Annotated in this window: 63 protein-coding genes and 3 tRNA genes (1 of these 66 cut by a window edge); 61 read left to right on the top strand and 5 right to left on the bottom strand. The window is 66.3% G+C overall.

From position 1 onward, the window contains the following. Positions 1–155 carry the beginning of an MFS transporter gene (locus AC1REK_RS27255; RefSeq protein WP_492270814.1) on the bottom strand. It extends 1,513 nt beyond the left edge of the window, so the window shows 155 of its 1,668 coding nt (coding positions 1–155); the start codon lies at positions 153–155; its stop codon lies off the left edge, out of view. A 476-nt stretch (positions 156–631) separates the two neighbouring features. Here AC1REK_RS27255 and AC1REK_RS27250 point away from each other — a divergent pair, with 476 nt between their 5' ends. Beyond that, positions 632–961 carry a hypothetical protein gene (locus tag AC1REK_RS27250; protein WP_492270815.1) on the top strand — a complete coding sequence of 110 codons (330 nt, stop codon included), beginning with the start codon at positions 632–634 and terminating at the stop codon, positions 959–961. Positions 962–967: 6 nt separating this feature from the next. Here AC1REK_RS27250 and rlmB read toward each other — a convergent pair whose 3' ends face one another. After that, positions 968–1,768 carry a 23S rRNA (guanosine(2251)-2'-O)-methyltransferase RlmB gene (gene rlmB, locus AC1REK_RS27245; RefSeq protein WP_327524210.1) on the bottom strand — a complete coding sequence of 267 codons (801 nt, stop codon included), beginning with the start codon at positions 1,766–1,768 and terminating at the stop codon, positions 968–970. 112 nt (positions 1,769–1,880) lie between these two features. Between rlmB and AC1REK_RS27240 the strand changes: the two genes are divergently transcribed. From AC1REK_RS27240 to AC1REK_RS27220, 5 genes are all read left to right on the top strand, one after another. Further along, on the top strand, positions 1,881–2,435 hold the full coding sequence (locus AC1REK_RS27240; RefSeq protein WP_327524211.1) for an AAA family ATPase: 555 nt from the start codon (positions 1,881–1,883) through the stop codon (positions 2,433–2,435). Between the two features lie 134 nt (positions 2,436–2,569). Further along, positions 2,570–3,148 carry a hypothetical protein gene (locus AC1REK_RS27235; RefSeq protein ID WP_492270816.1) on the top strand — a complete coding sequence of 193 codons (579 nt, stop codon included), beginning with the start codon at positions 2,570–2,572 and terminating at the stop codon, positions 3,146–3,148. Between the two features lie 139 nt (positions 3,149–3,287). Continuing rightward, a tRNA-Tyr gene (locus AC1REK_RS27230) sits at positions 3,288–3,372 on the top strand. Between the two features lie 160 nt (positions 3,373–3,532). Then, positions 3,533–3,606: transfer RNA gene (locus AC1REK_RS27225), tRNA-Gly, on the top strand. Between the two features lie 206 nt (positions 3,607–3,812). Continuing rightward, positions 3,813–4,598, top strand: a complete 786-nt coding sequence (locus tag AC1REK_RS27220; protein ID WP_492270817.1) for a papain-like cysteine protease family protein — start codon at positions 3,813–3,815, stop codon at positions 4,596–4,598. A 64-nt stretch (positions 4,599–4,662) separates the two neighbouring features. Here the strand turns inward: AC1REK_RS27220 and AC1REK_RS27215 are convergent, their stop codons facing one another. Continuing rightward, positions 4,663–4,986: an Rdx family protein gene (locus AC1REK_RS27215; protein ID WP_316021687.1), complete on the bottom strand. Its 324-nt coding sequence runs from the start codon at positions 4,984–4,986 to the stop codon at positions 4,663–4,665. 227 nt (positions 4,987–5,213) lie between these two features. Between AC1REK_RS27215 and tuf (AC1REK_RS27210) the strand changes: the two genes are divergently transcribed. The 46 genes from tuf (AC1REK_RS27210) to AC1REK_RS26985 all read left to right on the top strand — a co-directional run bounded on the left by tuf (AC1REK_RS27210) (position 5,214) and on the right by AC1REK_RS26985 (position 44,315). Further along, the gene (gene tuf, locus AC1REK_RS27210; protein WP_327522796.1) at positions 5,214–6,404 is read left to right on the top strand and encodes an elongation factor Tu; all 1,191 of its coding nucleotides are present in this window, start codon (positions 5,214–5,216) and stop codon (positions 6,402–6,404) included. A gap of 196 nt (positions 6,405–6,600) precedes the next feature. Continuing rightward, a complete protein-coding gene (locus AC1REK_RS27205) occupies positions 6,601–7,500 on the top strand; it encodes a dihydrodipicolinate synthase family protein (RefSeq protein ID WP_492270819.1) in 900 nt (299 codons plus the stop codon). A gap of 82 nt (positions 7,501–7,582) precedes the next feature. Further along, positions 7,583–7,658 (top strand) — tRNA-Trp (locus tag AC1REK_RS27200). A gap of 473 nt (positions 7,659–8,131) precedes the next feature. After that, complete coding sequence (gene secE / locus AC1REK_RS27195; RefSeq protein ID WP_066480198.1) at positions 8,132–8,326, top strand: preprotein translocase subunit SecE; 195 nt, start codon at positions 8,132–8,134, stop codon at positions 8,324–8,326. A gap of 15 nt (positions 8,327–8,341) precedes the next feature. Then, the gene (gene nusG / locus AC1REK_RS27190; RefSeq protein ID WP_316021376.1) at positions 8,342–8,875 is read left to right on the top strand and encodes a transcription termination/antitermination protein NusG; all 534 of its coding nucleotides are present in this window, start codon (positions 8,342–8,344) and stop codon (positions 8,873–8,875) included. A 325-nt stretch (positions 8,876–9,200) separates the two neighbouring features. Beyond that, complete coding sequence (gene rplK / locus AC1REK_RS27185; RefSeq protein WP_316021377.1) at positions 9,201–9,632, top strand: 50S ribosomal protein L11; 432 nt, start codon at positions 9,201–9,203, stop codon at positions 9,630–9,632. Between the two features lie 13 nt (positions 9,633–9,645). Further along, positions 9,646–10,344 carry a 50S ribosomal protein L1 gene (gene rplA / locus AC1REK_RS27180; protein ID WP_316021378.1) on the top strand — a complete coding sequence of 233 codons (699 nt, stop codon included), beginning with the start codon at positions 9,646–9,648 and terminating at the stop codon, positions 10,342–10,344. Positions 10,345–10,889: 545 nt separating this feature from the next. Then, positions 10,890–11,405 carry a 50S ribosomal protein L10 gene (gene rplJ, locus AC1REK_RS27175; RefSeq protein ID WP_316021379.1) on the top strand — a complete coding sequence of 172 codons (516 nt, stop codon included), beginning with the start codon at positions 10,890–10,892 and terminating at the stop codon, positions 11,403–11,405. Between the two features lie 51 nt (positions 11,406–11,456). Further along, entirely contained in the window at positions 11,457–11,837 is a 381-nt protein-coding gene (rplL, locus tag AC1REK_RS27170) for a 50S ribosomal protein L7/L12 (RefSeq protein ID WP_316021380.1), read from the top strand. A 246-nt stretch (positions 11,838–12,083) separates the two neighbouring features. Continuing rightward, on the top strand, positions 12,084–16,205 hold the full coding sequence (rpoB, locus tag AC1REK_RS27165) for a DNA-directed RNA polymerase subunit beta (protein WP_492270820.1): 4,122 nt from the start codon (positions 12,084–12,086) through the stop codon (positions 16,203–16,205). 126 nt (positions 16,206–16,331) lie between these two features. Then, positions 16,332–20,507 (top strand): DNA-directed RNA polymerase subunit beta', encoded by a 4,176-nt coding sequence (rpoC, locus tag AC1REK_RS27160; RefSeq protein WP_316021382.1) that lies wholly within the window; start codon positions 16,332–16,334, stop codon positions 20,505–20,507. Positions 20,508–20,764: 257 nt separating this feature from the next. Beyond that, positions 20,765–21,754 carry a helix-turn-helix transcriptional regulator gene (locus tag AC1REK_RS27155; RefSeq protein ID WP_492273832.1) on the top strand — a complete coding sequence of 330 codons (990 nt, stop codon included), beginning with the start codon at positions 20,765–20,767 and terminating at the stop codon, positions 21,752–21,754. A gap of 466 nt (positions 21,755–22,220) precedes the next feature. Further along, positions 22,221–22,592, top strand: coding sequence for a 30S ribosomal protein S12 (gene rpsL / locus AC1REK_RS27150; protein ID WP_066480217.1), 372 nt, complete (start codon positions 22,221–22,223; stop codon positions 22,590–22,592). A 71-nt stretch (positions 22,593–22,663) separates the two neighbouring features. Beyond that, entirely contained in the window at positions 22,664–23,134 is a 471-nt protein-coding gene (rpsG, locus tag AC1REK_RS27145) for a 30S ribosomal protein S7 (protein ID WP_066480219.1), read from the top strand. Positions 23,135–23,170: 36 nt separating this feature from the next. Continuing rightward, on the top strand, positions 23,171–25,246 hold the full coding sequence (fusA, locus tag AC1REK_RS27140) for an elongation factor G (RefSeq protein ID WP_316021384.1): 2,076 nt from the start codon (positions 23,171–23,173) through the stop codon (positions 25,244–25,246). Positions 25,247–25,301: 55 nt separating this feature from the next. Next, positions 25,302–26,492: an elongation factor Tu gene (gene tuf, locus AC1REK_RS27135; protein WP_327522796.1), complete on the top strand. Its 1,191-nt coding sequence runs from the start codon at positions 25,302–25,304 to the stop codon at positions 26,490–26,492. Between the two features lie 70 nt (positions 26,493–26,562). Further along, positions 26,563–26,871 carry a 30S ribosomal protein S10 gene (gene rpsJ, locus AC1REK_RS27130; RefSeq protein ID WP_043237115.1) on the top strand — a complete coding sequence of 103 codons (309 nt, stop codon included), beginning with the start codon at positions 26,563–26,565 and terminating at the stop codon, positions 26,869–26,871. A 67-nt stretch (positions 26,872–26,938) separates the two neighbouring features. Then, entirely contained in the window at positions 26,939–27,664 is a 726-nt protein-coding gene (gene rplC, locus AC1REK_RS27125) for a 50S ribosomal protein L3 (protein ID WP_316021086.1), read from the top strand. Beyond that, on the top strand, positions 27,664–28,284 hold the full coding sequence (gene rplD / locus AC1REK_RS27120; RefSeq protein ID WP_316021087.1) for a 50S ribosomal protein L4: 621 nt from the start codon (positions 27,664–27,666) through the stop codon (positions 28,282–28,284). Before rplC ends, rplD begins: the two co-directional genes overlap by 1 nt. After that, positions 28,281–28,589, top strand: a complete 309-nt coding sequence (locus AC1REK_RS27115; protein ID WP_291641576.1) for a 50S ribosomal protein L23 — start codon at positions 28,281–28,283, stop codon at positions 28,587–28,589. Before rplD ends, AC1REK_RS27115 begins: the two co-directional genes overlap by 4 nt. 15 nt (positions 28,590–28,604) lie before the next feature. Further along, entirely contained in the window at positions 28,605–29,447 is an 843-nt protein-coding gene (gene rplB, locus AC1REK_RS27110; RefSeq protein ID WP_316021088.1) for a 50S ribosomal protein L2, read from the top strand. 8 nt (positions 29,448–29,455) lie between these two features. Then, positions 29,456–29,734: a 30S ribosomal protein S19 gene (rpsS, locus tag AC1REK_RS27105; RefSeq protein ID WP_316021089.1), complete on the top strand. Its 279-nt coding sequence runs from the start codon at positions 29,456–29,458 to the stop codon at positions 29,732–29,734. 3 nt (positions 29,735–29,737) lie between these two features. Beyond that, positions 29,738–30,121, top strand: coding sequence for a 50S ribosomal protein L22 (rplV, locus tag AC1REK_RS27100; protein WP_066480071.1), 384 nt, complete (start codon positions 29,738–29,740; stop codon positions 30,119–30,121). 10 nt (positions 30,122–30,131) lie between these two features. Beyond that, the gene (gene rpsC / locus AC1REK_RS27095; RefSeq protein ID WP_316021090.1) at positions 30,132–30,848 is read left to right on the top strand and encodes a 30S ribosomal protein S3; all 717 of its coding nucleotides are present in this window, start codon (positions 30,132–30,134) and stop codon (positions 30,846–30,848) included. A gap of 18 nt (positions 30,849–30,866) precedes the next feature. Then, entirely contained in the window at positions 30,867–31,280 is a 414-nt protein-coding gene (gene rplP / locus AC1REK_RS27090; protein ID WP_316021091.1) for a 50S ribosomal protein L16, read from the top strand. A 10-nt stretch (positions 31,281–31,290) separates the two neighbouring features. Then, positions 31,291–31,503 carry a 50S ribosomal protein L29 gene (gene rpmC, locus AC1REK_RS27085; protein ID WP_316021092.1) on the top strand — a complete coding sequence of 71 codons (213 nt, stop codon included), beginning with the start codon at positions 31,291–31,293 and terminating at the stop codon, positions 31,501–31,503. Positions 31,504–31,514: 11 nt separating this feature from the next. Continuing rightward, positions 31,515–31,757, top strand: a complete 243-nt coding sequence (gene rpsQ / locus AC1REK_RS27080) for a 30S ribosomal protein S17 (protein ID WP_066480058.1) — start codon at positions 31,515–31,517, stop codon at positions 31,755–31,757. A 108-nt stretch (positions 31,758–31,865) separates the two neighbouring features. Beyond that, positions 31,866–32,234, top strand: a complete 369-nt coding sequence (rplN, locus tag AC1REK_RS27075; protein WP_066480057.1) for a 50S ribosomal protein L14 — start codon at positions 31,866–31,868, stop codon at positions 32,232–32,234. Beyond that, a complete protein-coding gene (gene rplX / locus AC1REK_RS27070) occupies positions 32,234–32,551 on the top strand; it encodes a 50S ribosomal protein L24 (RefSeq protein WP_066480055.1) in 318 nt (105 codons plus the stop codon). Before rplN ends, rplX begins: the two co-directional genes overlap by 1 nt. Next, on the top strand, positions 32,544–33,110 hold the full coding sequence (rplE, locus tag AC1REK_RS27065; RefSeq protein WP_066480052.1) for a 50S ribosomal protein L5: 567 nt from the start codon (positions 32,544–32,546) through the stop codon (positions 33,108–33,110). The genes rplX and rplE overlap by 8 nt, the downstream gene beginning before the upstream one ends. A 36-nt stretch (positions 33,111–33,146) precedes the next feature. Further along, positions 33,147–33,452: a 30S ribosomal protein S14 gene (gene rpsN, locus AC1REK_RS27060; protein WP_066480049.1), complete on the top strand. Its 306-nt coding sequence runs from the start codon at positions 33,147–33,149 to the stop codon at positions 33,450–33,452. A 12-nt stretch (positions 33,453–33,464) separates the two neighbouring features. Beyond that, positions 33,465–33,863, top strand: a complete 399-nt coding sequence (gene rpsH, locus AC1REK_RS27055; RefSeq protein ID WP_066480047.1) for a 30S ribosomal protein S8 — start codon at positions 33,465–33,467, stop codon at positions 33,861–33,863. Between the two features lie 35 nt (positions 33,864–33,898). Continuing rightward, positions 33,899–34,432 carry a 50S ribosomal protein L6 gene (gene rplF, locus AC1REK_RS27050; protein WP_327521958.1) on the top strand — a complete coding sequence of 178 codons (534 nt, stop codon included), beginning with the start codon at positions 33,899–33,901 and terminating at the stop codon, positions 34,430–34,432. Positions 34,433–34,443: 11 nt separating this feature from the next. Further along, on the top strand, positions 34,444–34,806 hold the full coding sequence (rplR, locus tag AC1REK_RS27045) for a 50S ribosomal protein L18 (RefSeq protein ID WP_066480043.1): 363 nt from the start codon (positions 34,444–34,446) through the stop codon (positions 34,804–34,806). A gap of 131 nt (positions 34,807–34,937) precedes the next feature. Continuing rightward, positions 34,938–35,501 (top strand): 30S ribosomal protein S5, encoded by a 564-nt coding sequence (rpsE, locus tag AC1REK_RS27040; protein WP_066480040.1) that lies wholly within the window; start codon positions 34,938–34,940, stop codon positions 35,499–35,501. 10 nt (positions 35,502–35,511) lie between these two features. Beyond that, positions 35,512–35,706 (top strand): 50S ribosomal protein L30, encoded by a 195-nt coding sequence (rpmD, locus tag AC1REK_RS27035; RefSeq protein WP_316021094.1) that lies wholly within the window; start codon positions 35,512–35,514, stop codon positions 35,704–35,706. A gap of 12 nt (positions 35,707–35,718) precedes the next feature. Next, positions 35,719–36,198: a 50S ribosomal protein L15 gene (rplO, locus tag AC1REK_RS27030; RefSeq protein ID WP_316021095.1), complete on the top strand. Its 480-nt coding sequence runs from the start codon at positions 35,719–35,721 to the stop codon at positions 36,196–36,198. Positions 36,199–36,291: 93 nt separating this feature from the next. Continuing rightward, on the top strand, positions 36,292–37,629 hold the full coding sequence (gene secY, locus AC1REK_RS27025; protein WP_316021096.1) for a preprotein translocase subunit SecY: 1,338 nt from the start codon (positions 36,292–36,294) through the stop codon (positions 37,627–37,629). Further along, the gene (locus AC1REK_RS27020; RefSeq protein WP_316021097.1) at positions 37,629–38,210 is read left to right on the top strand and encodes an adenylate kinase; all 582 of its coding nucleotides are present in this window, start codon (positions 37,629–37,631) and stop codon (positions 38,208–38,210) included. The genes secY and AC1REK_RS27020 overlap by 1 nt, the downstream gene beginning before the upstream one ends. Positions 38,211–38,283: 73 nt before the next feature. Continuing rightward, the gene (locus tag AC1REK_RS27015; RefSeq protein WP_327521959.1) at positions 38,284–38,580 is read left to right on the top strand and encodes an alkylphosphonate utilization protein; all 297 of its coding nucleotides are present in this window, start codon (positions 38,284–38,286) and stop codon (positions 38,578–38,580) included. Between the two features lie 206 nt (positions 38,581–38,786). Beyond that, positions 38,787–39,983 carry an ABC transporter substrate-binding protein gene (locus AC1REK_RS27010; RefSeq protein ID WP_492270822.1) on the top strand — a complete coding sequence of 399 codons (1,197 nt, stop codon included), beginning with the start codon at positions 38,787–38,789 and terminating at the stop codon, positions 39,981–39,983. A gap of 236 nt (positions 39,984–40,219) precedes the next feature. After that, positions 40,220–40,588 carry a 30S ribosomal protein S13 gene (gene rpsM, locus AC1REK_RS27005; RefSeq protein ID WP_066480026.1) on the top strand — a complete coding sequence of 123 codons (369 nt, stop codon included), beginning with the start codon at positions 40,220–40,222 and terminating at the stop codon, positions 40,586–40,588. A 168-nt stretch (positions 40,589–40,756) separates the two neighbouring features. Further along, positions 40,757–41,146 (top strand): 30S ribosomal protein S11, encoded by a 390-nt coding sequence (gene rpsK, locus AC1REK_RS27000; RefSeq protein ID WP_043237079.1) that lies wholly within the window; start codon positions 40,757–40,759, stop codon positions 41,144–41,146. A gap of 91 nt (positions 41,147–41,237) precedes the next feature. Beyond that, positions 41,238–42,254 carry a DNA-directed RNA polymerase subunit alpha gene (locus tag AC1REK_RS26995; protein WP_316021100.1) on the top strand — a complete coding sequence of 339 codons (1,017 nt, stop codon included), beginning with the start codon at positions 41,238–41,240 and terminating at the stop codon, positions 42,252–42,254. A 112-nt stretch (positions 42,255–42,366) separates the two neighbouring features. Continuing rightward, positions 42,367–42,786 (top strand): 50S ribosomal protein L17, encoded by a 420-nt coding sequence (gene rplQ / locus AC1REK_RS26990; protein ID WP_492270823.1) that lies wholly within the window; start codon positions 42,367–42,369, stop codon positions 42,784–42,786. 263 nt (positions 42,787–43,049) lie between these two features. Beyond that, positions 43,050–44,315 (top strand): Glu/Leu/Phe/Val family dehydrogenase, encoded by a 1,266-nt coding sequence (locus AC1REK_RS26985; protein WP_327521961.1) that lies wholly within the window; start codon positions 43,050–43,052, stop codon positions 44,313–44,315. Positions 44,316–44,384: 69 nt separating this feature from the next. Here AC1REK_RS26985 and AC1REK_RS26980 read toward each other — a convergent pair whose 3' ends face one another. Beyond that, positions 44,385–44,795, bottom strand: coding sequence for a BLUF domain-containing protein (locus AC1REK_RS26980; RefSeq protein ID WP_492270831.1), 411 nt, complete (start codon positions 44,793–44,795; stop codon positions 44,385–44,387). Between the two features lie 167 nt (positions 44,796–44,962). Here AC1REK_RS26980 and AC1REK_RS26975 point away from each other — a divergent pair, with 167 nt between their 5' ends. The 3 genes from AC1REK_RS26975 to AC1REK_RS26965 all read left to right on the top strand — a co-directional run bounded on the left by AC1REK_RS26975 (position 44,963) and on the right by AC1REK_RS26965 (position 48,691). Next, on the top strand, positions 44,963–46,393 hold the full coding sequence (locus AC1REK_RS26975; protein ID WP_492270824.1) for a DegQ family serine endoprotease: 1,431 nt from the start codon (positions 44,963–44,965) through the stop codon (positions 46,391–46,393). Between the two features lies 1 nt (position 46,394). After that, complete coding sequence (locus tag AC1REK_RS26970; RefSeq protein ID WP_492270825.1) at positions 46,395–47,702, top strand: replication-associated recombination protein A; 1,308 nt, start codon at positions 46,395–46,397, stop codon at positions 47,700–47,702. A gap of 110 nt (positions 47,703–47,812) precedes the next feature. Then, positions 47,813–48,691, top strand: a complete 879-nt coding sequence (locus tag AC1REK_RS26965) for a DMT family transporter (protein WP_492270826.1) — start codon at positions 47,813–47,815, stop codon at positions 48,689–48,691. Between the two features lie 9 nt (positions 48,692–48,700). Here AC1REK_RS26965 and AC1REK_RS26960 read toward each other — a convergent pair whose 3' ends face one another. Then, the gene (locus AC1REK_RS26960) at positions 48,701–50,047 is read right to left on the bottom strand and encodes a hypothetical protein (RefSeq protein WP_492273831.1); all 1,347 of its coding nucleotides are present in this window, start codon (positions 50,045–50,047) and stop codon (positions 48,701–48,703) included. A gap of 159 nt (positions 50,048–50,206) precedes the next feature. Between AC1REK_RS26960 and crcB the strand changes: the two genes are divergently transcribed. From crcB to AC1REK_RS26930, 6 genes are all read left to right on the top strand, one after another. Beyond that, entirely contained in the window at positions 50,207–50,590 is a 384-nt protein-coding gene (gene crcB, locus AC1REK_RS26955; protein WP_492270832.1) for a fluoride efflux transporter CrcB, read from the top strand. Then, the gene (locus AC1REK_RS26950) at positions 50,587–51,861 is read left to right on the top strand and encodes an RluA family pseudouridine synthase (RefSeq protein WP_492270828.1); all 1,275 of its coding nucleotides are present in this window, start codon (positions 50,587–50,589) and stop codon (positions 51,859–51,861) included. Before crcB ends, AC1REK_RS26950 begins: the two co-directional genes overlap by 4 nt. A gap of 103 nt (positions 51,862–51,964) precedes the next feature. After that, positions 51,965–52,471: a hypothetical protein gene (locus tag AC1REK_RS26945; protein ID WP_492270829.1), complete on the top strand. Its 507-nt coding sequence runs from the start codon at positions 51,965–51,967 to the stop codon at positions 52,469–52,471. Positions 52,472–52,579: 108 nt separating this feature from the next. Continuing rightward, a complete protein-coding gene (locus AC1REK_RS26940) occupies positions 52,580–53,242 on the top strand; it encodes an HAD-IA family hydrolase (protein ID WP_492270830.1) in 663 nt (220 codons plus the stop codon). A gap of 396 nt (positions 53,243–53,638) precedes the next feature. Further along, positions 53,639–54,082 carry a hypothetical protein gene (locus AC1REK_RS26935; RefSeq protein WP_316021110.1) on the top strand — a complete coding sequence of 148 codons (444 nt, stop codon included), beginning with the start codon at positions 53,639–53,641 and terminating at the stop codon, positions 54,080–54,082. Between the two features lie 138 nt (positions 54,083–54,220). Further along, on the top strand, positions 54,221–54,295 hold a 75-nt coding region (locus AC1REK_RS26930), incomplete at its 3' end, for a biotin carboxylase N-terminal domain-containing protein (protein WP_370955583.1).

The following is a 54,295-nucleotide window of genomic DNA, read 5'->3' as shown; positions in this document are numbered from 1 at the left end:
AAGAAATGCGCGCCGATCATCACGGCGAGCGAACCGTAGAGGTAGAAATCGTACCATTCGAAGACCGTGCCCAGGGAGGAGGCGAGGATGACCCGCTTCTCTTCCCTGGTCATCGGGCGTGGGCCGGCGGCCCCCGATGCCTGTGCAATGCTCATGATCCGCTCCCGTAGTTTCGTTCCCCCGGCGCAGCGGACCACCCGCTACGCCTCCACGCCGCCTTGCAGCGGTCTTTGCGTTGGAGCCGGACGTTGCCGACTCGCCAAAAGCCCTAGAAAAGACAAGTTTGATGGGGAACGAATGAGCCCACAGAACCCAAGCTTCAAGCAGGCACTTGGTCTTGCACCAAAGGGTGTAAGACTAACGACTCATTAACGGGCGATGCCCGCTTTCCGTTGCCATGCGGCGCTCGATTCGCCTTCCGCGCGCAAGGCGATTAGCGTCTCCGATCAGCGGCGATTCCGAGGGGCAGGAGGGAAGCGACATGGTCGGCATCCCGGTTTTCCGTCTGGCCTGCATTGCGGGCGGGCTGCTGGCATTTGGCACGAGCGTTTCCGCCAGGCCGGGAGGCGGCCCCGCCGCTCCGGCGGGGGTGCGAGCGCCGGCTCTGGCCTCAGCGGCGCAGGCTCGCCCCTTGGCGATGCCGGGGCGGCCGTTCCATGGAGGCCCGCGCGGCCGCGGCTTCCATCGCCCGGGCTATGGTTATGGGCTCGGTGGCTACTGGCCGGGGACCTACGACCCCTCGTTCCAGCTTTCCGTGCAGACCGGCCAGCCGGATTATCGCGCCGAGCCGCCGTCGATTCCCGTTGCGGTCGGCATCCCGCGCCCGCCGGTGGCCGATCCGGTGATCTACCGGATCGAGGGGGAGCGCGGCCGGCAGGTCGTGCGCGTCATCCGGATCGGCGCCAATGATGTCCTGCCGCTCGAAACCGGCGAGAGGCGGCTCCCGACCGGGAAGCGCTGAGCGGGCTCAGCGCTGCCGTGTCGCGGCGTAGAGCGCGATCGCGGTGGCGTTGGAGACGTTGAGGCTCTTGATCGCGCCGGGCATGTCGAGCCGGGCGAGATGGTCGCAGAGCTCGCGGCTGCGCTGGCGCAGGCCTTTGCCCTCGGCGCCCATGACCATGACGAGCGGCCGGCGCAGGGCGACCTCGTCGAGCGAGACATCCCCTTCCGAATCGAAGCCGACGCGCAGGAAGCCGCGCTTTCCGAGCTTGTCGAGCGCGTCGCCAAGGTTCTTCACGGCGATCAGCGGGACGTGCTCGAGCGCGCCGGAGGCCGATTTGGCGAGCACGCCGGTGGCCGCCGGCGAATGGCGGATGGTGACGATCACCGCCGCGACCGCGAAGGCCGCCGCCGAGCGCAGGATCGCGCCGACATTGTGCGGGTCGGTGATCTGGTCGAGCGCGAGGACGACGGCGTCGTCCGGCAGCGTGTCGAGATCGGGCGAGGGCAGGGGATCGCAGACGAGATAGAGCCCCTGATGCACCGAATCGGGCGTCAGCAGGCGGTCGATCTCGGAGGGGCGCACGAGCTCGGGCGCGATCGGCAATTCGCCGATCTCCTCGGCAAGACGCTTCAGGGCGTTCTCGGTGACGAGAAGCTTGCGGAAGCGCCGCTGTGGATTACGCAGCGCCTCGATCACCGGATGGGCGCCGTAGAGGATCGCCTCGTCGATATCGCCCGGGCGATGCGGCGGGGGGCCGTCCTGGCGCGGGCGGAAGCCGCGGCCGGCGGGCTTGCCGGAGGGGCGCGGGCGGAAAGGGGCGGGCATGGGAGCTCCCGAACTGTCGAGCGCCTGCCCTGCCACGATGCGCAGCGCTTGGCCAGCCCGGAGCGCGGCGGAAACGTCCTGTCAGCAATGAACCGAAGGGAAGAAACCAGAAATGAGCCGCAACGACGACGCCTTCTTCGTGATCACCGGCGGGCCGGGGGCCGGCAAGACCACGCTCCTGTCCGCGCTCGCGGCGGAGGGCTATGCGACCGCGCCGGAAGGCGGGCGGGCGATCATCCGCGACCAGGTGGCGATCGACGGGCCGGGGCTGCCCTGGCGTGACAAGGCCCTGTTCGCCGAGCTGATGCTGGGCTGGGACATGCGTTCCCATGCCGAGGCGCGGGAACGAGGCGGCCTCGTGCTGTTCGACCGCGGCGTGCCCGATATCGCCGGCTACCTCGGGCTGTCCGGTCTCGCGATCCCGGCGCATGTCGAGCGAGCGGCGCGGCAGTTGCGCTATCGGCGGCTGGTCTTCGCAGCGCCGCCCTGGCGCGCGATCTTCGCCGGCGATGCCGAGCGCAAGCAGGATTTCGCCGAGGCCGAGCGCACTTTCGTGGCGGTGACCGGCGCCTATCGCGATTTCGGCTACGAGTTGGTCGAATTGCCCTTCGCGAGCGTCGCCGAGCGCGTCGCCTTCGTGCGGGCGCGGATCGCGGCGGCAGGCTGACGGGACCGCGTTCCGTCGCAAGACGACCCGCATTATCTCTTTGTTTTGTCGCATTTTCCTCACGCGAACCGGTACCCACTTCGCTCGAAAATGCGCTATCCTGACCCTCCACTCCGCTTTCCGGGGGAGGGCTCATGGACGCGATGCCGGAAGCCGGAGCGATGCGCGCCGGGCGGACGCTGAACCATCTGACGCCGGGGCGTGAATGCGGCGATTGCGTCGCCTGCTGCGAGGTGCTGCGCATCGTCGATCCGGAGATCGGCAAGCCGGCCGGGGTGATGTGCCGCCACAACACCGGCAAAGGCTGTGGCATCCACGCAACGCGGCCGGGGATCTGCCGCAGCTGGTTCTGCCTGTGGCGGCGAATCGACGCGATGCCGGACGAGGCCCGGCCGGATCGCTGCGGCGTGATCTTCTGCCTAGAGGGCGAGGCGAGCCATCCGAATCCGTTCGCGCGATTCTGCGTGGTGGCGCGCCCGGTCGGAAAGGCGCGGGCCCTGCGCAGCCCGCTCGTCCGCCAAGTTATCGCGATGTTCGTGCGCCAGGGTTCGCTTCCGGTCTGGCAGCACCGGCATGGCGTGCGTGCGCTGATCTTTCCACCGCCCGATCTCGCGGACGCGATCGAGCGGCCGGAAACCACGCCGTTCCGGGCGCTGGTGCCAGCTGCGAAGGCCTGGCTGCGCCAGCACGGAGCGCCGCGAGCGGTGGATTGAAACGCGCCGCGACGAAGATCGCTCGTTTTAGGCGTTGACAGGCGGGCGCCCTCTCACCATAAGTCCGGCCGCGCCTGCCGCCCTTCACAAAAGTGAAACAGCGGCTGCGGCCGGTCCTCGGACCAGCCAGCGAAAAGGCGGGGGAATGTCCCGAGCGGCAAAGGGGGCGGACTGTAAATCCGCTGGCTATGCCTTCGCAGGTTCGAGTCCTGCTTCCCCCACCACCTTCGTCCTGCGGGACGAAGCAGGCGCGCCTTCCAAGAGACGCGCCGAACGACAAGACGGTGACAGCGCAATGCTTTCACCGCACGCCTGCAGCCTTTGCCGGCTACTGGCGAAGATGGGTTGACACCGGGCCGCGCGATGCGGAACTTGTCGCCCGGCGCGGGTGTAGCTCAATGGTAGAGCAGCAGCCTTCCAAGCTGAATACCCGGGTTCGATTCCCGGTACCCGCTCCAATCTCCCTCCCCGATTGACCTCTCGGCTTTGAACGCTTTCCGCAGCGGCCGCCGTTCCGTGGCGTTGCGGTAGACCCGGGCGGCTGGCCGAATCGGCGACGGATTGCGCGCTCAAGCCAATCGCAGCAACATGACCGCGCGGCGCGCCTGTGCGGCTGATACCGGCTTTTCAAGACTTCGGAGCGGACGGCAATAGGGAGGCGGGAATGGCCGGCGACCTGGACTTGCTGATCGGCAAATGGACTGTGAAGGTCAAAGGCTGGACCTGGGAATACGAGTTCGCCCAGGGCGGCAAGGTCACATGGCGCGATGGCGACGGCCCGGACAATGGCTCCGGCAGCTGGTCGGCGAACGCCAAGATGGTGAACATCGCCTGGACGGATTCCGCGACAACCGAAAGCTGGCTACGGCCGCTGACCCCGAGCACCGACAGGACCTGGTACAATTCGAGCTATTATCGCGGCAAGTACAAGATCCTGAAGGCCGCGACGCCCGGCTTCGCCCCGCCATTCCCGCTGATCCTGACCAAGCCTCCGGAGATCTACCAGACGAGCCTCTATTGCTGGGCGGCCGGCGCCGTCTCCTGGCGTCGCGTCAAGGGCAAAGGCACAGAGAAGGTCGACGATCTCGTCGCGCAATATGGCGGCTATCTCAACTCGGATGGCTCGCTGCCCGAAGGCGATCCCGACGATCCGACGGCGCAGAAGGGCGGCATGAAGGCGGTCTTCGGCAAGCTGGGCATCGGTATCCAGAGCCTTCCGCGGAAGAACTTCACCTACGACTACGTCTTCGGGAAGCTGAAGGCCAACGGCCATTTCCTGCTGATGGCGACGTCCTTCGGCGATATGGGCCACACCTATGTGGTCTATGGTGTCGGGCAGCCATCGCAGGAGCATTTCAGCGTCTTCGACCCGCTGCAGGGCCGTGGCTACAAGGACAAGAAGTTCAGCGATCTGACCGGCGATTCCGTCTATGTCGGCTTCGGCATGTGATGCGAGCTGCCCCGGCTGAATCCGCCTCGGCGCGGCCGAGGCGGGAGGTGTCGGGTTCGGCTGCTCAGGCCTCGGCGGCTTGCGCCTTGTGGCCGTCGAGATGGCCGAGGTCGCGGGCGGGGTCGAGCCGGTCGCGGACACGCTGCTTCAGCTGCTTCACATCGGGAAAGCCGCCATCGACCGTGCGGTCCCAGATCAGCTCGCCGTCATAGTGGATCTGGAAGATGCCGCCGGTGCGCGGGATCAGCACGACCTCGCCAAGATCCTGGCCGAACGTCTGCAGCAGCTCCTGCGCCATCCAGGCCGAGCGCAGCAGCCAGTTGCACATGCTGCAATAGGTGATGGCGATGCGGGGCAGGGGCTTGGTCTCGGGCTTGGTCTCGGTCATGGCGAAAGGCTCCGGATGGGCGCCGAGGCGGCGCCGGTCGGCAGGGTTCTGCGCCCATGGCGCCGGCTTGCCAAGAAGGGCGGCTGCAATGCCGATGCGCCGCGGAGCGACGGGCGCAAGCACGACACCGCGCGGGGCCAGTAGGGCCAGCTTGCATCGTCAGCCAAAAACCCCTAATTCGACCGCGCTTTCCGGCCCGCGAGGCCGCCTTCGAGGATAAAGGTGTCATGGCCAAAGAGAAGTTCTCCCGCACGAAGCCGCACTGCAACATCGGCACGATTGGTCACGTCGACCATGGCAAGACGTCTTTGACGGCAGCGATCACGAAGGTTCTGGCCGAGGTGGGCGGCGCGTCGTTCACGGCGTACGACCAGATCGACAAGGCGCCTGAGGAGAAGGCCCGCGGCATCACGATCTCGACCTCGCATGTCGAGTACGAGACGGCTGCGCGTCACTATGCGCACGTCGACTGCCCCGGGCACGCCGACTATGTGAAGAACATGATCACCGGCGCGGCGCAGATGGACGGCGCGATCCTGGTGGTTTCGGCGGCCGACGGCCCGATGCCGCAGACCCGCGAGCACATCCTGCTGGCGCGCCAGGTCGGCGTTCCCGCGCTGGTGGTGTTCATGAACAAGGTCGATCTCGTCGACGACGCCGAGCTGCTCGAGCTGGTCGAGATGGAGATCCGCGAGCTTCTGTCGAAGTACGACTTCCCGGGCGACGACATCCCGATCACCAAGGGCTCGGCCAAGGTCGCGCTGGACAACGGCGACAAGGCGATCGGCCATGACGCGGTGGTCGCGCTGATGCAGACGGTCGACGACTACATCCCGCAGCCGGAGCGTCCGATCGACCAGCCGTTCCTGATGCCGGTCGAAGACGTGTTCTCGATCTCGGGCCGCGGCACGGTGGTGACCGGCCGCGTCGAGCGCGGCATCGTCAAGGTCGGCGAGGAAATCGAGATCGTCGGCCTGAAGGACACCGTCAAGACGACCGTCACGGGCGTCGAGATGTTCCGCAAGCTGCTCGACCAGGGCCAGGCCGGCGACAACATCGGCGCGCTGCTGCGCGGCACGAAGCGCGAGGACGTCGAGCGCGGCCAGGTGCTGTGCAAGCCGGGCTCGGTGAAGCCGCACACCAAGTTCAAGGCCGAGGCCTACATCCTGACCAAGGAAGAGGGCGGTCGCCACACCCCGTTCTTCACCAACTACCGCCCGCAGTTCTACTTCCGCACGACGGACGTGACCGGCGTGGTGCACCTGCCGGAAGGCACGGAGATGGTGATGCCGGGCGACAACATCTCGATGGAAGTGCACCTGATCGTGCCGATCGCGATGGAAGAGAAGCTGCGCTTCGCCATCCGCGAAGGCGGCCGCACCGTCGGCGCCGGCGTCGTCGCTTCGATCCTCGCGTAAGCGAACAGACATCGCCCCGGCCTTTACGGCCGGGACGGAATCCGGGAAGGGCGGTGGCGACACCGCCCTTTTCCTTTATGCATGCGCCGCCCGGGTAAGGGGCCATCGCAAACCCCGGTGCACGCGCGGCGCGCCCTGTGCTCAATGGGGCGGAACCGGCGGGACAGCCCGCACGAATCTCACGGAGGAATTCGAGATGGCCTTCAAGCCGCCCTTCACCGGCATTCATGCCATCGCCTTCGCGCTGTTCGACGCGCAGGAGCGGCTCGACCGGGCGGCGATGAAGCGGCAGACCGAAATCTGCCTCGGCCTCGGGGTCCACGGGATGGCGGCGCTGGGGCTCGCCACGGAGGTCTCCAAGCTCAGCCTGGCCGAGCGCCGGACGGTGATCGACTGGGTGGCTGAGGACGTCGCCGGCAAGGTGCCGCTCGCCTTCACCATGTTCGGCGGCTCGGTCGCCGAGCAGGTCGAGCAGGTCAGGGCCGCCGAGGCCGCCAAGGCCGACTGGGTGATTCTGCAGCCGCCGATGGTCGGCTCCTTCGGCGCGGCCGAATACATCCGCTTCTTCGGGCGAATCGCCGAGGCGACCTCACTGCCGGTCGCGATCCAGAACGCGCCGGCCTATATGGGCCGCGGCCTCTCTTCGGAGGATATCCGCGAGCTGGTGCGCCAGCATCCGAACATCTGCCTGATCAAGGGCGAGGGGCCGGCCACCGACATCCAGCAGCTGATCTCGGTCACCGAGGGTCGCCTGCCGGTGATGAACGGCCGCGGCGGGCTGGAGCTCGCCGATAATCTGCGCGCCGGCTGCGTCGGTCTGCTCCTGGCGCCCGATACGATCGACTACGCGCTGCGCGCCTATAACCGCTTCCTCGCCGGCGATGCCGAGGGGGCGGAGGAGGCCTATCGCGAGGTGCTGCCCGCGATCGTCTTCATCATGCAGTCGATCGAGAGCCTGCTCTGCTACGGAAAGCGCATTTTCGGGGCCCGCGCAGGCATCGAAATCCATGATCGCAGCCCGGCGCAGCGGCCGAGCGCCTTCGGGCTGGAGCTGGTCAAACGCTATGCCGAACAGCTCGGTCCCTATGCCGTCTGAACGGCATTGTGAACTTTCCACGGCGCCGTGTGTTTTCGACTTGAAATGCCGGCGCCGTTCGGGCTAAGCAACCCGCGACTACAGGGGTGTAGCTCAGTTGGTAGAGTACCGGTCTCCAAAACCGGGTGTCGCAGGTTCGAGCCCTGCCGCCCCTGCCAGGACTTCATCGCGATGAGCGATCGGAAAGGGCGGTTCCACTGCAGTGGAGCCGCCCTTTTTCGTTGCGGCGCTGCGGCGTCGCGCGACTGTCATGGGCGAGGGCTACCGGGACGGGCAATTCCCGGATCCGAGCCATGCATCATCTGCCGCCAGACGCCATCGCCAGCCTTTCGCTCTTCGCCCTGTCCGCCATGGGCATCCTGACCTGGCTCTGCATCGTCTAGGCGTCGGTCTCGCCGCTCTCCCGGCGAGCAATGGCGCGCCGCGGCGTGACTGTTTCGAACCCGCTCCTGCCCCGGCTTCCGGACGCTGCCGCGAAAGCGCTTGGCTAGCGCGCCATAGCGTTGTAAGAAGCGGCTCATGACGGCGCGCGGCTCCCTGAGCCCCGCGCCGCGAATCTTTCAGGACGTACCGAATCGTCGTTCGCGCGCTTCTGCGCGGCGGCGCTCCGGAACCTTAAGGTGACGGCCCGATGGCGAAGACGAACCCGTTCAGCTTCCTGCAGCAGGTGCGCAGCGAAGCCTCCAAGGTGACCTGGCCCTCGCGCCGCGAGACGCTGATCACCACCGGGATGGTGCTGGTCATGGTGCTGGTCTTCAGCCTGTTTTTCCTCTTCGCCGATACGATGATCCGCTGGGGTCTCGGCCTCATCCTCGGCGCGCGCTGAACGGAACCTACGAACGTGAACACTCGCTGGTACATCGTCCACGCCTATTCGAACTTCGAGAACAAGGTCGCCCAGTCGATCAAGGATCAGGCGGCGCAGCGCAATCTCGCCGACAAGTTCGAGGAAGTGCTGGTCCCGACCGAGAAGGTCGTCGAGGTCCGCCGCGGCCGCAAGGTCGACGCCGAGCGCAAGTTCTTCCCCGGCTACGTGCTGGTGAAGTGCGAGATGACCGACGAGGTCTATCACCTCATCAAGAATACGCCGAAGGTCACCGGCTTCCTCGGTGCCGACAAGGCCAAGCCGATGCCGATCCCCGAGCATGAGGCGATGCGGATCAAGGGCCAGGTCGCCGAGGGCATCGAGCGTCCGAAGCCGACGGTGGTCTTCGAGATCGGCGAGCAGGTCAAGGTCGCCGACGGCCCCTTCGCCTCGTTCAACGGCGTCGTCGAGGATGTCGACCACGGTCGCGCCCGCCTGAAGGTCGCGGTCTCGATCTTCGGTCGCGCCACGCCGGTCGAGCTCGAATACGGCCAGGTCGAGAAGCTCTGAGGCGATTCGGGCGGTCCGGTCACGCAATCGTGTCGGAAGCTCCTGGGCCTCTCAAATCCGGTTTTGCTAGACCCGCGCCGGCATCCGGCGCGGGTTTTTGCTTGGCCTAAGGCTTGCGGCCGGCAGTTCCGTCGGAAGGGCTTCCCTTTCCGATCGGCCTGTGCCATAGGGCGCGCCTCACATGCGTGGAAGGTAAGGCCGGCTGCCAACCGGGACTTCCTGCCGCACCACGCTCTGCAACCACCCCGATCCGGAACGATATCGGTTCCCGGGCGGGGCGTCGTCGTTCCGGTAGGCGCCGGGGCGGACGGCAGGAGCAGCCATCATGGCAAAGAAGATCACGGGTTACGTGAAGCTTCAGGTTCCGGCGGGCGCGGCCAATCCGTCGCCGCCGATCGGTCCTGCGCTCGGTCAGCGCGGCCTCAACATCATGGAATTCTGCAAGGCCTTCAACGCGAAGACCGCGCAGATGGAAAAGGGCATGCCGATCCCGGTGATCATCACCGCGTATCAGGACCGCTCCTTCACCTTCGAGATGAAGCAGCCGCCGGTGTCCTACTTCCTGAAGAAGGCCGCCGGCCTGACCTCGGGTTCAAAGACCCCGGGCAAGGGTGGCGCCGCCGGCAAGGTTACCGCCGCGCAGGTCAAGGAGATCGCCGAGAAGAAGATGGCCGATCTCAACTGCAGCGACGTCGATGCCGCCATGACCATGATCCGCGGCTCTGCCCGGTCCATGGGCCTGGAAGTCGTGGGCTGAAGGGGAACTGAACATGGCTCATGTTGGAAAGCGCGTCGTCAAGTCCCGTGAGGGCATCGACCGTACCAAGCTCTACCCGCTCGCCGAAGCCGTCGCGATGATCAAGGATCGCGCCAGCGCCAAGTTCGACGAGACCGTCGAGGTCGCGATGAACCTCGGTGTCGACCCGCGTCACGCCGACCAGATGGTTCGCGGCGTCTGCAACCTGCCGAACGGCTCGGGCCGCGTCCTGCGCGTCGCCGTCTTCGCCCGCGGCGCCAAGGCCGAGGAGGCCAAGAAGGCCGGTGCCGACATCGTCGGCGCCGAGGATCTGGTCGAGAGCGTGCAGAAGGGCGAAATCAATTTCGACCGCTGCATCGCGACCCCGGACATGATGGGCCTCGTCGGCCGCCTCGGTAAGGTGCTCGGCCCGCGCGGCCTGATGCCGAACCCGCGCGTCGGCACGGTCACCATGGACCTGACCAACGCCGTCGCCGCCTCGAAGGGCGGTTCGGTCGAGTTCCGCGTCGAGAAGGCCGGCATCGTGCATGCCGCCGTCGGCAAGGTCTCGTTCGACGCCGAGAAGCTCTCGGAGAACATCAAGGCGTTCGTCGACTCGGTCTCGAAGGCCAAGCCGGCCGGCGCCAAGGGCACCTATATCCAGCGCGTCGCGATCTCGTCGACCATGGGTCCGGGCGTCAAGATCGAGCCGAACACGGTGATGGGCGGCTGAGGCCGTTCTGGGGCAGGGCGCGAAGGGCCGGTTCCGGCTTTTCGCATCCTGCTTGCGCGGCCGCCTCATGCGGCCGCTGCCCCGCCTTGCGGAATGCCGCGAGGATTACCACTTGGCAGAAACCGGGGGAGCCGCTATGAGCCTCCTCGTGTTTCCATAAGTGTCGGGGCTTCCGCGTGCTTGTCACGAGGAGGTCCGTTTCGCGTTTTTCGGTGGTTCGCCGCCGAAGAATGGATGCCGGGAGCGGGAAAGCGATTTCCCAGAGCCTGGCGTCCAGTCCTGTCTGAGACTGCAGGTGCCCCCGGTTCGTCCGTGGGCATAATTTCGCCAAGAGGCCTGCATAGACGGTGCAAGAACTCTGCCGGTGCCGAAGGGCGCCGAACGAGGTTCGAACCATCTCGCCCGATCACGGCTTCGGCCATGGCAGGGGACAGGGCACTGAGCGTCGCTCCAGCGAGGGGTCGGTGTCAACCGACCACTTTCGAAGAGCGGCACGTGCAACTGGCGGCGGGTGTGAAAGCCTGTCGCCTACCGGAGAGAGCCCAGTGGATAGAGCGGCAAAATCTGATGCCGTCGCGTCGCTGAACGGCGTGTTCGCGAACACGTCGGTCGTCGTCGTGGCCCACTATGCGGGTTTGACGGTGGCCCAGTTCCAGAAGCTTCGTCGCGAGATGAAGGCCAATGGCGCCACCGTGAAGGTCGCAAAGAACCGGCTGGCCAAGATCGCTCTTGAAGGCACCGACGTCGCGTCCATCAGCTCGCTGCTGAAGGGACCTACCCTGATCGCTTATTCCAGCGATCCGGTCGCGGCGCCGAAGGTCGCCGTCGCTTTCGCCAAGGACCACGACAAGCTCGTGATCCTGGGTGGCGCGATGGGCACGACCGCCCTGAACCCCGATGGTGTCAAGGCCCTGGCCACGATGCCCTCGCTCGATGAACTGCGTGCCAAGATCGTCGGCCTCATCCAGGCCCCGGCGACCAAGCTTGCGCAGCTCACGAACGCGCCTGCCGGGAAGCTGGCGCGCGTGGTCAAGGCCTACGCCGACAAGAACGCTGCCTGAGCAGCCGTCAAACCCTTATCGTTCGAACCTCTTACATCAGGAAGCTAAACTATGGCCGATCTCGCCAAGCTCGTCGACGAACTCTCGTCGCTCACCGTTCTCGAGGCTGCTGACCTCGCCAAGATGCTCGAAGAGAAGTGGGGCGTCTCCGCCGCCGCCGCCGTCGCCGTCGCGGCTGGCCCGGCTGCTGGTGGTGGCGCTGCCGCCGCTGCTGAAGAGCAGACCGAGTTCACCGTTGTCCTGGCCGCGGCCGGCGACAAGAAGATCGAGGTGATCAAGGAAGTCCGCGCCATTACCGGCCTGGGCCTCAAGGAAGCCAAGGATCTGGTCGAAGCCGCTCCGAAGCCGCTCAAGGAAGGCGTTGCCAAGGACGAGGCCGAGAAGCTCAAGAAGCAGCTCGAGGCCGTCGGCGCCAAGGTCGAGCTCAAGTGAGCAGGGCCGGCTGATGCCGGTCCGAAACTAGTCGACTAAGACAGTCCCGGGGTGGTTCGCCGCCTCCGGGGCTGTTGCGTCGTTTCCGGCTTCCGGGGCGGCGCGTGAAAAAGGGCCCAGCGCGACGGCGCGACGGCCTACCCAGTTCAAGTCGGCGCCGTTGAGCGCCGAACGGCTCACCCGGCGGCCTGACCGCCTTCGAGACCCGGACCGCCGGGTGAGCCGTCCGAGATTGCGAGGAACACCATGGTCAATTCTCTCCAGGGCCGCAGGCGCGTCCGCAAGTTCTTCGGAAAGCTCAAGGAAGTCGCCGAGATGCCGAACCTCATCGAGGTTCAGAAGGCGTCCTACGACCAGTTCCTGATGATCGACGAGCCGAAGGGCGGCCGCGGCGACGAGGGCCTGCAGTCGGTCTTCAAGTCCGTCTTCCCGATCGGCGATTTCTCGGGCGCCTCGCTGCTCGAATTCGTGAAGTACACCTTCGAACCGCCGAAGTACGACGTCGACGAGTGCCGTCAGCGCGGCATGACCTTCTCGGCGCCGCTCAAGGTGACGCTCCGCCTGATCGTGTTCGATATCGATCCCGACACCCAGGCCAAGTCGGTCAAGGACATCAAGGAGCAGGACGTCTACATGGGCGAGATGCCGCTCATGACCGACAACGGCACCTTCATCGTCAACGGCACCGAGCGCGTCATCGTCTCGCAGATGCACCGTTCGCCGGGCGTGTTCTTCGACCACGACAAGGGCAAGACCCACTCCTCGGGCAAGCTGCTCTTCGCCGCCCGCATCATCCCCTATCGCGGCTCCTGGCTCGACATCGAGTTCGACGCCAAGGACATCGTCTACGCGCGCATCGACCGCAAGCGTAAGATCCCGGTGACCTCGCTGCTGTTCGCGCTCGGCATGGACGGCGAGGAGATCCTCAGCCGCTTCTACAACCACATCAGCTACACCCGCGACGGCGACGGCTGGCGCGTGCCCTACGATGCCGAGCGCATGAAGGGCTTCAAGGCGAGCGTCGACCTGATCGACGCCGACACCGGCGAGGTCGTGGTCGAGGCCGGCAAGAAGCTCGTCGCGCGCACCGCGCGCCAGCTCGCCGAGAAGGGCCTTAAGTTCCTGCGCGCCAGCGACGACGATCTCTACGGCCAGTACATCGCCGAGGACCTCGTCAACCCGCAGACCGGCGAGGTCTTCGCCGAGGCTGGCGACGAGATCGACGAGAAGAGCCTGAAGCTGCTGCTCGATGCGGGCTTCGAGGACCTGCCGGTGCTCGACATCGACCACATCACGGTCGGCCCCTACATCCGCAACACCCTCAAGGTCGACAAGAACTCGCGTCGTGAAGAGGCGCTGTTCGACATCTACCGGGTGATGCGTCCGGGCGAGCCGCCGACGCTCGAGACCGCCGAGAACATGTTCCAGTCGCTGTTCTTCGACGCCGAGCGCTACGACCTCTCGGCCGTCGGCCGCGTCAAGATGAACATGCGCCTCGACCTCGACGCCGAGGACACCGTGCGCATCCTGCGCAAGGAGGACATCTTCGCGGTCGTCAAGGCGCTGGTCGACCTGCGCGACGGCAAGGGCGAGATCGACGACATCGACCATCTCGGCAACCGCCGCGTGCGCTCGGTCGGCGAGCTCATGGAGAACCAGTATCGCCTGGGCCTGCTCCGCATGGAGCGCGCCATCAAGGAGCGCATGTCCTCGGTCGACATCGACACGGTGATGCCGCAGGACCTGATCAACGCGAAGCCCGCGGCCGCCGCGGTGCGCGAGTTCTTCGGCTCGTCGCAGCTCTCGCAGTTCATGGACCAGACGAACCCGCTCTCGGAAGTCACTCACAAGCGTCGTCTTTCGGCGCTTGGCCCGGGTGGTCTGACCCGCGAGCGCGCCGGCTTCGAGGTGCGCGACGTGCACACCACGCATTATGGCCGCATCTGCCCGATCGAGACGCCGGAAGGCCCGAACATCGGCCTGATCAACTCGCTCGCGACCTTCGCCCGCGTCAACAAGTACGGCTTCATCGAGAGCCCGTACCGCCGCATCCGCGACGGCCGCCAGACCGACGAGATCATCTATCTCTCGGCCATGGAAGAGGCGAAGTACAACGTCGCCCAGGCGAATGCCGTGGTCGACGGGGAAGGCCGCCTGACCGATGACCTGATCGTCTGCCGCCGCGCCGGCGAAGTCATCGTCACGCCGGTCGACAAGGTCGACTTCATGGACGTTTCGCCGAAGCAGGTCGTCTCCGTCGCCGCAGCGCTGATCCCGTTCCTCGAGAACGACGACGCGAACCGCGCGCTGATGGGCTCGAACATGCAGCGCCAGGCGGTGCCGCTGGTTCGCGCCGACGCGCCGTTCGTCGGCACCGGCATGGAGGCCGCGGTCGCCCGCGACTCCGGCGCTGCCATCGCGGCCCGCCGCGCCGGCATCGTCGACCAGGTCGACGCGACCCGTATCGTCATCCGCGCTTCCGACGAGATGGATCCGACCAAGCCGGGCGTCGACATCTACCGCCTGCAGAAGTTCCAGCGCTCGAACCAGTCGACCTGCATCACGCAGCGCCCGCTGGTCCGCGTCGGCGACATCGTCAAGAAGGGCGACATCGTCGCGGACGGCCCGTCGACCGAGTTCGGCGAGCTCGCGCTCGGCCGGAACGTGCTCGTCGCGTTCATGCCGTGGAACGGCTACAACTTCGAAGACTCGATCCTGCTCTCGGAGAAGATCGTCTCGGAAGACATCTTCACCTCGATCCATATCGAGGAATTCGAGGTCATGGCCCGCGATACCAAGCTGGGCCCTGAGGAAATCACGCGCGACATTCCGAACGTCTCGGAAGAGGCGCTGAAGAACCTCGACGAAGCCGGCATCGTCTATATCGGCGCCGAAGTGGCGGCCGGCGACATCCTCGTCGGCAAGATCACGCCGAAGGGCGAAAGCCCGATGACGCCGGAAGAGAAGCTGCTGCGCGCCATCTTCGGCGAAAAGGCTTCGGACGTCCGCGACACCTCGCTGCGCGTCCCGCCGGGCGTGCAGGGCACGATCGTCGAGGTCCGCGTGTTCAACCGCCATGGTGTCGACAAGGACGAGCGCGCCCAGGCGATCGAGCGCGAGGAGATCGAGCGTCTCGCCAAGGACCGCGACGACGAGCAGGCGATCCTCGACCGCAACACCTTCGCGCGCCTGGCCGAGATCCTGACCGGCAAGACCGGCCTCGCCGGTCCGAAGGGCTTCAAGAAGGACACGGTCATCACCCGCGAGGCGATGAGCGAGTTCCCGCGTTCGCAGTGGTGGCTGTTCGCCACGGCGGACGACGCCCTGATGACCGAAATCGAGGCGATGCGGAAGCAGTACGACGAGTCGAAGAAGCGCCTCGAGCAGCGCTTCCTCGACAAGGTCGAGAAGCTGCAGCGCGGCGACGAATTGCCTCCGGGCGTGATGAAGATGGTCAAGGTCTTCGTCGCGGTGAAGCGCAAGATCCAGCCGGGCGACAAGATGGCCGGCCGTCACGGCAACAAGGGCGTGGTCTCGCGCATCGTGCCGGCGGAGGACATGCCGTTCCTCGAGGACGGTACCCATGCCGACATCGTGCTGAACCCGCTGGGCGTGCCTTCGCGCATGAACGTCGGCCAGATCCTGGAGACCCATCTGGGCTGGGCCGCCGCCGGCCTCGGCAAGCAGATCGGCAAGGCGATCGACGCCTACAAGAAGGCGCACGACGCCAAGGCTCTGCGGGCCTCGTTCGACGCCGTCTACGAGGACAACGAGATCATCGCCTCGATGGACGAGAACGAGCTCATCGAGATGGGCCAGAACCTGCGCCGCGGCGTGCCGATGGCGACTCCGGTCTTCAACGGCGCCAAGGAGGCCGATATCGAGCGGCTTCTGGAGCAGGCCGGCCTGCACAGCTCCGGGCAGTCCACGCTGTATGACGGCAGGACTGGCGAGCCCTTCGACCGCAAGGTGACGATGGGCTACATCTACATGCTGAAGCTGCACCACCTGGTCGACGACAAGATCCACGCCCGTTCGATCGGTCCGTACTCGCTCGTCACCCAGCAGCCGCTGGGCGGCAAGGCGCAGTTCGGCGGCCAGCGCTTCGGCGAGATGGAGGTCTGGGCGCTCGAAGCCTATGGCGCCGCCTACACGCTGCAGGAAATGCTGACGGTGAAGTCGGACGACGTGGCGGGCCGTACCAAGGCCTACGAGTCGATCGTGCGCGGCGAGGACAATTTCGAGGCCGGCATTCCGGAGAGCTTCAACGTGCTCGTCAAGGAAATGCGGTCGCTTGGCCTCAATGTCGAGCTGATCAGCAACAAGCTGAAGCCGGGCGAGCTGCCCCCGGCCGAGGCGGCCGAGTAAGCGCCGCGCCCTCAGGGGCACGGCAGCGTTCGTTACTCATGCCGGCGGCACTCACGCCGCCGGCCGATGGATCAAAAAGCCGGGCAGGGCGGTTTTCCAAACCCCACCGGCTTCAGGAGACAGGCGATGAAGCAAGAGGTCATGAACCTTTTCGGCCAGCAGCCGGTGCAGCAGGCTTTCGACGCGATCAAGATCTCGATCGCCAGCCCGGAGAAGATCGCGTCCTGGTCGTTCGGCGAAATCAAGAAGCCCGAGACGATCAACTACCGCACCTTCAAGCCGGAGCGGGACGGGCTGTTCTGCGCCCGCATCTTCGGGCCGATCAAGGACTACGAGTGCCTGTGCGGCAAGTACAAGCGCATGAAGTTCAAGGGCGTGATCTGCGAGAAGTGCGGCGTCGAGGTGACGCTGGCGCGGGTCCGGCGCGAGCGCATGGGCCATATCGAGCTCGCCGCTCCGGTCGCCCATATCTGGTTCCTGAAGTCGCTGCCCTCGCGCATCGGCCTGCTGATGGACATGCCGCTCAAGGACCTCGAGCGCATCCTCTATTTCGAGTCGTATGTGGTGCTGGAGCCGGGCCTGACCCCGCTCAAGGACCGGCAGCTGCTCTCCGAGGAGGAGTATGTCCGCTGCCAGGAAGAGTACGGCGCGGACACCTTCACCGCGATGATCGGCGCGGAAGCCATCCGCGAGATGCTGCGCGCGCTCGATCTCGACCAGATCAACGCCGACCTGAAGCATGAGATCGCGACCACCACTTCGGAGCTGAAGCCGAAGAAGCTGATGAAGCGCCTCAAGATCATCGAGGCCTTCCAGCTTTCGGGCAACAAGCCGGAATGGATGGTGATGACCATGATCCCGGTCATCCCGCCGGATCTGCGTCCGCTGGTTCCGCTCGATGGCGGCCGCTTCGCGACCTCCGACCTGAACGACCTCTATCGCCGCGTCATCAACCGCAACAACCGCCTGAAGCGGCTGATCGAGCTGCGCGCGCCGGACATCATCATCCGCAACGAGAAGCGGATGCTGCAGGAGTCGGTCGACGCCCTGTTCGACAACGGCCGCCGCGGCCGCGTCATCACCGGCGCCAACAAGCGTCCGCTGAAGTCGCTCGCCGACATGCTGAAGGGCAAGCAGGGCCGCTTCCGCCAGAACCTGCTCGGCAAGCGCGTCGACTACTCCGGCCGCTCGGTCATCGTCGTCGGCCCGGAGATGAAGCTGCACCAGTGCGGCCTGCCGAAGAAGATGGCGCTTGAGCTGTTCAAGCCGTTCATCTATGCGCGCCTCGACGCCAAGGGCTACTCGACCACGGTCAAGCAGGCCAAGAAGCTGGTCGAGAAGGAGAAGCCCGAGGTCTGGGACATCCTGGACGAGGTCATCCGCGAGCATCCGGTGCTGCTGAACCGCGCCCCGACGCTGCACCGCCTTGGCATCCAGGCCTTCGAGCCGGTGCTGATCGAGGGCAAGGCGATCCAGCTGCACCCGCTGGTCTGCGCCGCGTTCAACGCCGACTTCGACGGCGACCAGATGGCCGTGCACGTTCCGCTGTCGCTGGAAGCGCAGCTGGAAGCGCGCGTGCTGATGATGTCGACCAACAACATCCTGCACCCGGCGAACGGCCTGCCGATCATCGTGCCGTCGCAGGACATCGTGCTCGGCCTTTACTACCTCTCGATCATCTCCGATGGCGAGCCGGGTCAGGGCAAGGTCTTCGGTGACTTCGGCGAGCTCGAATACGCGCTGCACGAGAAGGTCGTGACGCTGCATTCGAAGATCAAATACCGCTGGACCGGCGTCGGCGCCGATGGCCAGCCGTATACGAAGATCTACGACACCACGCCGGGCCGCGTGATCCTCTCGACCGCGCTGCCGGAGCACCCGGCCATGACCTTCGACGTCGTCAACAAGCTGATGACGAAGAAGGAGATCTCCAACATGATCGACGCCGTCTATCGCGGCTGCGGTCAGAAGGAATCGGTGATCTTCTGCGATCGCGTCATGGGCCTCGGCTTCAAGCACGCGTTCAAGGCCGGCATCTCGTTCGGCAAGGACGACATGGTGATCCCCGAGAACAAGTGGGAGATCGTCGATACGACCCGCGTCCTCGCCAAGGATTACGAGCAGCAGTACCAGGACGGCCTGATCACCCAGGGCGAGAAGTACAACAAGGTCGTCGACGCCTGGGCGAAGTGCTCCGACAAGCTCGCCCAGGAGATGATGGCCCGCATCTCGACCGTGAAGAAGGACGAGAACGGCCGCGACAAGCCGATCAACTCGATCTACATGATGTCGCACTCGGGCGCCCGTGGTTCGCCGGCGCAGATGCGCCAGCTCGCCGCCATGCGCGGCCTGATGGCCAAGCCGTCGGGCGAGATCATCGAGTCGCCGATCATCTCGAACTTCAAGGAAGGCCTCGACGTTCTCGAGTACTTCAACTCGACCCACGGCGCCCGTAAGGGCCTCGCCGACACCGCGCTGAAGACGGCGAACTCGGGTTACCTGACCCGTCGTCTCGTCGACGTGGCGCAGGACGCGATCATCTCCGAGGTCGATTGCGGCTCCGACAACGGCATCAAGATGCGCGCCATCATCGATGCCGGCCAGGTCGTGGCTTCGCTCGGCATCCGTATCCTCGGCCGCTCGGCGGCGGAGGACGTCACGGATATCGACGGCAATGTCCTCGTGCCGAAGGGCACAATGATCGAGGAAAGCCACATCGAGAAGATCAACGCCGCCGGTGTCCAGGAGGTGAAGATCCGCTCGGTGCTGACCTGCGAGACCAAGAACGGCGTCTGCGCGACCTGCTACGGGCGCGATCTCGCCCGCGGCACGCCCGTCAACATGGGCGAGGCCGTCGGTGTCATCGCGGCGCAGTCGATCGGCGAGCCGGGCACGCAGCTCACCATGCGTACCTTCCACATCGGCGGCGCCGCCACGATCGCGGACCAGTCCTTCGTCGAGTCCAACTTCGAAGGCGTCGTGAAGATGCGCAACCGCAACGTTGCGCGGAACTCCGACGGTGACCTGATCGCCATGGCGCGCAACATCGCCATCGTGATCGTCGGTCCGGATGGCGCCGAGCGCGCCGTGCACCGCGTCCAGTTCGGCTCGAAGCTGCGGGTCGACGAGGGCGACAAGGTCAAGCGCGGCCAGCGCCTGATCGAGTGGGACCCCTATTCCCGCCCGATCCTGGCGGAAGTGGACGGCAATGTCGGCTACGAGGACCTCGTGGACGGCATGTCGATCACCGAGACGACCGACGAGGCGACGGGCATCTCCAAGCGCGTCGTCATCGACTGGCGCGGTTCGGCCCGTACCTCGGACCTCAAGCCGGCGCTCACCGTGCAGGGCCCCGACGGCAAGATCGCGAAGCTCGCCCGCGGTGGCGACGCCCGCTACATCCTGCCTGTCGACGGCATCATCTCGGTGGAGCCGGGCTCCTCGATCAAGGCCGGCGACGTGCTCGCCCGTGTCTCGACCGACTCGGCCAAGACCCGCGACATCACCGGCGGTCTGCCGCGGGTGGCGGAGCTGTTCGAGGCGCGTCGTCCGAAGGATGCGGCGATCATCGCCGAGAAGGCCGGCGTCATCGGCTTCGGCAAGGACTACAAGAACAAGCGTCGCGTCACGCTGACGCCGCATGACGGCTCCGAAGGGCTCGAGTACCTGATCCCGAAGGGCAAGCACATCCATCTCCAGGACGGCGACGTCGTCGAGATGGGCGACTACATCCTCGACGGCAACCCGGCCCCGCACGACATCCTGGCGATCAAGGGCGTCGAGGAGCTGGCGGCTTATCTGGTGAACGAAATCCAGGAGGTCTATCGCCTCCAGGGCGTCGGCATCAACGACAAGCACATCGAGGTGATCGTCCGGCAGATGCTGCAGAAGGTCGAGATCACGGATGGCGGCGACACCGACATCCTGACCGGCGACCAGATCGACCGCATCGAGCTGGAAGAGGTCAACGCCAAGATGCGCGAAGAGGGCAAGAAGCCGGCCTCCGGCGTTCCGGTCCTGCTCGGCATCACCAAGGCCTCGCTGCAGACCCGCTCCTTCATCTCGGCGGCGTCCTTCCAGGAGACCACCCGCGTCCTCACCGAGGCGGCGGTCAACGGCAAGCACGACACGCTCGAGGGCCTGAAGGAGAACGTCATCGTCGGCTCGCTGATCCCGGCGGGTACGGGTGCGCAGGTCGCCCGCATCAAGCAGGTGGCGACGCGCCGCGACGATCTCATCGTCGGGCAGAAGGCCGATGCTGCGGCCAAGGCTGCGGCCGCGGTGCTGCCGGCCGCCGAGTAAGCGCGGCCAACAGGCTCATATCAATGTGGAACGGCCGCCCTCGGGCGGCCGTTTTACTTTGTCTTGACGCTCGGGCGGCCGATCTGCCTAAGCTTACGCAGCGAAACGTGCCGGGGGGCTGACGATGCGCTGCTTGATGGGCTGGGGCTATGGATGAGCGTTTCCTGGAAAGCCTCTATGAGGCCGCAGTCGTTCCTGAGCTGTGGCCGGAGATACTGAGACGGTTCCAGAGCGAGATGCGCGGGGCAGGGGCGGTCATGGTGACCGTGGCCGGCGGGCAGGCGCGCTGGATCTCGTCCTCGCCGGAATTCGACGAGGTCGTCGCGACCCATTTCGAACGCTTCCCCGGCAACGGGCGTACGGCCCGGCTGATCGGCCGCAACCATGCCGGCTTCCTGCGCGATATCGACATCTTCACCGAGGAGGAGATGGCGCTGGAACCGGTCTATGCGGATTTCCTGGTGCCGCGCGGGCTCGGCATCGGCGTTGCGACCTCAATCGTCTCGCCGAGCGGAGAGGCCTTCATCCTGCATGCAGAGCGGGAGCGGCGGGAGGGGCCCGTCGATGCGGCGCAGATCCGTAGGCTCGATGACCTGCGACCGCATCTGGCACGCGCGATGCTGCTCTCGGCGCGGCTCGACTTCGAGCGGGCGCGCGGTGCGACGCAGGCGCTCGAGGCGATGGGGCTGCCGGCGGCAGTGCTAGACCGGAGCGGGCGACCACTCTCGATCAACGCCTCGCTGGCGGGCATGATCCCGGATGTGGCGCAGGACCGGCTCGCGCGGCTGACCCTGACCAACCCTGCAGCCGATGCGCTGCTGGAGGCTGCGCTTGCGACCATGGGGCAGATGCGGGTGGGCGCCGCGGTGCGTTCGATCCCGATCGCCCAGGAGGGCGACCGGCCGCCGCTCATCGTCCATCTCTCGCCGGTCCGCGGCGCGGCACATGACGTCTTCGCGCGGGCCAGCACGATCCTGGTGGTGACGCCCGTGGTGCTCGGCGACGCGCCGAGTGCGGCGGTCGTGCAGGGGCTGTTCGACCTGACGCCGGCCGAGGCCAGGCTTGCGGCACTGATCGCCGCCGGCAGCCGTCCGCGCGATGCTGCGGCGACGCTCGGCGTGACCGAGGAAACCGCCCGCACCACATTGAAGCGGGTGATGGCGAAGACGGGACTGCACAGGCAGGCCGAGCTGGTCGGGCTGCTGCGCGGAGCACGGATCGGCACGACGGGCGAGGGGACGGCCTGAAGCAGGAGAGGAGGCGTGCGCCAGGGCGCGCCAATCGATCCTGTGCAAGGCTGCGTGTCAGGGGGGCGGCAGGCTTGGCTTCCGCTCCCGAGGGGCGCTAGGCTGGAGGCACGCGCCGGAGCGGCAGCTTGTCTCAGAGACAAGACTGAACGCATCGTAAATCCGGACTTGACGCGAATCTCCAGCTGAGTCATAAGCGCGCCACTGTCGACGGCTGTCGGACACGTTTGTCGCTTACCATTAGTTGTGAGCGAATTTCGCGACCGAAACTCCGTCGGAATTCCAGCGTCGATAGACGACATGGCAGGACGCATGAATGCGGGTTTCCCGTGTTCCTCTGCATGGCGAACGCGCCTGAGGCCTCTTTAAAGGGCGCCGATGGCGCGGCTTCGTTTGTGTCATGGCTACGCCGGTGCCGGAAGGACCATGAGATTTTCCAAACGCTCAAGGGAGCGAGAGGCCTTAAATGCCGACAATCAGCCAGCTGATCCGCAAGCCCCGTTCGCCCGTCAAGGCGCGCAATTCTGCTCCGGCGCTTGAAAATTGCCCGCAGAAGCGCGGCGTTTGCACGCGCGTCTACACGACGACGCCGAAGAAGCCGAACTCGGCGCTTCGTAAGGTCGCCAAGGTGCGCCTGACCAATGGCTTCGAGGTCATCGGCTACATCCCGGGTGAGGGGCACAACCTCCAGGAGCACTCGGTCGTCATGATCCGTGGCGGCCGCGTCAAGGACCTTCCCGGCGTGCGCTATCACATCCTGCGCGGCGTGCTCGACACGCAGGGCGTCAAGAACCGCAAGCAGCGCCGCTCGAAGTACGGCGCCAAGCGTCCCAAGTGATTTTCTGCCTGACCGGCTGGCCGAAAGACCGGCCGGTTCGCAGCTTTTGAGATTTGACCGGAGACTAGACGATGTCCCGCCGCCATAGCGCCGAAAAACGCGAGATCATCCCGGACGCCAAGTTCGGCGACGTGATCGTGACGAAGTTCATGAACTCCGTCATGTACGAAGGCAAGAAGTCGACCGCCGAAGGCATCGTCTACGGCGCGTTCGACATCATCGAAGGCAAGCTGAAGAGCGATCCGCTCGCCGTCTTCAAGAGCGCCCTCGAGAACGTCGCTCCGGCGATCGAGGTCCGTTCCCGCCGCGTCGGCGGTGCGACCTACCAGGTTCCCGTCGAAGTCCGTTCGGAGCGCCGCCAGGCCCTCGCGATCCGCTGGCTGATCGCTGCCGCCCGCGCGCGCAACGACCGCACCATGGTCGAGCGTCTTTCGGCCGAGCTGATGGACGCCGCCAACAACCGCGGCAACGCCGTGAAGAAGCGCGAAGACACGCACCGGATGGCGGAAGCCAACCGCGCCTTCTCGCACTATCGCTGGTAATCCGTCCGCGACCCCCCGGAAAGACAGAGCACTTCCATGGCCCGTTCCCATCCCATCGATCGCTATCGCAACTTCGGCATCATGGCCCACATCGATGCGGGCAAGACGACGACGACCGAGCGCATCCTGTTCTACACGGGCAAGAACCATAAGCTCGGCGAGACGCATGACGGCTCGGCGACCATGGACTGGATGGCCCAGGAGCAGGAGCGCGGCATCACGATCACGTCCGCCGCGACGACCTGCTTCTGGCGCGACAACCGCCTGAACATCATCGACACCCCCGGCCACGTCGACTTCACCATCGAAGTCGAGCGTTCGCTGCGCGTGCTCGACGGCGCCGTCTGCGTGCTCGACGGCAACCAGGGCGTCGAGCCCCAGACCGAGACCGTCTGGCGCCAGGCCGACAAGTACGACGTTCCGCGCGTCGTGTTCGTCAACAAGATGGACAAGATCGGCGCCGACTTCTTCCGTTGCGTCCAGGACATCATCGACCGCGTCGCCGGCAAGCCGGTCTGCCTGCAGATCCCGATCGGGGCCGAGTCGGACTTCCAGGGCGTCATCGACCTGATCAAGATGAAGGCGATCGTCTGGGACGGCGAGGCTCTCGGCGCGTCCTATAACGAGCGCGACATCCCGGCCGATCTCGCCGACAAGGCCGCCGAGTACCGCAACAAGCTGATCGAAGCTGCCGTCGAGATGGACGATGCGGCGATGGAAGCCTATCTCGAGGGCACCGAGCCTGACGCCGACACCCTGCGCAAGCTGATCCGCACCGCGGTGCAGCGCCGCGCCTTCCACCCGGTGCTGTGCGGCTCGGCCTTCAAGAACAAGGGCGTGCAGCCCCTGCTCGACGCCGTCGTCGACTTCCTGCCGTCGCCGGTTGATCGCGGCGAGATCAAGGGCATCGACTTCAAGACCGAGGAAGAGACCGTTCGTCGCCCGACCGACGAGGATCCCTTCTCCATGCTCGCCTTCAAGATCATGGACGACCCCTTCGTCGGCACCATCACCTTCTGCCGCGTCTATTCGGGCAAGGTCGAGGCTGGTGCGGGCGTCATCAACTCGACGCGCGACAAGAAGGAGCGTGTCGGCCGCATGCTGCTGATGCATGCGAACAACCGCGAGGACATCAAGGAAGCCTTCGCCGGCGACATCGTCGCCCTGGCCGGCCTCAAGGACGTCCGCACCGGCGACACGCTGTGCGATCCCATCAAGCCGGTGATCCTGGAGCGCATGGAGTTCCCCGAGCCGGTCATCACGATCGCGATCGAGCCGAAGTCCAAGGCCGACCAGGAGAAGCTGGGCCTCGCCCTGTCGAAGCTCGCGAACGAGGATCCGTCCTTCCGCGTCTCGACCGACCAGGAGAGCGGCCAGACCATCCTCAAGGGCATGGGCGAGCTGCACCTCGACATCAAGGTCGACATCCTGCGCCGGACCTACAAGGTCGACGCCAATATCGGCGCGCCGCAGGTTGCCTATCGCGAGACCATCACCAAGAAGGTCGACGTCGACTACACCCACAAGAAGCAGACCGGCGGTACCGGCCAGTTCGCCCGTGTCAAGTTCACGGTCGAGCCGAACGAGACCGGCAAGGGCTTCGAGTTCGAGTCGAAGATCGTCGGCGGAACGGTTCCGAAGGAGTACATCCCGGGCGTCGAGAAGGGCCTCAACTCGGTCATCGGCTCGGGCGTGCTCGCCGGCTTCCCGGTCGTGGACGTCAAGGTCACGCTGACCGACGGCGCCTTCCACGAAGTCGACTCGTCGGCTCTGGCCTTCGAAATCGCCTCGCGTGCCGGTCTCCGTGAAGGCCTGCAGAAGGCTGGCGCGGTGCTGCTCGAGCCGATCATGAAGGTCGAGGTCGTGACCCCGGAAGATTACACCGGTTCGGTCATCGGCGATCTGAACTCGCGTCGTGGCCAGATCCAGGGCCAGGACATGCGCGGCAACGCTGTCGTCATCAACGCGATGGTGCCGCTGGCGAACATGTTCGGCTACGTCAACCAGCTGCGTTCGTTCAGCCAGGGGCGTGCCAACTACACCATGCAGTTCGACCACTATGAGCAGGTTCCTTCGGCGGTGGCCGCCGAGGTCCAGGCCAAGTACGCCTGAACTGACAACGACTTAAACCGAACACTTGAACAAGATTTGACGGACGGAGGCTGACATGGCCAAAGAGAAGTTCTCCCGCACGAAGCCGCACTGCAACATCGGCACGATTGGTCACGTCGACCATGGCAAGACGTCTTTGACGGCAGCGATCACGAAGGTTCTGGCCGAGGTGGGCGGCGCGTCGTTCACGGCGTACGACCAGATCGACAAGGCGCCTGAGGAGAAGGCCCGCGGCATCACGATCTCGACCTCGCATGTCGAGTACGAGACGGCTGCGCGTCACTATGCGCACGTCGACTGCCCCGGGCACGCCGACTATGTGAAGAACATGATCACCGGCGCGGCGCAGATGGACGGCGCGATCCTGGTGGTTTCGGCGGCCGACGGCCCGATGCCGCAGACCCGCGAGCACATCCTGCTGGCGCGCCAGGTCGGCGTTCCCGCGCTGGTGGTGTTCATGAACAAGGTCGATCTCGTCGACGACGCCGAGCTGCTCGAGCTGGTCGAGATGGAGATCCGCGAGCTTCTGTCGAAGTACGACTTCCCGGGCGACGACATCCCGATCACCAAGGGCTCGGCCAAGGTCGCGCTGGACAACGGCGACAAGGCGATCGGCCATGACGCGGTGGTCGCGCTGATGCAGACGGTCGACGACTACATCCCGCAGCCGGAGCGTCCGATCGACCAGCCGTTCCTGATGCCGGTCGAAGACGTGTTCTCGATCTCGGGCCGCGGCACGGTGGTGACCGGCCGCGTCGAGCGCGGCATCGTCAAGGTCGGCGAGGAAATCGAGATCGTCGGCCTGAAGGACACCGTCAAGACGACCGTCACGGGCGTCGAGATGTTCCGCAAGCTGCTCGACCAGGGCCAGGCCGGCGACAACATCGGCGCGCTGCTGCGCGGCACGAAGCGCGAGGACGTCGAGCGCGGCCAGGTGCTGTGCAAGCCGGGCTCGGTGAAGCCGCACACCAAGTTCAAGGCCGAGGCCTACATCCTGACCAAGGAAGAGGGCGGTCGCCACACCCCGTTCTTCACCAACTACCGCCCGCAGTTCTACTTCCGCACGACGGACGTGACCGGCGTGGTGCACCTGCCGGAAGGCACGGAGATGGTGATGCCGGGCGACAACATCTCGATGGAAGTGCACCTGATCGTGCCGATCGCGATGGAAGAGAAGCTGCGCTTCGCCATCCGCGAAGGCGGCCGCACCGTCGGCGCCGGCGTCGTCGCTTCGATCCTCGCGTAAGCAAGGGCTGATCTGAGGGCGAAGGCCCTTTGTGGCCTTCGCCTTTTCACGTCACGGAGATAACAAGACCATGAACGGTCAGAATATCCGGATCCGCCTCAAGGCGTTCGATCATCGCATCCTCGATGCGTCGACGCGCGAGATCGTCTCGACCGCGAAGCGGACCGGCGCGCAGGTGCGCGGCCCGATCCCGCTGCCGACGCTGATCGAGAAGTTCACCGTCAACCGCTCGCCCCATATCGACAAGAAGTCGCGCGAGCAGTTCGAGATGCGGACCCACAAGCGGGTTCTCGATATCGTCGACCCGACCCCCCAGACGGTCGACGCCCTCATGAAGCTCGATCTCGCCGCCGGCGTCGACGTCGAAATCAAGCTCTGATCCATCATCGGGTCCTCTGTTTCCGGGTTTTCCGGATGGACATGACCCCAAGGGAAGGTGTGCACCGATGCGTTCCGGTGTGATTGCACAGAAAGTCGGGATGACCCGCATCTTCACCGATGCCGGGGAGCATATCCCGGTCACGGTGTTGAAGCTCGACAACTGCCAGGTTGTCGCGCATCGCACGATCGAGAAGAACGGCTATGTCGCCGTGCAGCTCGGGTCGGGCTTGGCCAAGGTCAAGAACGTCTCAAAGGCGCAGCGCGGCCATTTCGCCGTCGCCAAGGTCGAGCCGAAGCAGAAGCTCGTCGAGTTCCGCGTCACTGACGACGCGCTGATCCCGGTCGGCGCCGAGCTCACCGCCGACCATTTCGTCGTCGGCCAGTTCGTCGATGTCAGCGGCACGACCACCGGTAAGGGTTTCGCCGGCGGCATGAAGCGCTGGAACTTCGGCGGTCTGCGCGCCACCCACGGCGTCTCGATCTCGCATCGCTCGATCGGTTCGACCGGCGGTCGTCAGGACCCTGGCAAGACCTTCAAGAACAAGAAGATGCCCGGCCATATGGGTGTCGATCGCGTGACCACGCAGAACCTGCGCGTCGTCCAGACGGATGTCGAGCGCGGTCTGATCCTGGTCGAGGGTGCGGTCCCCGGCGTCGCCGGCGGCTGGATCCACGTCCGTGACGCGATCAAGCGCGCCTTGCCGAAGGACGCTCCGCTTCCGGGCAAGTTCAAGGTCGCCGGTGGCGACGCCCAGGCTCCTGCGGCCGAGACCGTTGAGGAGAACGCGTGATGAAGCTCGATATCACCACTCTCGAAGGCGGTAACGCCGGTTCCGTCGAGCTCTCCGACGCGATCTTCGGCCTCGAGCCGCGCGCCGACCTGCTCGCCCGCATGGTCCGCTACCAGCTGGCCAAGCGCCGCGCCGGTACGCACAAGACCAAGGGCCGTTCGGAAGTCGATCGCACCCGCAAGAAGATCTACAAGCAGAAGGGCACCGGCGGCGCTCGCCACGGCGCGGCTTCGGCTCCGCAGTTCCGCGGCGGCGGCAAGGCCTTCGGGCCGGTGGTGCGCGACCATGCGCACGACCTGCCGAAGAAGGTGAAGGCCCTGGCCCTGCGCCATGCGCTTTCGGCCAAGGCCAAGGATGCCGGACTGATCATCATCGACGACGCCAAGCTGGCGGAGCCGAAGACCAAGGTCCTGCTGGGCCATTTCAGCAAGCTCGACCTGTCGAGCGCGCTGGTGATCGGCGGTGCCGAGATCGACGTGAACTTCGGCCTGGCCGCGCGTTCGATCCCGAATGTCGACGTCCTGCCGATCCAGGGCATCAACGTCTATGACATCCTGCGTCGCGACAAGCTCGTGCTGACGCGCTCGGCTGTCGATGCGCTGGAGGCGCGCTTCAAATGAGCCAGTCCAAGAACATGGATCCGCGGCATTACGACGTGATCGTGAGCCCGGTGATCACCGAGAAGGCGACGATGCTCTCCGAGCACAACAAGGTCGTCTTCGAGGTTGCCAAGACCGCGACCAAGCCGCAGATCAAGGCGGCGGTCGAGAAGCTGTTCGACGTCAAGGTGAAGAGCGTCAACACGCTCGTCACCGAGGGCAAGGTCAAGGTCTTCCGGGGCCGGCTCGGCCAGCGCTCGGACGTCAAGAAGGCGGTCGTGACCCTCGAGGAAGGTCACTCCATCGACGTGACCACGGGCCTGTAAGAGAGGATCGACAACATGGCTTTGAAGCATTTCAAGCCGGTCACGCCGAGCCTTCGCCAGCTCGTGATCGTCGACCGCAGCGAGCTCTACAAGGGCAAGCCCGTCAAGGCGCTGACCGAGGGCAAGTCGTCCTCGGGCGGCCGCAACAACAACGGCCGCATCACCGTCCGCTTCCGCGGCGGTGGCCACAAGCGCACGCTGCGCCTGATCGACTTCAAGCGTCGCGGCAAGGCCGGCGTCGCGGCGACCGTCGAGCGGATCGAGTACGATCCGAACCGCAGCGCCTTCATCGCGCTGATCAAGTACACCGACGGCGAGCTGAGCTACATCCTGGCTCCGCAGCGCCTGGCTGTCGGCGACACCGTCGTCGCCGGTGACTCGGTCGACGTGAAGCCCGGCAACGCCGCCCCGATGGGCTCGCTGCCGATCGGCACCATCGTCCACAATGTCGAGCTCAAGATCGGCAAGGGCGGGGCGCTGGCGCGTTCGGCGGGCAACTACGCCCAGATCGTCGGTCGTGACCAGGGCTATGTCGTGGTTCGCCTGAACTCGGGCGAGCAGCGTCTGATCAGCGGTCAGTGCTATGCTACCGTCGGTGCGGTCTCGAACCCGGACCACATGAACACCAACGACGGCAAGGCCGGGCGCTCGCGCTGGCTGGGTCGTCGCCCGCACAACCGCGGTGTCTCGATGAACCCGGTCGACCATCCGCACGGCGGCGGTGAAGGCCGCACCTCGGGTGGCCGTCATCCGGTCACGCCCTGGGGTCTGCCGACCAAGGGCAAGAAGACCCGCTCGAACAAGCGGACCGATACGTTCATCGTGTCGAGCCGTCACGCCCGCAAGAAGAAGAACTGAGGTCCGTCATGGCGCGTTCGCTTTGGAAAGGTCCGTTTGTCGACGGATACCTTCTGAAAAAGGCCGAGGTTGCCCGTTCGGCGACCCGGCAGGAAGTCATCAAGATCTGGAGCCGCCGCTCCACGATCCTGCCGCAGTTCGTCGGTCTGACGTTCGGCGTCTACAACGGCCACAAGCATGTGCCGGTGTCCGTGTCCGAGGAGATGGTGGGCCACAAGTTCGGCGAGTTCTCGCCGACGCGCACCTTCCACGGCCACGCCGCCGACAAGAAGGCGAAGAGGAAGTAAGCCATGGGAAAGCCCTCCGCCCCCCGTGCGCTGCCTGAGAACGAGGCGGTTGCGGTTGCCCGCAACCTCCGCGTCTCCCCGCAGAAGCTGAACCTTCTCGCCCAGCTCATTCGCGGCAAGAAGGTCTCGACCGCGCTCGCCGACCTCGAGTTCTCGCGCAAGCGGATCTCGACCGATGTGCGCAAGTGCCTGCAGAGCGCGATCGCCAACGCCGAGAACAATCATGATCTCGACGTCGACGATCTCGTCGTCGCCCAGGCTTTCGTCGGCAAGGCGCTGGTCATGAAGCGCTTCCACGCCCGCGCCCGCGGCCGTGGCGCCCGCATCATGAAGCCCTTCGCCAACATCACGATCGTGGTGCGCGAAGTCCAGGCGGCCAAGGCCTGAGGAGAGAACGATGGGTCAGAAAATCAATCCGATCGGCCTTCGTCTCGGCATCAACCGGACCTGGGATTCGCGCTGGTTCGCCAACAAGGGCGAATACGGCAAGCTGCTCCACGAGGACATGGCCATCCGCGCCAGCCTGATGAAGCTGCTGAAGCAGGCCGCCGTCTCGAAGATCATCATCGAGCGCCCGCACAAGAAGTGCCGCGTCACCATCCACTCGGCTCGTCCGGGCGTGGTGATCGGCAAGAAGGGCGCCGACATCGAGAAGCTGCGCAAGGCGGTGATGAAGCTCACCAAGGCCGACGTGACGATCAACATCGTCGAGGTGCGCAAGCCTGAGATCGACGCGACCCTGGTCGCCGATTCGATCGCGCAGCAGCTCGAGCGCCGTGTGGCATTCCGTCGCGCCATGAAGCGGGCCGTCCAGTCGGCCATGCGTCTCGGCGCCGAGGGCATCCGCATCAACTGCTCGGGCCGTCTCGGCGGGGCTGAGATCGCGCGCCTGGAATGGTACCGCGAAGGCCGCGTGCCGCTGCATACGCTGCGCGCCGATGTCGACTACGGCGTCGGAACTGCCTTCACGACCTATGGCACGTGCGGCATCAAGGTCTGGATCTTCAAGGGCGAGATCCTGGAACACGACCCGATGGCCCAGGACAAGCGCCTCTCGGACGAGGGCGGCCGCTCCGGTGGTGAGCGTCGCGAACGTCGCGAGCAGGCTGCGTAAGGCTGATCGAGAAGAGCCATGCTGCAACCAAAGCGCACTAAATTCCGTAAGCAGTTCAAGGGGCGCATCTCCGGCGTCGCCAAGGGCGGCACCGACCTCAACTTCGGCCAGTTCGGCCTGAAGGCGATGATGCCCGAGCGCGTCACCGCCCGTCAGATCGAAGCCGCCCGTCGCGCCATCACCCGCGCGATGAAGCGCGCCGGCCGCGTCTGGATCCGGATCTTCCCGGACGTCCCGGTTTCGAAGAAGCCGACCGAAGTCCGCATGGGCAAGGGCAAGGGCGCGCCTGAGTACTGGGCAGCCAAGGTCAAGCCGGGCCGGATCATGTTCGAGATCGACGGCGTCGCCGAGGACACCGCCCGCGAGGCGCTGCGTCTCGGGGCCGCCAAGCTCCCGATCAAGACCCGCTTCATCCAGCGCATCGCCGAGTAAGGAGGGCGACATGAAAGCTACGCAACGCCTGTCCGATCTCAAGGTCATGAGCACGGACCAGCTCCAGGACGAGCTTCTCAAGCTCAAGAAGGAGCAGTTCAACCTGCGTTTCCAGCGCGCCACCGGCCAGCTCGAGAACACCTCGCGCGTCACCGAGGTCCGCAAGGAGATCGCCCGCATCAAGACGCTGCAGCGGTCGAAGACCGTCGCCGCGAGCGCCTGAGGAGTTAGACCATGCCGAAGCGCGTGCTGCAGGGCGTCGTCGTCAGCGACAAGCAGAACAAAACTGTTGTGGTTAAGGTGGAGCGGCGGTATACGCACCCGCTCCTCAAGAAGACGGTTCGCCGCTCGAAAAACTACCACGCCCACGATGAGGGCGAGGTGGCCAAGATCGGTGATCAGGTCTGGATCGAGGAATCCAAGCCCATCTCTAAGTTGAAGAGCTGGGTTGTGCTCGACGGCGCGCCGAAAGCGTAAAGTCATTTCGAGGCCAGGGGGCGATCGACCCCCGTCAGTCGTAGTCCGGGCGGAGCCTAAAGCTCTCGTCCGGAAACCGCGCTGATATGGAATGGAAGGATCAAGGCCATGATCCAGGTGCAGACGAATCTCGAGGTCGCCGACAATTCCGGCGCCCGCCGTGTGATGTGCATCAAGGTTCTCGGCGGCTCGAAGCGGCGCTATGCCCGCATCGGCGATATTATCGTGGTTTCCATCAAGGAAGCCATTCCGCGCGGCCGCGTGAAGAAGGGCGACGTCATGAAGGCGGTCGTCGTTCGTACGGCCAAGGACGTCAAGCGCCCCGACGGTTCGGTGATTCGCTTCGACCGCAATGCGGCCGTGCTGATCAACAACCAGAAGGAGCCGGTGGGCACTCGTATCTTCGGACCGGTTCCGCGCGAGCTGCGCGCCAAGAACCACATGAAGATCATTTCGCTCGCTCCTGAGGTGCTGTAATGGCTGCGAAGATCAAGAAGGGCGACAAGGTCGTCGTGCTCGCCGGCCGTGACAAGGGCAAGGACGGCGAAGTCCTCCAGGTCCTGCCGAAGGACGGCCGCGCCGTCGTGCGCGGCGTGAACCTGGTCAAGAAGCACACCAAGGCCACGGCGCAGTCTGAGGGCGGCATCATCAGCAAGGAAGCGACGATCGACCTGTCGAACCTTGCCGTCGCCGATCCGAAGGACGGCAAGCCGACCCGCGTCGGCTTCAAGGTGCTCGATGACGGCCGCAAGGTCCGTTTCGCCAAGCGTTCGGGGGATCTGATCGATGGCTGATACTCAGCAGGCGGCCCTCACGCCGCGTATGAAGAAGCACTACGAGGACGTTGTCCGCCCGGCGATGATCGCCGAGTTCGGCTACAAGAACGTCATGGAAGTGCCGACGATCGAGAAGATCGTCATCAACATGGGCGTTGGTGAAGCGACTGCCGACCGCAAGAAGGTCGACAACGCCGCCGGCGACCTCGCCATGATCGCCGGTCAGAAGCCGGTCATCACCAAGTCCCGTCTCGCCATCGCCGGCTTCAAGCTGCGCGAGAACATGGCGGTCGGCTGCAAGGTCACGCTGCGCAAGACCAAGATGTTCGAGTTCGTCGACCGGCTCGTCACCATCGCCTTGCCGCGCGTGCGCGACTTCCGTGGTCTCAACCCGAAGTCGTTCGACGGGCGCGGCAACTTCGCGCTCGGGATCAAGGAGCACATCGTGTTTCCTGAGATCAACTACGACAAGGTCGACCAGGTCTGGGGTATGGACGTGATCGTCTGCACGACTGCGAAGTCGGACGACGAAGCTCGCGCCCTGCTCAAGCACTTCAACTTCCCGTTCCGGCAGTGAGCCTCACCGCTCATACGCGGAAACCAGGAGAAATCGATGGCTAAGAAAAGCTCCGTCGAGAACAACAACCGCCGCAAGGCGCTCGTGAAGAAGTTCGCGGGCAAGCGTGCGCGGCTTCTCGCGATTGCCAATGACGAGAGCCAGTCCATGGACGAGCGTTTCCTCGCTCGCCTGAAGCTGGCGGAACTGCCGCGCAACTCTGCCGGCATTCGCGTGCGTAACCGCTGCGAAGTGACCGGCCGCCCGCGCGCCTTCTATCGCAAGCTGAAGATGTCGCGCGTCGCCCTGCGCGAGCTCGGCAACAAGGGGCTGGTTCCCGGCCTCGTCAAGTCGAGCTGGTGAGGAGGTAGCGTTATGGCGATCATCGATCCGCTCGGAGATATGCTGACCCGCATCCGCAATGCGCAGATGCGGCGCAAGTCCCGCGTGTCCACCCCTGGCTCGAAGCTGCGCGCCCGCGTGCTCGACGTGCTCCAGGCCGAGGGCTACATCCGCGGTTACACCCAGACCGAGTTCGGCAATGGCCGGACCGAGTTCGACATCGAGCTCAAGTACCATGAGGGCCAGCCGGTCATCCGGTCGATCTCTCGGGTCTCGAAGCCCGGCCGCCGTGTCTATTCTTCGGTGGAGACGATGCCGCGCGTGGCCGATGGCCTCGGCGTGACCATCATCTCGACGCCGAAGGGTGTCATGCCCGATCACCTTGCCCGCGAGCAGAACGTGGGCGGCGAAGTGCTCTGCAAGGTCTTCTGACCTTTCGCGCACAGCTGCTCATCAGGAGAAATCCAATGTCTCGTATCGGTAAGAAGCCCATTCCGGTTCCGGCTGGCGTCACCGCCAACGTCGCGGGCCAGGAGGTCAAGATCAAGGGTGCGAAGGGCGAGATGTCCTTCGTGGTGCCCGACGACGTCTCGGTCGTGCTGGAGAACGGCGCCATCGCCGTTCAGCCGCGCTCGCAGAGCAAGCGCGCCCGTTCGCTCTGGGGCACCTCGCGCGCCCGCATCAACAACCTCGTGATCGGCACCACCGCCGGTTTCGAAAAGAAGCTTGAGATCAACGGCGTCGGCTACAAGGCCGCCGTGGCCGGCAAGGTCCTCAAGCTGTCGCTCGGCTACAGCCACGACATCGACTATGAGATCCCTGCCGGTGTCGCGATCGTGACGCCGAAGCCGACCGAGATCGTGATCTCCGGCATCGACAAGCAGGTCGTCGGCCAGACTGCCGCGGAGATCCGCGACTATCGTGGCCCCGAGCCCTACAAGGGCAAGGGCGTCAAGTACGCCGGCGAGTTCATCTTCCGCAAGGAAGGCAAGAAGAAGTAAGGACGGCAGGGATGAGCAAGCAGACAGTTGCGACTGCGCGCCGCAAGGCCCGCGTCCGTCGCTCGATCAAGGCGGTTGCCAATGGTCGCGCGCGCCTGTCGGTGCATCGCACCGGCAAGCAGATCTATGTTCAGGTCATCGACGATGCGAAGGGGCTCACGCTCGCTTCGGCCTCGACCCTCGACAAGGACATCCGCGGCGACATCAAGTCGGGCGCGAACGTCGTCGCCGCCACGCAGATCGGCAAGCTGATTGCCGAGCGTGCGCTGAAGGCGGGCGTCAAGGAAGTGGTCTTCGACCGCGGTTCCTATCGCTACCATGGCCGCGTCAAGGCGCTGGCCGAGGCCGCTCGCGAAGGCGGGCTGAGCTTCTGACGTTCAGGAATTGCGGTACGCGGAGGGTCCTCACGGGCTCTCCGCGTACCGCATTATAGTGGCTGCCCCGTCCGGGGCGCTCGAGCGAGCGGCGGGCTTACAGGTCCGATCCGCGCAAGTAAGAGGATGACATGGCGAGAGAACCTCGTGACCGTCAGGATCGCGAAGAGCGCGATTCCGAATTCGTGGATCGTCTGGTCCACATCAACCGCGTCGCCAAGGTGGTGAAGGGCGGGCGTCGCTTCGGCTTCGCTGCGCTCGTCGTCGTCGGCGACCAGAAGGGCCGCGTCGGCTTCGGCCACGGCAAGGCTCGTGAAGTTCCCGAGGCGATCCGCAAGGCGACGGAAGCCGCCAAGCGCGGCCTCGTCCGCATCCCGCTGCGCGAAGGCCGCACGCTCCATCACGACGTCCACGGCCGCCACGGCGCCGGCAAGGTCGTGCTGCGCGCTGCCCCGGCCGGTACCGGCATCATCGCCGGCGGCCCGATGCGCGCCGTCTTCGAGGCGGTCGGCATGCAGGACGTGGTGTCGAAGTCGCTCGGCTCCTCGAACCCCTACAACCTCGTGCGCGCCACCTTCGACGCGCTGAAGAACGAGGACAGCCCGCGTAGCGTCGCCGCCCGGCGTTCGCTCAAGGTTTCGGCCCTGCAGACGCGTCGTCGCGATGCCGGCACCGATGCCGCGGCCGAAGCGTGAGGAGGGTTCGATGGCAAAAGCTGGGAAGACCCTCACCGTCGAGCAGATCGGTAGCCCGATCCGTCGCGAAGCGTCTCAGCGCCAGACCCTGATCGGTCTCGGCCTGAACAAGATCCGCCGCCAGTCGACCCTGGAAGACACGCCGGCTGTGCGTGGCATGGTCGACAAGGTCAAGCACCTCGTCCGCGTCGTCGACGCGAAGTGAGGAGGGGCGAACATGAAACTCACTGATATCCGTGACAACGAAGGCGCGGCCAAGTCGCGCATCCGCGTCGGCCGTGGCATTGGCTCCGGCAAGGGCAAGACCGGCGGGCGTGGCGTCAAGGGCCAGACCTCCCGCGCGGGCGTCGCGATCAAGGGCTTCGAAGGCGGCCAGATGCCGCTGTATCGTCGCCTGCCGAAGCGCGGCTTCCACAACCTGTTCGGCCGCGAGCTGAACGAGGTCAATGTCGGCCGCATCCAGCAGGCCGTCGAAGCCGGCAAGCTCGACGCCAAGAACGCCGTCACGATCGAGGCGCTGGTCGCCGCGGGCGTGATCAGCAAGGCGGCGCGCGACGGCGTCAAGATCCTCGGCGTCGGCGAGCTCAAGACCAAGCTCGCCTTCGAGGTCGCTGGCGCGTCGAAGTCGGCTGTCGAAGCGATCGAGAAGGCCGGCGGTTCGGTCAAGATCTTGACGGCTGCCGCTTCACAGGCGTGATCCCTACGCTTACATGACTGAACGCGAACGGCGGCCGGGCCAGAAGCCTTGGCCGCCGTTCGACTGTCTGACTATCACCGAAGGACCGGACGCATGGCATCCGCGGCTGAACAGCTTGCTTCAAACCTGAATTTCGCCGCGTTCGCCAAGGCGGACGAGCTCAAGAAGCGAATCTGGTTCACGCTAGGCGCGCTGGTCGTCTTCCGGCTCGGTACCTACATTCCGCTGCCGGGCATGAACCCGGATGCGGTCGCCGACCTCTTCAAGCAGACCCAGCAGGGTGTGCTCGGCATGTTCAACATGTTCTCGGGCGGCGCTGTCGGCCGTCTGGCGATCTTCGCCTTGAACATCATGCCGTACATCTCGGCCTCGATCATCATTCAGCTGCTTTCCAGCGTGGTGCCGAGCTTCGAGGCGCTGAAGAAGGAAGGCGAGGCTGGCCGCAAGATCCTGAACCAGTACACCCGCTACCTGACCCTGGTGCTGGCCCTCTTCCAGGCCTGGGCGATCGCGGTCGGCTTGCAGGGCTCGGGCAATCTCGTCCTGCAGCCGGGGCCGTTCTTCCTGGTTTCGACCACGATCACCCTTGTCGGCGGCACGATGTTCCTGCTCTGGCTCGGTGAGCAGATCACCAGCCGCGGCATCGGCAACGGCACCTCGATCATCATCTTCGGCGGTATCATCGCCGAATTCCCCGCGCAGCTGGCGCAGACCCTCGAGCTCGGCCGCCAGGGCGCGATCTCGACCGGCCTGCTGCTCGGCGTGCTGGTCATGGCCGTCGTCGTCATCGCCTTCGTGGTCTTCATCGAGCGGGCCCAGCGCCGGCTGCTGATCAACTACCCGAAGCGCCAGGTCGGCAACCGCATGTATGAGGGCCAGACCTCGTTCCTGCCGCTGAAGCTCAACACCGCCGGCGTGATCCCGCCGATCTTCGCCTCGTCGCTGCTGCTGCTGCCGACGACGATCGCGAGCTTCTCGCAGGCTTCGGGCGGCACCGGCATGCTGGCGACGATCTCGACCTATCTCGCCCATGGCCGGCCGCTGTTCATGATCCTCTATGCGGCGCTGATCATCTTCTTCTGCTTCTTCTACACCGCGATCGTGTTCAATCCGGTCGAGACGGCGGACAACCTCAAGAAGCATGGCGGCTTCATGCCGGGCATCCGGCCGGGCGAGCGCACCGCCGAGCATATCGACCGCGTGCTGACCCGCATCACCGTGCTCGGCGCCGGCTATTTGACTATCGTCTGCTTGATCCCGGAGATGATGATCTCCTATGCCCAGATACCGATCATCCTGTTGGGCGGCACCTCGCTGCTCATCGTGGTGACCACGACGATGGATACCGTGGCGCAGGTCCACGGGCATCTGCTGGCCCATCAGTACGAGGGGCTGGTCAAGAAGGCGAAGCTGCGGGGGGCAAAGCGCTGATGAGACTGATCTTCCTGGGGCCGCCGGGGGCGGGGAAGGGCACTCAGGCGGTACGCATCGTCGAGAAGCACGGCATTCCGCAGCTCTCGACGGGTGACATGCTGCGCGCGGCCGTGGCGGCCGGCACGCCGGTCGGCGTGAAGGCCAAGGCGGTGATGGATGCCGGCGGGCTGGTCTCGGACGAGATCGTCATCGGCATCGTGGCCGACCGGATCGAGGAGCAGGACGCCAAGAAGGGCTTCATCCTCGACGGCTTTCCGCGGACGCTGGCCCAGGCCGAGGCGCTCGACGAGATGCTGGCCTCGAAGGGGCTGAAGCTCGACAAGGTGCTGGAGCTCAAGGTCGACCAGAGCAAGCTCGTCGACCGCATCGTGCGGCGCGCCGAGGACGCCAAGGCCGCCGGCCAGCCGGTGCGCAAGGACGACGATCCGGAGGTCTTCAAGACCCGGCTGCAGGCCTATAACCGCGATACCGCGGTGGTCGCGCCCTATTACGAGAAGCGCGGCCAGCTCACCGCGATCGACGGCATGCAGCCGATCGATAGTGTGACGTCGGCGATCGAGAAGGCGCTGGCGGGCTGAGAGCCGCAAAGCAGGTTTCGAGTTCACAAGCCGCGCGGTGCTCGCCGCGCGGCTTTTTCAATGGAGTGGAACGATGGCGGACGACGATTACGTCTATGACGAAGCGACCGGCGAGTGGCGCCCGGCTTCGGAGGTGGCGGCTGCTGCGGCGGCTGGACTGGAGGTCCGCGACGCCTCCGGCAATATCCTCGCCGACGGGGACTCGGTGACGCTGATCAAGGATCTGAAGGTCAAGGGCGCCAACCAGACCCTGAAGCAGGGGACTGTGATCCGGACGATCCGGCTGACGGACAATCCCGAGGAGATCGACTGCCGCTATGAGGGCATCAAGGGGCTCGTGCTGCGTACGGAGTTCGTCCGCAAGCGGTGAGGTCTCGCCGCAGGCTGACAGGCCTGGGTTGTGCGGATTTGCACCAGCGCGGGCACGGTTTCGCGCTCCGCTGCCGCAATTGACACATCTCCTTCCGGAAACTGAACTCGGCAGAGGCCCATGAAGGCCGAGACACGGACCGGCTCTGGTCGAGAGCGGTGGCGACCAGCCATCGCCGGCTGGCCGGCCGGAGACGGGAGGACAGCATGAAACGGGTTGCTTGGCTTGTGGCGGCTGCGCTGCTGGCGGCCGCGTCGACCGCGCGGGCTCAGGACGCGGTCAAGATCGGCATTCTCAACGATCAGTCTGGAAACTATGCCGAGTTCGGCGGGCTCGGCTCGGTCGAGGCGGCGAAGCTCGCGATCGAGGATTTCGGCGGCTCGGTGCTCGGCAAGCCGATCGAGATCGTCGCGGCCGACCATCAGAACAAGCCGGACATCGCCGCTGGGCTTGCACGGCGCTGGTACGATGTCGACGGCGTCACGGCCATCGCCGACCTGACCAATTCGGCGGTCGCGCTCGCCGTGGCGGGCATCGCCAAGGAGCGCCAGAAGGTCACGCTCTACAATGGCCCTGCAACGACGCGCCTCTTCAACGAGGACTGCTCGGCGACCGGCTTCATGTGGACCTTCGACACCGCGACCTCGGCCAAGGGCACGGCGCTCTCGATCCTGCGCGAAGGCGGCGACAGCTGGTACATCATCGCCGCGGACTATGCCTTCGGCCACCAGCTCACCGCCGACATCGAATCGATCGTCGCCGCCAATGGCGGCAAGACGCTCGGCACGGTGCGCGCGCCGCTCTCGACGCCCGACTTCTCCTCCTTCCTGCTGCAGGCGCAGGCCTCCAAGGCCAAGATCGTCGCCTTCGCCAATGCCGGCACGGATACGATCAACTCGATCAAGCAGGCCGGCGAGTTCGGCCTCGTCGACAGCGGCCAGAAGCTCGCCGCCATGGTCGTGGTGCTGAGCGACGTTCACGGGCTCGGCCTCGACAAGGCCAAGGGGCTGATCACCACCACGGCCTATTATCACGATGCCGACAAGCCGAGCCGCGACTGGGCCGATCGCTACATGGCGCGGACCAAGAAGATGCCGGGCATGATCCAGGCCAGCGTCTATTCCTCGGTGCTGCACTATCTCAAGGCGGTGAAGGCCGCCGGCACGGCTGCGGGGCCTGCGGTCGCCGCCAAGATGCGCGAGCTGCCGGTCGAGGACTTCTATGCGCCCGGCGCCAGGATCCGCGAGGATGGCCGCCTGCTCAACGACATGCTCCTGGTCGAGGCCAAGGCGCCTTCCGCCTCGAAGGCGCCCTGGGACTACTTCAAGGTCGTCCGCAAGATCCCGGCTTCCGAGATCATCGCGCCGCTTTCCGAGAGCAAGTGCAGCCTCGTGAAGAAGTGAGGGCAGGGTGCCCCTTGGTCGACCCCGGCCAGCTTGACAGGCTGGCCGGAAGCGACTAACAGCCGGCCATCCGGTTTCATTGAGCGATGCCGACGCCTTCGAGAGAAGGGGCGGTGTCGCATTCTCGCATGGAACGGATTCAACGCCTCGCAAGGGCCGGCCTCCACCGGACGCGAGGTTCTTTCAACCGCCGCAGCTGCCACCGGGCGCCGCGGCCGACATGGAGAGACGAGACAATGGCTCGTATCGCAGGCGTCAACATTCCGACCGGCAAGCGCGTCGTCATCGCGCTGCAGTACATCCACGGCATTGGCTCGGCCAAGGCGCAGGAGATCTGCGAGAAGGTCGGCATCGCCGCCGAGCGCCGCGTCAACCAGCTGAGCGACGCCGAAGTGCTCCAGATCCGCGAGACGATCGACCGCGACTACCTCGTCGAGGGCGATCTGCGCCGCGAAGTCACGATGAACATCAAGCGCCTGATGGACCTCGGCTGCTATCGCGGCCTTCGCCATCGCCGCTCGCTGCCGGTCCGCGGTCAGCGCACCCATACCAACGCCCGCACCCGCAAGGGCAAGGCGAAGCCGATCGCCGGCAAGAAGAAGTAAGGTTCGGCTCGCGTCGAATCTGGTGGCCGGGCCTGTCCCGGCCATTCCGTCGTTACGCGGCGTCTTCAGCGCCGCGTCTTGAAAGAGGTGCCCGGACCTTCGTCCGGGCATGACGTCTCTCCCCAGCGCCTGGCATGACGGGCGCGCCTGAAGGATGAAAGAAAGACCATGGCCAAGGAAGCCCAACGCGTCCGTCGTCGCGAACGCAAGAACATCGTCTCCGGCGTCGCGCATGTGAACGCCTCGTTCAACAACACCATGATCACCATCACCGACGCGCAGGGCAACACGATCTCGTGGTCGTCCGCCGGCACGATGGGCTTCAAGGGCTCGCGCAAGTCGACCCCCTACGCCGCCCAGGTTGCCGCCGAGGATGCCGCCCGCAAGGCTGCCGAGCATGGCATGCGCACCCTCGAGGTCGAGGTCACCGGTCCGGGTTCGGGCCGCGAGTCGGCGCTGCGCGCGCTGCAGGCCGCCGGCTTCACCGTCACCTCGATCCGCGACGTGACGCCGATCCCGCACAATGGCTGCCGGCCGCGCAAGCGTCGTCGCGTCTGAGCCGCGGATCGGATTGCGGCACCCGCAAGGGCGGGTGCCGGTACGGGGCGGCCCGCCGTCGCCATTGCATTGAAGCACCAGGAGTGCGGTCGTGATCAGCAAGAACTGGCAGGATTTGTCCAAGCCGAACAAGCTCGAAGTGAAGGTCGGAGACGACCCGAAGCGTCAGGCCACCGTGATCGCGCGTCCGCTGGAGCGTGGCTTCGGCATGACGCTCGGCAACGCCCTGCGCCGCGTGCTGCTCTCCTCGCTCCAGGGCGCGGCGGTCACCGCCGTCCAGATCGACGGCGTGCTGCATGAGTTCTCCTCGATCCCGGGCGTCCGCGAGGACGTCACCGACATCGTCCTCAACATCAAGGCCATCGCGCTGAAGATGCAGGGCGAGGGCCCCAAGCGCATGACCCTGCGCAAGACCGGCCCGGGTGTCGTCACTGCGGGCGACATCAACACCGTCGGCGACGTCTCGGTCCTGAATCCCGAGCTGGTTCTCTGCACGCTGGACGACGGCGCCGAGATCCGCATGGAGTTCACGGTCAACACCGGCAAGGGCTATGTCCCGGCCGAGCAGAACCGTCCCGAGGACGCGCCGATCGGCCTGATCCCGGTCGACAGCCTCTACTCGCCGGTCAAGAAGGTCTCCTACCGCGTCGAGAACACCCGCGAGGGCCAGAACCTCGACCGCGACATGCTGACCATGCAGATCGAGACCAACGGCTCGGTCAGCCCTGAGGACGCGCTGGCGCTCGCCGCCCGCATCCTGCAGGACCAGCTCGCCGTCTTCATCACCTTCGAGGAGCCGCGCAAGGAAGAGGCCGTCTCGACCGCGCCGCAGCTGCCCTTCAACCCGGCGCTGCTCAAGAAGGTCGACGAGCTCGAGCTTTCGGTGCGTTCGGCGAACTGCCTGAAGAACGACAACATCGTCTATATCGGCGACCTCATCCAGAAGTCGGAGGGCGAGATGCTGCGCACCCCGAACTTCGGCCGCAAGTCGCTCAACGAGATCAAGGAAGTGCTCGCCACCATGGGCCTCCATCTCGGCATGGACGTCACCGGCTGGCCGCCGGAGAACATCGAAGAGCTGGCGAAGCGCTTCGAAGAGCACTACTGATCCCGCCGGCGCGGAGCTCGTCTCCGCGCCAGCTTCCCGCACGGCGCAGCAGCGCCGGAGCATAACGAACGGCCGTACCGTGGCACGGCGGCCGTAATCACAGGAGAGCCAAATGCGTCACGGTTTCCGCGGTCGTCGTTTCAACCGCTCGGCTGAGCATCGCAAGGCGATGTTCGCCAACATGTCCCAGGCCCTGATCAAACACGAGCAGATCACCACCACGCTGCCGAAGGCCAAGGACCTGCGTCCGGTCGTCGAGAAGCTGGTGACCCTCGCCAAGCGCGGCGACCTGCATGCCCGCCGCCAGGCGATCGCGCAGATCAAGGACGTCGCCCTGGTCGGCAAGCTCTTCGCGGTGCTCGGCCCGCGCTACAAGGAGCGCAATGGCGGCTATCTGCGCATCATGAAGGCGGGCTTCCGCTTCGGCGACAACGCCCCGCTCGCCGTGATCGAGTTCGTCGATCGCGACGTCGATGCCAAGGGCCAGGATTCCGGCCCGGTGTTCACCGCCGAGGACGAGCAGGCCGCCTGAGCCTGTCGACTTGCAGAATTCCGAAAGGGCGGCCTCAGGGCCGCCCTTTTTCGTTTGTGCGTGGCGGTTGCGCGGAACCGGCCGGCGAAAACGCCGAAATCGCAGATTCTGCCGGGCGAGCGGGGGATCGGGGCGTTTTCGGGTGCGGCGGGTCGTCGCTGTCGCATTTTTGTACGGATCGAACTGCGTGGTTCGCTCTTGTACCCGCGCTGCCTTCTGATTAAGCGAATGCCTGTTTCCCGATCACGCAACAGGATAATTCGATGTCAGAAGACAGCCTTCTCGACCACGCGCTTGTCCGGCTGGACGACGCGGCCAGGCATCTCAATATCGACCCGGATGTGATCGAGAAGCTCAAATTCGCGCGCGAGACCACCAAGGCGCGGCTGATGATCCGCATGGACGACGGCTCGCGCAAATCCTTCCTGGCCTGGCGCTGCCGCTATGACGACACGCGTGGTCCGACCAAGGGCGGCATCCGCTTCCATCCGTCGTCGACGATCGACGAGGTCGAGACGCTGGCCTTCTGGATGACCTTCAAATGCGCCGTGATGAACCTGCCCTATGGCGGCGGCAAGGGCGCGGTCCAGGTCGACCCAAGGCAGCTGTCGAAGGCGGAACTCGAGCGCCTGGCGCGCGCCTATATCCAGGCCTTCGCGCGCACCATCGGGCCCGACCGCGACATCCCGGCGCCGGACGTCTACACCAACGCGATGATCATGGGCTGGATGGCCGACGAGTACGCCCAGATCGTCGGCCAGGCGGAACCTGCCGTGATCACCGGCAAGCCGATCGCGCTCGGCGGCTCGCTCGGCCGCAATGACGCGACGGCGCGCGGCGGCTACTACCTCGTGCGCCATCTCGCCGGGGAGCTCGGGCTCGGCGACGGCATGCGCGTCGCGGTGCAGGGCTTCGGCAATGCCGGCCAGTTCATCGCCCGCCTGCTCGCCGGCGACGGCCACAAGATCGTCGCCGTCTCGGATTCGGAAGGCGCCGTGTTCGCGCCGAACGGGCTCGATGTCGGGGCGCTGCTCTCGGCCAAGGCGAGCGGCAAGTCGGTACTCTCCACGGTCGGAAGCAACGGCCACGAGGCGCTTGCAGCAGATGCGCTGATCGGCGTCGACTGCGACCTGCTGGTGCCGGCGGCGCTGGAGAATATGATCCACGAGGACAATGCTGCCGAGGTCAAGGCGCGCATCATCCTCGAGCTGGCGAACGGGCCGGTCACCAGCGAGGCCGACGCGATCCTCGAGAAGCGCGGCGTCGTCGTCCTGCCGGACATTCTCGCCAATGCCGGCGGCGTCACCGTCTCCTATTTCGAGTGGGTGCAGAACCGCCAGGGCTTCTACTGGCCGCTCGAGGAGATCCATGACCGCCTCCGTGCCATCATGGAGCGCGAGGGCAGGGCGATCTGGGGCGTCTCCAAGGACAAGGACGTCTCGATGCGCACCGCGGCCTATGTGCATGCGCTGAGCCGCCTCGCCGAGGCGATCGAGGCCCATGGCACGCAGAGCTTCTTCGTGACCTGATCGGGCCCGACAGGCAGCGATATCGGAAGGGGCGGCGGCAGCCGCCCCTTTTCCATGTCCGGGAGGCTCTCAGCGGATCCTGCCGGCGAGCTCTTCGGCAAGGTCGAGCAGGGTGTCGGCTGGCTGGTCGTAGAGATCGGCCTCCGGCGAGACGCCGAAGAGGGAGAAGATGAAATCGTTGGTCTCGTCCTGCTCGGAGAGGGCCATCGACCAGTCGGCGAAGCCGCGCCGTTCGATCGGCTCCTGCGCCAGCAGGCGCAGGTTTGCATGGCGCGGATCGACCACGATCCGGCCATAGGTTTCGGCGACATTCGCAGCTTCGCCTTCGAGCACCTGGGCGAAAGCCCTCGGCGTCGCCAGGAGAAACCCGGTTACATGATTGTCGGCATTGAGCCGCTGCGCCGTGGCGATCATCCGGGCGAGTTCCGTGCGTCGATTGACCTCGACGAGGCGGCTTTCGCTGGCATAAACAAGGCGCATGAGGCTCACGAACCGGGTCCTTCTTCGCAGGGCGGGCCGGCAGGGTCGTGCCGGGCCGTGTGGGCTTCGCCGGAATCCGCACGCGATGCGCCGGCCCGGGCAGGTATGGCGGTCGTTCGGCCATGAAAACGCAAATGCAGTCGATACGTTTCAAGAAAGGTTCTGGGATGTCGGGCCGAATCAAGCTTTCCGGTGCAGTCGTCACGGCCGCTCTTCTGGCCTCGACCATGCTCGCCGGGGCGCCTTCCTCCTCGGCTTTCGCGCAGGACCGCCAGGTGCCCGAGACGGGCCAGCAGGTCTCGCTGTCCTTTGCCCCGGTGGTCAAGAAGTCGGCGCCCTCGGTGGTCAACGTCTATGGCGCGCGCGTCGAGCGCCGGCCGCAGAACCCGTTCATGGACGACCCGTTCTTCCGCCGCTTCTTCGGCGATGGCGGCTTCGGCGTGCCGCGCGAGCAGGTGCAGCGTTCGCTCGGCTCCGGCGTGATCGTCGATGCCGACGGGCTGATCGTCACTAACAACCACGTCATCGACGGCATGAGCGAGGTCAAGGTCGCGCTCGCCGACAAGCGTGAGTTCGAGGCGACGATCCTGCTGCGCGATCCGCGGACCGATCTCGCCGTGCTGAAGATCAAGGCCAAGGAGCTGAGCGCGCTGGAGCTCGCCGATTCCGACAAGATCGAGATCGGCGATCTTTCGCTGGCGATCGGCAATCCCTTCGGCGTCGGCCAGACCGTGACGCAGGGCATCATCTCGGCGCTGGCGCGCACCCAGGTCGGCGTCGGCGACGCGCAGTCCTTCATTCAGACGGACGCCGCGATCAACCCCGGCAACTCCGGTGGCGCGCTGGTCGATATCCATGGCCGGCTGGTCGGCATCAACACGGCGATCTTCTCGCGCTCCGGCGGCAGCGTCGGCATCGGCTTCGCCATTCCCTCCTCGATGGTCCAGGTGGTGGTCGCCAGCGCCAAGGCCGGTGCGAAGACGGTTCGTCGCCCCTGGTTCGGGGCGCGCCTGCAGGTCTTGACCGCCGATGTCGCCGACGGGCTCGGGCTCGACCGCCCGGCAGGCTCGGTCGTCGCCAGCGTGGTCGAGAAGGGGCCGGCGGCCGAGGGCGGCCTCAAGCGCTCGGACGTGATCCTGGCGGTCGACGGCATCGCCGTCGACGATCCCGAGAGCTTCGGCTACCGCTTCGCGACGCGCCCGCTCGGCGGGGTGACCTCGCTCACCGTGCTGCGCGGCGGCAAGCGCATCGTCGTGCCGATCAAGCTCTCGCCGGCGCCGGAGACGCGGCCGCGCGAGCCGGTCACGCTGTCCGGCCGCTCGCCGCTGTCGGGCCTCACCGTGATGAATCTCTCGCCGGCTCTGGCCGAGGAACTCTCGGTCGAGACCGGGAACGAGGGCGTCATCGTCGGCGCGATCGAGGAGGGCAGCCCCTCGGCGCGCGTCGGTTTCCAGAAGGGCGACCTGATCCTCGCCATTAATGGCGAGCGTATCGCGACCTCGCGCGAGCTCGAGTCCGCGACCCGCGAGCGCAAGCGCTCCTGGGAAGTGACGATCTCGCGCGGCGGCAAGACCGTGACGTCCGTGTTCGGCGGATGAGGTGAGCGATCTCTTCGCCGCCTCCGGCCTCGACAAGGCCGGTCCGAGGCCGCTGGCCGACCGTCTGCGACCGACGACCTTCGGCGAGGTCGCCGGCCAGGAGCACCTGACGGGGCCGGACGGGGTGCTGTCGCGCCTCGTCGCCTCCCGCTCGCTCGGCAGCCTGATCTTCTGGGGCCCGCCCGGCACCGGCAAGACCACGGTGGCGCGCCTGCTCGCCGGCATGGTCGACCTCGGCTTCGAGCAGATCAGCGCGATCTTCTCCGGCGTCGCCGATCTCAAGAAGGCCTTCGACAGCGCCCGCGGCCGCCGGCTCGGCGGCAAGGGGACGCTGCTCTTCGTCGACGAGATCCACCGTTTCAACCGGGCCCAGCAGGACGCCTTCCTGCCGGTGATGGAAGACGGCACGATCACGCTGGTCGGCGCCACCACCGAGAACCCGTCCTTCGCGCTCAACGCCGCGCTGCTCTCGCGGGCGCGCGTCCTGACCTTCAAGGCGCTGGATGAGGGGGCGCTGCTCTTTCTGCTCGGCCGGGCTGAGGTGCTTGAAAGCCGCGAACTGCCGCTGACGCCCGAGGCCCGCCAGCAACTGGCGCGCTTCGCCGATGGCGACGGGCGCGCCGTGCTGACGCTGGCCGAGGAGATCTGGCGCGCCGCCAAGCCGGGCGAGGTCTTCGACGAGGCCGGGCTCGCCGAGGTGATCCAGCGCCGCGCGCCGATCTACGACAAGGCGCAGGACGGCCACTACAACCTGATTTCGGCGCTGCACAAGACGATCCGCGGCTCCGACCCGGACGCGGCGCTCTACTATTTCGCCCGCATGCTCGACGCCGGCGAGGATCCGCGCTTTCTGGCGCGCCGGCTGGTGCGGATGGCGGTCGAGGATATCGGGCTCGCCGACCCGCAGGCGCTGGTCCATGCCCGCGCCGCGGCGGAGACCTACGAGCAGCTCGGCTCGCCGGAAGGGGAGCTCGCGCTCGCCAATTCCGTGATCTACCTCGCGACCGCGCCGAAATCGAACGCGGCCTATGTCGCCTACAAGGCCGCTATGCGGACCGCCAAGCAGGCGGGCTCGCTGACGCCGCCCAAGACGATCCTCAACGCGCCGACCAAGCTGATGAAGGAAGAGGGCTACGGCGCCGACTACGCCTATGACCATGACGCGCCCGACGCCTTCTCGGGCCAGAACTACTGGCCCGACGCGCTCGGCCGACAGTTCTTCTACGACCCGCCGGAACGCGGCTTCGAGCGCGAGATCCGCAAGCGGCTGGAATACTGGGAGAAGCTCCGGCAGGAGCGGGGCGAATAGGGGCGAAGCCCGCCCGAGCTCGACGGGCGGCCAGCCGCCTGTGCCCGGCGCATGGCGGCCGGCTCCAGGCAAGGGAGCCGAGCATCGCAGGCATCCGCTAGATGCCGTGCATGTCCTCCTCGTCGCCTTCCCGCCATCCGCTGCGCGGCATCCTGCTGATGCTGGGCGGGATCGCGTGCCTCGCCGCTTCCGATGCAGCCTCCAAGCTGCTCGCGGCGACGGTGCCGACCGCGCAGATCATGTGGATCCGCTTCGTCGTCTTCGCGCCGCTGGCGGTGCTGATCGCGCTCCGCGCCCTCGGTCGTGCCGGCCTGCGTTCCCGGCAGCCGCTGCTTCAGGTCATCCGCGGCATCGGCCTGCTCGGTTCGGGCTTCGGCTTCATCGCCGGCATGCAGTTCCTGCCGCTGGCCCAGGCGACGGCGGTGTTCTTCGTGGCGCCGCTGCTGGTGATCCTGTTCTCCGTGCCGCTGCTCGGCGAGGTCGCGCGCGCCCGGCAGTGGGCCGCGGTCTGCCTTGGCCTGGTCGGCGTGCTGATCATCGTCCGGCCCGGCTCGGCGGGCTTCCACCCGGCGCTGATCTTCCCGGTGATCTCGGCGGCGTCCTGGGCCTTCGCCTTCGTGATGGCCCGCAAGATGCGGGCCGACAGCCCATTGCTGACCCTGGCCTACACCGCAGTTGTCGGGCTCATCGTCTGCACCGCGCTGCTGCCCTTCTCCTACGTGCCGCTTGGCTGGCGCGAGATCGGCTTGGGCCTGATGACGGCGCTCTTCTTCGCGGCGGCGCAATTGCTGCTCATCCTGGCCGTTCGCTTCGCTCAAGCCAACGAGCTCGCGCCCTACGCCTATAGCCAGCTGATCTGGGCGGCGCTGTTCGGCCTGCTGATATTCGGCAATGTGCCGGATCTCTGGACGCTGCTCGGCGCGGTCGTCATCGTGCTGAGCGGGCTCGCGGCGACGAGCGGGGCCAAGCGCGCAACGACCTCGGCGTGAGCGAGGCCGTCAAAAGCTCCGCTCGAGGAAAAGCTGCGTCGAGATTTGCCGCCCCGCCAGGCCGGCCTGGATCTCGCGGCCGGCGATCGCGATCTTCGCCCAGGCGACCGAGGTCTCGATGCCGGCCTTGAAGCCCTCGACCGGTGTCCAGACGATGTTCGCCGCGACACGGTCGATCCTGATGTCGCCCTTGGCCTGTCCGGCGAGCGGCACCTCCAGCCAGTAGCGGCTGATGAAGGCGTTGGTTGCGATCTCGTCCGTCCATTCACGCTTGGTCGAGACCAGCGCCGAGAAGCCGCGCGTCGGGTCGGTGCCGAAGAGCACGCGGTTGACCAGGCGCCCGTCGAGCTGCGAGCCGATATAGGGCGCTGCGTCGATGCCGGCGGCGATCTGCGCGGTCAGGCTGCTCGTCGCGCCGAAGAGTTCGCTTTCATAGGTCGTGCCGATAATGCCGGCCCGGCCGGGGCGCGAGGCGCCGCTGGGCGCCTCGCCCAGGGCAAGCGCCCCGTGCACGGTCCAGGCGCCGGATTCGTAGACCAGCCGCGCCACGCCGTCCGGGAAGGAGCGGCCGGGCCCGAGGGAGGTCAGCGAGGGCGGGGCCGGGGCGCCGCTCGTCGTGCTGGTGGCGGAGCCGTTGCCGAGAGCGGCGTCCTCGAGGGAGAGCGTCGCCGTCCAGCTCGCGGTCAGCGGCAGTTCCAGCGCGATCAGGCCGACCGTGCGGGAAGGCGCGCGCGTCGAGAAGATGAAGTCGTCGCCGGTCCAGAAGGAGAAGCGCGAGGTGTCGAGGCCGAAGGTCCAGGGGCCGATCAGGATCGTCGCCTCGTCGACCGTGGTTTCGCCGACGCCGTTGATCGGGCTGTTGAGCGTGAAGCCGAAGGCGGAGCCGACGACGAGGCCCGAGGCGAGCTGATGCGAGGTCGCGATGCGGAAGGCGGCGCTGGTCGGGAAGGACGTCGTGGCCGGAGGCGCAGGCGGGCCGTTGCGCGAGACCTTGAAGCTGTCGCGCTGCAGACCGGCGCTGACCGTGCCGGTGATCGAGAGGCAGGTCTGCGACCCCGGCAGGAACAGGCCGCGCTCCGGCGGATCGCCGTCATCATCCTCTTCCCCGTCGTCGTCATCGGCATCGTCCGAATCGTCGTCCGAGCCGTTCTCGTCGTCATCCGCCGCGTCGGCGTCCTTGCCCGCGAAGAGCGGCTGCGTCTCGGGCAGGGCGATGGTGCAGGCGCGGGCGAATGTCGCGGCGAGGGGCGGCCGGGCCGGCAGGGGCGCCGGCTGGGCGCTGGCGACCGAGGCGAGGACGAGACAGAGCCCGCCGAGCGACAGCGGCGCGAGCCACGGCCGCACTGCGCCAGCCAAGGCGGTGCCTGGGAATCGCTCGATCACAATCGCTGCCGCTCACCCGTTCCCGCAATTTCTGGGGCGCTGCGACCGCCGAAGTCAATCACGCCCGGCTCGGGCGATACAGTGGGCGCGATTTCGTTTGTGCGGGCCGGCGGCGCTGGCTATTGCATGGCGATGACCTCCACGCTTCTCGTCTTTCTCGGCGCCGGCATCGGCGGCGTGCTCCGGCACGGCGTCAACCTCGCCGCGCTGCGATGGCTCGGCCCCGGATTTCCGTTCGGGACGATGGCGGTCAATATCGTCGGCTCCGCCGTGATGGGGCTGCTCGCCGGGTGGCTCGCGCTGCGGGCCGGGGAGAGCTGGCCGCAGCATGCGAGGCTCTTTCTCGCCACCGGCGTCCTCGGCGGCTTCACCACCTTCTCGGCCTTCTCGCTCGACGCCGTATTGCTCTGGGAGCGCGGCGACGTCGTCGCGGCGGCGCTCTATGTCGGCGGCTCGGTCATTCTTTCGCTCGTGGCGCTGGTCGGCGGGCTCGCTCTGGTCAGGGGACTGTCATGAGGTCTGGCGGCAACGGTTCGGGCGGCAAGGGCGGTGCAGGCAAGGCAGGGGCCGGCAAGGCAGGTGCTGGCAAGGGCGGCGCCGGGCCGCGTGGTCCGCGCCCACCGGCGCGCGCCGGCAAGCGGCCGAGCCATGATGCGCGACGGCAAGCCCAGGCGGCCGGACGTGGCAGGCCTGACGCGGCGCCTGCCGTCGCAAAACCGGCCCCGCGCCGGCCAGCGGCAGCGACCCCGACCCGGGCCGAGGTCAAGGCGGTGACGGGCGAGGTGCTCTCGACCGGCGTGCAGCAGCTCGTGGTGACGCCGGACGAGAACGAGATGCGGATCGACCGCTTCCTCGAGGCGCGCTTCCCGCAGCTCTCCTTCAGCCATATCCAGCGCATCGTCCGGAAGGGTGAATTGCGCGTCGACGGCAAGCGCGCCGACAGCAAGGATCGGCTCGAAGCCGGCCAGACCGTGCGCATCCCGCCGCTCAAGCTCGAGCAGCAGGCGGAGCGGCCGCGCTCGGCCAAGGCCGATGCTGACACGATCGGCTTCCTGCGCTCGATCACGCTCTATGAGGACGACGACGTCATGGTCCTCAACAAACCGGCGGGGCTCGCCGTGCAGGGCGGCTCGGGCACGACGCGCCATGTCGACAAGATGCTCGAGGCGCTGACCGGCAAGGACGGGCAGAAGCCGCGCCTCGTGCACCGGCTCGACAAGGACACCGCCGGCTGCCTCGTCATCGCCAAGTCGCGTTTCGCCGCGGCGACGCTGGCCAAGACCTTCCGCTCGCGCTCGGCGCGAAAAGTCTACTGGGCGCTGGTCGCGGGCGTGCCGCGCGTGCGCCAGGGCCGGATCTCGACCTATCTCGCCCGCGAGGAAGCCTATGACGGCGACCAGCGCATGGCGGTGGCCCAGCATGGCGAGGACGGCGCGATGCACGCCGTGACCTATTACGCGGTGGTCGAGACGGCGGCGCAGAAGCTCGCCTGGCTCTCGCTGAAGCCGGTGACCGGCCGCACCCACCAGTTGCGCGCCCACACCACCCATATCGGCCATCCGATCGTCGGCGACCCCAAATACTTCAACATCCAGAACTGGGAGCTGCCCGGCGGCATCCAGAACAAGCTGCACCTGCTGGCGCGGCGGATCGTGCTGCCGCATCCGCGCGGCAAGGGCACGATCGACGTCAGCGCGCCGCTGCCGCCGCATATGCGCCAGAGCTGGAACCTGCTCGGCTTCGAGGATGCGCCCTATGATCCGATCGTCGACGCGCCTGACGAGTAGAGCGCCGCACCAATGGGTTGCGTGACCTAACGTAAGAACACTTGCGGAACAAAGCGCGTTATGTTCTAAGTTTGTTCCTGTGATGGTTCACGGGAGGCATTCCATGTCGCGCACCGCCTTGCTCGCTACCGGTCTCGTTCTCGCATTCTCTTCCGCCGTCCTCGCCCAGGCCCAGCAAATCCCGGCCCCGGCCGTTGCCGGGCCGCAGACCGCGGCCGCTTCCGACGATCCGATCCCGCGCGCTGCCCGGGCCGAGGCGCGGCGCGACTGCTATGCCGAGAACATCGCGCTTTCGGGCGACGATCTGCGTCGCGCGATGCGCAATTGCATGCAGGAGCGCTTCCCGGGCGTGCAGCTCTATGCCGCTGACGGGCTGACCCGCGACGGCAAGCCGACCGCGGCGACGGCACGCGCCGTCTGCAAGCAGCAGGCCGATGACCGCAAGCTCGCCGGCAGTGAGCGGACCGCGGCGCTGGTCGCCTGCTTCAACGAGAAGCGGCCGGATCTCGCGCAGCGGGCCGAGTGCCGCAAGGAGGCCCGCGGCAAGGGGCTGGAGGCGGAGGCCCTGCGTACCGCGATCGCCGAATGCGCGCGGGGCGGCCAGGGCTGAGCGCGGCGCTGAGAGGGCCCGGCGTCTCCTTTGTCGGAGAGGCGCGAGCATAAGACCCCTGCGCCGGCGATGCTGGCGCCGGGGCGTCAGGCCGGCTAAAGCGCCGGCATGAACCTCGTGATCTTCGACCTCGACGGCACCCTGATCAATTCCGAAGCGATCATTCTCGAAGCCCAGTTCGAGACGTTCGCGCGCTGCGGGCTCAAGCATCCTGGCCGCGAGGCCGGGCTCGGCATCGTCGGCCTGACGCTGGATATCGCATTGATGCGCCTCGCCGGGCTCGAGCGGCCGGACGATGCGCTGACCGAGACCTATCGCCAGGTCTTCGGCGCGATGCGGCTCCAGGCGGAGAGCGATCCGAAGCTGGCCGAGCCGCTGTTCCCGGGCGTCGCCGAGATGCTGGCGGAGCTGTCGCGCCGGCCGGGCACGGTGCTCGGCATCGCCACCGGCAAGTCGCGGCGCGGCGCCGACTACATCATCGAGCGCCATGGCTGGGGCGGCCTGTTCGCGACGACTCAGACGGCCGACGACGCCGCCTCCAAGCCGCATCCTGAGATGATCCTGCGGGCGATGCGCGAGACCGGGGCGCAGCCCGGAGCGACGCTGATGATCGGCGACAGCAATTTCGACATGGAGATGGCGGTCGCCGCCGGGGTGGCGCCGGTTGCGGTTTCCTGGGGCTTCCAGTCGGTTCCGGCGCTGAAGGCGGCCGGGGCCGCGCATGTGATCGAGGACTGGGCGGCGCTGCCTGGACTGATCGGCAAGCCGTAGCACGCGGCCTGAGCGGACGGGCGCCGCTCGCCGCGCGCGGTCACGCTCGGGCCTGACCCGCGCATCTGCGCACGGAGCGGGCGCTGACCGGCGCCAACGCGTCATGAGAGTCTCTTATCTGCGCCGAGCTTATCTGCGGGCCGACCATAGGTTGGACCCGAAGGGGCCGTCCGGGAATGATGCGGACGGGACGCCTTGGCTTTGCCATCGCGGAGCTGTGCGCCGCCACCACGTAGCGGCCTTGGTAATAACCGCGCAACCACATCGACTCAGACCCGTTTAACCTGAACAGGCGTTCAGATTCTCGAATTAACCACCTGATCAGAAGCGTGGCCGCATCGTCTCCTCACAACAGGGACATACCGGCACAAAACAACGCCGGACAGGGGTCGAACAATGATCAGCCATGAACTTCGTGAATTCGTCGATCGCGTGATGGACAGGCATGCGATCGACGACGAAGATGTCAAGATGCTTCAGCGCGAGATCTTGAGCGATGTTGTGATCAGCCGCGAAACGCTCGATGTGCTCATCGCTCTCGACCGTGCCGTCATGGTCAAGGCCGCATCCTTCGCCGATTATCTGGTGGCCCTCACCGTCGATTTCGCCGTCTGGGAATGCCGCCCGACCGGCAAGATCGACCGCGACAAGGCGCATTGGCTGGTGACGACGCTGTCGGCCGGCGAGGGGCCGACGCAAACGGCCCAGCGGATCGGCTTCGAGATCGTCCGCGAGGCGCAGTCCTGCGACGAGGCGATGGTCAGCTTCGCGCTGCGCAAGGGCGATGCCCAGATGCGCGGCGTCAGCTTCCAGCCCGAGCGCCTGTTCCTCGCGAGCTGAGCCGGAGCCGGTACGAGGGCGGGGCTTCGATCGCGGGCTGTTGCAGCCCGCCGGCCCGGCCGATCAGTGGACGGAAAGGTCCCACTCCCGTAAATCCGGCTATGCGCCATCAAGGCCGCCGGGCGGGGGAAGTCAGCGATGTTCACGAAGATTCTGATCGCGAACCGTGGCGAGATCGCCTGCCGCGTGATCAAGACGGCGCGCCGGATGGGG

The organism is Allobosea sp. GW823-FHT02B03 (assembly GCF_058797755.1).
This window is presented reverse-complemented; position numbering and strand designations above follow the sequence as displayed.

Excerpts from the sequence above, each read along its gene's own strand:
- AC1REK_RS27010 (WP_492270822.1), top strand. The coding sequence starts at position 38,787 with ATGAAACGGGTTGCTTGGCTTGTGGCGGCTGCGCTGCTGGCGGCCGCG.
- rplN (WP_066480057.1), top strand. The coding sequence starts at position 31,866 with ATGATCCAGGTGCAGACGAATCTCGAGGTCGCCGACAATTCCGGCGCC.
- AC1REK_RS27205 (WP_492270819.1), top strand. The coding sequence starts at position 6,601 with ATGGCCTTCAAGCCGCCCTTCACCGGCATTCATGCCATCGCCTTCGCG.
- rplX (WP_066480055.1), top strand. The coding sequence starts at position 32,234 with ATGGCTGCGAAGATCAAGAAGGGCGACAAGGTCGTCGTGCTCGCCGGC.
- AC1REK_RS26940 (WP_492270830.1), top strand. The coding sequence starts at position 52,580 with ATGAACCTCGTGATCTTCGACCTCGACGGCACCCTGATCAATTCCGAA.
- fusA (WP_316021384.1), top strand. The coding sequence starts at position 23,171 with ATGGCCCGTTCCCATCCCATCGATCGCTATCGCAACTTCGGCATCATG.
- rpsL (WP_066480217.1), top strand. The coding sequence starts at position 22,221 with ATGCCGACAATCAGCCAGCTGATCCGCAAGCCCCGTTCGCCCGTCAAG.
- rplV (WP_066480071.1), top strand. The coding sequence starts at position 29,738 with ATGGGAAAGCCCTCCGCCCCCCGTGCGCTGCCTGAGAACGAGGCGGTT.
- AC1REK_RS26935 (WP_316021110.1), top strand. The coding sequence starts at position 53,639 with ATGATCAGCCATGAACTTCGTGAATTCGTCGATCGCGTGATGGACAGG.
- rpmD (WP_316021094.1), top strand. The coding sequence starts at position 35,512 with ATGGCAAAAGCTGGGAAGACCCTCACCGTCGAGCAGATCGGTAGCCCG.
- AC1REK_RS26950 (WP_492270828.1), top strand. The coding sequence starts at position 50,587 with ATGAGGTCTGGCGGCAACGGTTCGGGCGGCAAGGGCGGTGCAGGCAAG.
- AC1REK_RS27215 (WP_316021687.1), bottom strand. The coding sequence starts at position 4,986 with ATGACCGAGACCAAGCCCGAGACCAAGCCCCTGCCCCGCATCGCCATC.
- tuf (WP_327522796.1), top strand. The coding sequence starts at position 25,302 with ATGGCCAAAGAGAAGTTCTCCCGCACGAAGCCGCACTGCAACATCGGC.
- rpoB (WP_492270820.1), top strand. The coding sequence starts at position 12,084 with ATGGTCAATTCTCTCCAGGGCCGCAGGCGCGTCCGCAAGTTCTTCGGA.
- rplQ (WP_492270823.1), top strand. The coding sequence starts at position 42,367 with ATGCGTCACGGTTTCCGCGGTCGTCGTTTCAACCGCTCGGCTGAGCAT.
- rpsG (WP_066480219.1), top strand. The coding sequence starts at position 22,664 with ATGTCCCGCCGCCATAGCGCCGAAAAACGCGAGATCATCCCGGACGCC.
- rplF (WP_327521958.1), top strand. The coding sequence starts at position 33,899 with ATGTCTCGTATCGGTAAGAAGCCCATTCCGGTTCCGGCTGGCGTCACC.
- AC1REK_RS27220 (WP_492270817.1), top strand. The coding sequence starts at position 3,813 with ATGGCCGGCGACCTGGACTTGCTGATCGGCAAATGGACTGTGAAGGTC.
- rplB (WP_316021088.1), top strand. The coding sequence starts at position 28,605 with ATGGCTTTGAAGCATTTCAAGCCGGTCACGCCGAGCCTTCGCCAGCTC.
- AC1REK_RS27155 (WP_492273832.1), top strand. The coding sequence starts at position 20,765 with ATGGTGACCGTGGCCGGCGGGCAGGCGCGCTGGATCTCGTCCTCGCCG.
- rpsE (WP_066480040.1), top strand. The coding sequence starts at position 34,938 with ATGGCGAGAGAACCTCGTGACCGTCAGGATCGCGAAGAGCGCGATTCC.
- rpsQ (WP_066480058.1), top strand. The coding sequence starts at position 31,515 with ATGCCGAAGCGCGTGCTGCAGGGCGTCGTCGTCAGCGACAAGCAGAAC.
- rplE (WP_066480052.1), top strand. The coding sequence starts at position 32,544 with ATGGCTGATACTCAGCAGGCGGCCCTCACGCCGCGTATGAAGAAGCAC.
- AC1REK_RS27235 (WP_492270816.1), top strand. The coding sequence starts at position 2,570 with ATGGACGCGATGCCGGAAGCCGGAGCGATGCGCGCCGGGCGGACGCTG.
- AC1REK_RS26975 (WP_492270824.1), top strand. The coding sequence starts at position 44,963 with ATGTCGGGCCGAATCAAGCTTTCCGGTGCAGTCGTCACGGCCGCTCTT.
- tuf (WP_327522796.1), top strand. The coding sequence starts at position 5,214 with ATGGCCAAAGAGAAGTTCTCCCGCACGAAGCCGCACTGCAACATCGGC.
- AC1REK_RS26945 (WP_492270829.1), top strand. The coding sequence starts at position 51,965 with ATGTCGCGCACCGCCTTGCTCGCTACCGGTCTCGTTCTCGCATTCTCT.
- rplC (WP_316021086.1), top strand. The coding sequence starts at position 26,939 with ATGCGTTCCGGTGTGATTGCACAGAAAGTCGGGATGACCCGCATCTTC.
- rplO (WP_316021095.1), top strand. The coding sequence starts at position 35,719 with ATGAAACTCACTGATATCCGTGACAACGAAGGCGCGGCCAAGTCGCGC.
- rplK (WP_316021377.1), top strand. The coding sequence starts at position 9,201 with ATGGCAAAGAAGATCACGGGTTACGTGAAGCTTCAGGTTCCGGCGGGC.
- rplA (WP_316021378.1), top strand. The coding sequence starts at position 9,646 with ATGGCTCATGTTGGAAAGCGCGTCGTCAAGTCCCGTGAGGGCATCGAC.
- secE (WP_066480198.1), top strand. The coding sequence starts at position 8,132 with ATGGCGAAGACGAACCCGTTCAGCTTCCTGCAGCAGGTGCGCAGCGAA.
- crcB (WP_492270832.1), top strand. The coding sequence starts at position 50,207 with ATGACCTCCACGCTTCTCGTCTTTCTCGGCGCCGGCATCGGCGGCGTG.
- rlmB (WP_327524210.1), bottom strand. The coding sequence starts at position 1,768 with ATGCCCGCCCCTTTCCGCCCGCGCCCCTCCGGCAAGCCCGCCGGCCGC.
- AC1REK_RS27240 (WP_327524211.1), top strand. The coding sequence starts at position 1,881 with ATGAGCCGCAACGACGACGCCTTCTTCGTGATCACCGGCGGGCCGGGG.
- rplD (WP_316021087.1), top strand. The coding sequence starts at position 27,664 with ATGAAGCTCGATATCACCACTCTCGAAGGCGGTAACGCCGGTTCCGTC.
- AC1REK_RS26985 (WP_327521961.1), top strand. The coding sequence starts at position 43,050 with ATGTCAGAAGACAGCCTTCTCGACCACGCGCTTGTCCGGCTGGACGAC.
- rpsC (WP_316021090.1), top strand. The coding sequence starts at position 30,132 with ATGGGTCAGAAAATCAATCCGATCGGCCTTCGTCTCGGCATCAACCGG.
- rplP (WP_316021091.1), top strand. The coding sequence starts at position 30,867 with ATGCTGCAACCAAAGCGCACTAAATTCCGTAAGCAGTTCAAGGGGCGC.
- secY (WP_316021096.1), top strand. The coding sequence starts at position 36,292 with ATGGCATCCGCGGCTGAACAGCTTGCTTCAAACCTGAATTTCGCCGCG.
- rpsJ (WP_043237115.1), top strand. The coding sequence starts at position 26,563 with ATGAACGGTCAGAATATCCGGATCCGCCTCAAGGCGTTCGATCATCGC.
- rplL (WP_316021380.1), top strand. The coding sequence starts at position 11,457 with ATGGCCGATCTCGCCAAGCTCGTCGACGAACTCTCGTCGCTCACCGTT.
- AC1REK_RS26980 (WP_492270831.1), bottom strand. The coding sequence starts at position 44,795 with ATGCGCCTTGTTTATGCCAGCGAAAGCCGCCTCGTCGAGGTCAATCGA.
- AC1REK_RS26965 (WP_492270826.1), top strand. The coding sequence starts at position 47,813 with ATGTCCTCCTCGTCGCCTTCCCGCCATCCGCTGCGCGGCATCCTGCTG.
- rpsM (WP_066480026.1), top strand. The coding sequence starts at position 40,220 with ATGGCTCGTATCGCAGGCGTCAACATTCCGACCGGCAAGCGCGTCGTC.
- rpsK (WP_043237079.1), top strand. The coding sequence starts at position 40,757 with ATGGCCAAGGAAGCCCAACGCGTCCGTCGTCGCGAACGCAAGAACATC.
- rplR (WP_066480043.1), top strand. The coding sequence starts at position 34,444 with ATGAGCAAGCAGACAGTTGCGACTGCGCGCCGCAAGGCCCGCGTCCGT.
- rpsS (WP_316021089.1), top strand. The coding sequence starts at position 29,456 with ATGGCGCGTTCGCTTTGGAAAGGTCCGTTTGTCGACGGATACCTTCTG.
- AC1REK_RS27015 (WP_327521959.1), top strand. The coding sequence starts at position 38,284 with ATGGCGGACGACGATTACGTCTATGACGAAGCGACCGGCGAGTGGCGC.
- rpmC (WP_316021092.1), top strand. The coding sequence starts at position 31,291 with ATGAAAGCTACGCAACGCCTGTCCGATCTCAAGGTCATGAGCACGGAC.
- AC1REK_RS27115 (WP_291641576.1), top strand. The coding sequence starts at position 28,281 with ATGAGCCAGTCCAAGAACATGGATCCGCGGCATTACGACGTGATCGTG.
- AC1REK_RS27020 (WP_316021097.1), top strand. The coding sequence starts at position 37,629 with ATGAGACTGATCTTCCTGGGGCCGCCGGGGGCGGGGAAGGGCACTCAG.
- rpsH (WP_066480047.1), top strand. The coding sequence starts at position 33,465 with ATGGCGATCATCGATCCGCTCGGAGATATGCTGACCCGCATCCGCAAT.
- rpsN (WP_066480049.1), top strand. The coding sequence starts at position 33,147 with ATGGCTAAGAAAAGCTCCGTCGAGAACAACAACCGCCGCAAGGCGCTC.
- rpoC (WP_316021382.1), top strand. The coding sequence starts at position 16,332 with ATGAAGCAAGAGGTCATGAACCTTTTCGGCCAGCAGCCGGTGCAGCAG.